This window comes from Candidatus Zixiibacteriota bacterium, assembly GCA_034439475.1.
Classification (GTDB): Bacteria; Zixibacteria; MSB-5A5; order GN15; family FEB-12; genus JAWXAN01.
Genome location: JAWXAN010000031.1, coordinates 57,672 through 113,810 on the forward strand (window position 1 = coordinate 57,672; position 56,139 = coordinate 113,810).

Sequence of the window (56,139 nt, forward strand, 5' to 3'; positions counted from 1 at the left end):
TACGCAAGAACCATTATCCCGCTTCGGGCTTTTGAGAAGGGCGTACATCTGTATCTCAATGCCTTTTGTCTTTCGACACAAGCCGAGCGAACCTTCAGATTTGACAGAATCACATCGTTTCGTTTGCTCACAAAAGCCTGAGACCAACGAGTCATTCTGATTAGCTAAACGACCCTTTCACAATGTCATTCCAGCGCAAGCTGGAATCCAGGACAACTGGAATCCAGAGTAAATAGACGTGTGGGCTATCTTGGGCCCGCACCTGCATAAAAAACAACCCACCGTCCGGACGAATGTCGGGAGTGGAGTACCCTATATCGAAGCAGACACCCCCTAACATCTACAATTGCGAGGAGCGACTTCCGAGACCTCCGCCGCGGCTGATAGCAATCTCAGTTCGTCTTTACCTTGTAGATCACTCCGACGCGGCTGATTGACGTCTTAATCCTCGGTGCGGGGCAGAGACACCCCGCACGAAGAACGAGGAAGTGTGGTCAGCCCTATATCTTGTCATTCCAGCATACGCTTGAATCCAGGATAAATAGACGTGCAGGCCGACTCTGGCCAGCACCACATCTAACTACCCACCGACTGCGGACTTGAAAGCCTCGTGCACCGACTCTCCTATGACGTAACCCCATTGGCGGATGACGCGGTAACACATATCGTCTTCTCTGTTCAGTCAGTCGCCTCTGCCGGATAGACTTCAACGAAATCTGTGAATCATATTACCGAGTCGTCTGTCTGCTCACAAAGGTTTAATAATTCTGTCCAAAGAAACTATGGCCTGATTCAAGAAAACTCTTTTGATTTTTGCGATTTACACTATATTTCCAGCTACTTACTTTTACCCCTTTGTTGATTTCTCTATAAAGTGTGTATTGGGAAGAAAGCTCACAGTCAATGAATCACACGTCGAAAACATTTTTATTCAGCAGCAGTATAATTGGCTGTTTCCTGCTTTGTTTTGTCAACTCAATTGTGGCGGCAACACAAATTGGAAAATCGCTTGTAGCATCCGGGCTTACTGAGCCACTTTTTGTCGCGTCTGCCCGCCTTGACAAAACCCGCCTGTACGTGGTTGAGAAGAATGGTATAATCAAGCTCATCAAAAACGGCGTACTTTTGCCAACCCCTTTTCTTGACATCACTGACCGAGTGCTCAACAATGCGAGCGAGCGCGGGTTGCTGGGACTTGCATTCAGCCCGACATACCCTTTTTCAAGCAATTCGTTTTATGTGAACTATACCGATGGCGGCGGCGCTAGCGTCGTATCCCGTTTTCGCATTTTCGATGACCCTGACTCGGCAGTGAGAGACTCCGAAGAAATAATCATCACTATTCCCCAGCCATTCATAAACCACAATGGCGGCATGATTGCATTCGGACCGAACGATGGATATCTCTATGTTGGCATGGGTGACGGCGGCGGCGCAAACGACCCGCAAAGCAACGGTCAGAAGCCGACCACACTTCTCGGTAAGATGCTTCGCCTCAACGTAAGTCTCCCTGGACCCGGTTACCAAATTCCGCCAACAAATCCTTTCGTGATATCTGATACCGCCGAACATGAAATCTGGGCTTTCGGCCTGAGAAACCCTTGGCGCTGGTCCTTTGATCGGCTGAATGGCAACCTCTGGATCGCCGATGTCGGCCAGGCACTCAGGGAGGAAATCGACTGGCAATCGGCCGCAAGCCAAGGGGGCGAAAATTATGGCTGGAGGCTCAAAGAGGGCCTTTCTTGTTTTATTCCCTCAGCAAGTTGCGACCCCGGTTCAATGCTCACCGATCCGATCACGCAATACTTTCATGGAAGCGGACGCTGCTCTATAACTGGCGGCTATGTTTATAGCGGTTGCGCTATCCCCGATTTACAAGGCACATATTTCTACGGCGATTATTGCACCGGTGAAATCTGGTCATTCCGATATGATGGCACAAATATTTCAGATTCGACGGATCGGACGCCTGAACTCGGTCTGAATGGATTCGATCTCGTCTCGTTTGGCGAAGATGCCGAAGGCGAAATATACATGGTCGGAATCACATCCGGCGACATTTATAAAATAGTTCCGGCCGACAAAGAACCCGTGTCATGCGGTTCATGCTGTTCAGGAACCGTAGGCAATGTTGATTATTCTTTCGACGGGATTGTGGATATAAGCGACCTGACATCGCTCATTGATTTCCTCTTTATTTCGCAACTACCAGTTTACTGCGACGGAGAAGCGAACATCGATGCCTCGCCTGATGGAATTATTGATGTCTCCGATTGGACTCTTCTCATCGACTATCTTTTCATCAGTTTCAATCAACTTCCTTCTTGTCCGCAATAACTCTATACGGTTTAAATCATGCGCGCCACTCAAGGCGCCAAATGTAAAATCACAAAAGTTAACGAATTAGGCTATCCCATTTGGGGGACAAATGAATTGCCGCTACTCAAAAAAGCTTCCGTACTTCCGCGAGAGTAAAAGCCGGTCAAGACTTCCAAACAAAACCATTGTCAGCCCGGCCATTCCTCCGATCATCAGAAAACTTGTTTTGATCGACAGCAACGACGTCTGGAGGGAGTTTAGTACGGAGAAGTCAGGCATGAATCTTCCGAAATCGAACTGAGTCAGCAAGCTTGTCAATGATGATAATTCAAATGGAGTCACTATGATCGCAAGCGCTATTGCTGTGGAAGCGATAAGGCAGAATAGCTTTACCAATTCAGGTGTCCTGCCGGCCAGAGGCGCGATGGTTATCCTGCGCAGAAGATTAGGAGCGAAAGATTCCTCAAGGTAGTCACAATTCAAAGTATGTATTGACGAATACAGACTCTGATAGGCTTTATACGAATTCGAGCATTCGCCGCAGATAGTTAAATGCAGCTTTGCCTCATCCTTTCTTCTAAGCGTACCATCGAGATACTGCTGTACTTCGGAGTCAGTGAGATGGCTTATGCGCATAGCTCTTCCCTATTGAACCTAATGACAAGCCGGTCTTTCAGCATTTTTCGACCTCGAAAGAGATAGCTTTTCACCGTGCCTTCGGGGAGCTGAAGGATATCCCCGATATCCTTGTAGGTCATGTCGTGAAAGTGATAGAGGCTGATAACCGTTCCATGAAATAGCGGCAGTTGGTCTATCTCCTCGCAGAGTCGGACTGATAGTTGACGGCTTCCCGTATATTGTTCGGGGCAGCTCAATGTCCCTTGGCAGTCATCGACAGTTTTCCCTTCAGCCGCATGGTCGCTATAGAGCGGGGTTCGCTTCTTTTCGAGGTAATTGAGCGATGTGTTGTAGGCAATTTTTGCAATCCATGTGGAGAGTTTGCAATGCCCCTGAAACGAAACCAGATTCTGGTACACTTTGATAAACGTGTCCTGGCTCAAATCAATCCGGTCTTCCTCGTTTTTCACCAGTCTGGCGACAATCTGCCCCACAAGCCGCTTATGGCCGTTGACTATGGCCTCGAAAGCTTTCGGGTCACCGGCTAATGTCTGCTTAATGAGTACATTTGTTTCTTGCATATCGTCTCCATATTGGTAGACTTTGATTTATGAAAAAAGTTGCATTTTTCTTCCCCCTGCAACATTCAAAACTCAAACCTGTCTAATAGGCCAGATAGATTGAATGACAGACTGAAAGGAGTCTACGATGCAAGAAGCTCTGCAAATGGCTGTGGTATTCTTTTCCATAGTCGCGATCGTGAAAATAATAAGTGATGGACGCACAAGAAAACAGTTGATCGAAAAAGGGCTTGTCGACGATAAAGCCAAGCTGTTCTTAAGGGGTCAGTCAGAAATGAATGCTCTTGCGAGCCTTAAATGGGGTATGGTTTTGGTCGCTGTCGGACTTGCCGCTATACTCAGCCAAATGCTCGATTACTGGTGGGCTGAAGAGGGAATGTTCGGGCTTATGTTCCTTTTTGCCGGGGTGGCCTTTCTTATCTACTACCCGATTGCGCAAAAGCGGTTTAAGGACATGGAGAGTCGCCGTCCCGAATAGACCAATATTAATAAATTAACAATTAGTCTTCGACTAAAGTCGCTTCATGTCAGCCATGAGGTGACTTTACTATTTTACAGCAACAGCCAATGAAGCCAGGTCAGACTTCATTGAGCGCTATCCTGCTAAGTGCCATTGTCATACAACGATTGCGGGCGTTTTTTGCATCAGCCAAAAATGCGCTGTTTCTTCCTCAAGGTATGGACATCCAAAGCCGATACTATTGGCAAACAGAATATTACTTGAAAGAGGACGTTATGCGTTTAACGCTTATACTTGTCACAGTCGGCCTTTTGACCGCCAGTTCGGTGCTCTCACAAACCCGTGAGTCAAATCCAAGGGAACAGGAAATAGTCAATTCGTACCTTAAGAAATCCGTTTCCCAGCATAACTCGAAGTTGAGCTGGTTCTCGGCGAACTTTGGGTTGAATCGTATCTTTCGCGACAATGATTACAACAAATTTGTCGATAATCAGCGCGCCACCTTTTCAAATGGCCGTTTCGGCTACCTGAATATGGCATCCTCTATCGGTCTTGAGGCCGCTGTTGTCTTCAAGGAGAAGTTTGCCTGGACAATTGGCGGCGAACTATGGCTCAAGATGGGCGAAACGCTTGAGGGCAGCTATTCATACAATGTCCCAGGCGGCAGCGGGCCATCCACAGTAACAAATCCGAAATCCGAAATCAGCGTGACCGGCTTCAGCAGTGGACTTCAGTATTTTATCTTAAATCCGCCAAAACTCGGCGAATCTTTGTCAAAAATGGCTGTCCGCATCGGCGGAACAGTCGGACTGTATCAGGTCAACTGGGAACTCTGGCAGCAGTATCAGAACCTCAATTTAGCCACTTCGAATTCTGCAGCCACTAATACCACTTTCAAAGATAATACTGTTGGATTTGGACTTAACCTCGGTCTTGACTATCCGATCAACTTTGGCGGTTTGATAGTTGCCGCAGATTTAAATTACCTTCATTTGAACTTCGACAACGTTGCATGGTATAACCTTCAAAATGAAGAAATCATTGCCTCACTTAACGGCCAGGAGGATGGTAGAGTCGATCTGAATCTTTCCGGCGGCCGTGGTAAAATCGAGCTGAAGAAATTCTTTAGCTGGTGAAAACTAACGAACCGTCGAAATTGGTTGACAGATTTGCGGGAGAACCTATCTTGAGCCGACCTGTAAACAATAACAACGGAGTAAACCACGTGAGACGGTTCGCAACAGCCCTATCCCTTAGTATAATTATTGGCGCAACGGCGGTGTTATCGACCGCCTTTGCCGCTGAAAAACTTTCCGTATCCAAAGCCGGGACAATCGGCACGCCATCCGGACGCATCGCGTTTATTCGCGAAAAAAACGTCTGGGTTATGGATGCCACCGGAGCCAATCAGATGTCTGTTTCTGAGGTCGGCAATGCCGACGGGCGCCTGAGTTGGTCACCTGACGGTAAGAGAATCGCCTTCACCCGTTCCGGTACTGTCAATCTTCGCGGCCCTGATATGCTCGGCGGTCAGCACAAAGTGTATGACATCTTCCATGCAATTCTCGACTCGGCTAAAATTGGCAACAAATTTTTCTGGTATCGAATCACCGATGATCTTGGAAGCCGCGACGCCGAATGGCAGCCCGATGGCCGCATGATCTTCTACAAAGACATGAACGCAAATACGGTCAATTCCGAAATACCAAATTACCAAGTTGCAACGATGGACGCCGAGGGTGGTTCAATTGAAGTCCTTCGCAAAGATTGGCAGAATATGGGCGAATATTTTATTTCCCCTACCATGAATAACCGCGGCGATATCGCGTTTGTCCATTTTTATTCCGAAGGAACATCGGGCATGGCTCCGCGAGGAATTGCCGTGCTGCCGAAAGATAAATTCATGGCTCGTCTTGATTCTGTTCGCACAGCCTCAAGCAAATTGACAGGGAATGTCGGTCCGGCCTGGTCGCCTGATGGAAAGTGGCTTGCTTTTGTAAATAATAGCATGACCGACGGCGGACTGTATATCGCATCCCCCGACCTCAAAGAGAAGTATCTTGTTTTTGCCCCTCCAGTGGGCACTACGTTGTACACAAGTCCGCCATCGTTTTCGTCCAACTCAAAATGGCTCACCTTTGCCACATCGGATGGCTCAATCTGGATTTGCGACATCACTGGCAATGGTTCAAAGAGAATCACTGGACCTGGTATCGACTCGAACCCATCCTGGTCAAAAGGAACGGCGGCGACACCAGCGACCACGTCGTCAAAATAGCTATCCTGATTTCCCAAATTTATATCTGAGTAAAAGTGCGTTGTCCGAAATGGCAACGCACTTTATTTCTTGGCGAAGCCTTGTGATCGTACTGAGCAATTTTAGTCTTTCTGTTCCTGTTTCTTTGCTCTACGGACAGAAATCACGCCTTTTACTTTTCTGACTTTATCAAGAATTCGATTCAAGTGCGACAGGTTGCTGACCTCAACCACAAAATATCCTTCGGCAGTAGTATCGCGCGAAACCATTTCCGCCCCGCGGACATTTGTATTTGAATCGGCGATGGCTTCAGTGATATCTCGGAGCATATGCTTGCGGTCTTCGACTATCATTTCAAGCTGGACAACAAATGAGGTATCGCGGGCGGCATCCCATGAGACCACAATCTTTCTCTCAGGAGACAGATTGGAGATTTCAATAGCCGACCGACATCCGGCTTGGTGAACGGTAACTCCCCTCCCACGGGTGATAAAACCGACAATGTCTTCGCCCGGAACCGGCTGGCAACATCCGGCGAAACGGAACATCATATTTTCAAGCCCCTGCACCCGGACGCCTTTTGATTTTCTGATCTTCTCAAGAACCTTCGTAACAAAGCCGGGGGCTTCAGGCGTCTCTTCTTCGGTATAAATTTGCGAGATAAGGCGTTGTTGAGACAGAGAACCATTGCCTATCGAGGCAAGCAGGTCATCTATTGATTTTTTGTCGAGGTTCTCTGCGGCTTCCTGAAGCTTTTCATCATTTGGCCATTGGACACGAAGCTCTTTGAGCTTGCGTTCAATTATCTGTTTACCCAACGCCAAAGATTGCTCGAATCCGGCCTGATTCAGCCAACGGCGGATTCTGGTTCTGGCCTGCGATGTTTTAACAAGTTTCAACCAATCATGCGAGGGAGTTCTGTTCGGATTGGTGATAATTTCAACTTGATCGCCTGATTTGAGAGTGGTGGAAAGCGGCTGCAGGCGGCCATTAATCTTTGCCCCTGCGCAATGCAATCCGACGGCGGTATGGACCTGGAAGGCAAAATCCAGCGGCTTTGCGCCCGTGGGAAGATGTATGAGTTTTCCATTGGGCGTATAAACAAATATGTCTTCAGAATACAAATCCATTTTAAGATACTCAAGAAATTCAGATGGATTCGTCATATCTTTCTGCCATTCAAGCACATCACGGAGCCAGACCATCTGACGGTCATCCTTGCTCATCTGCTGGCGTCCCTCTTTATAAAGCCAGTGGGCTGCGATGCCGTTTTCTGATTCGTGGTGCATCTGATGGGTTCTGATTTGTATCTCGACCATTTTGTTGTGAGGGCCAACCACGGTCGTGTGAAGCGAGCGATAGCCGTTTGATTTTGGGTTGGCGATATAATCATGAAATCGCCCTGAGACCGGCTTCCACATGGCGTGAATAATCCCGACTGTGTGGTAACATTCCCGCTCGGTGTTCACAATAACGCGTATAGCAAAAAGATCAAATATCTCCTCAAAAGGGACTTTGCGAACTTTTATTTTCCGATGAATTGACTCCAAATGTTTCGCCCGGCCTGAGACCGTGGCGAGTATGCTATCCTGGGCCAGAGCTTCCCTGATTGGGGCGACAACCTCTTGTATATAGGCCTCGCGCTCCTCGCGCTTATCTTTGATGCGTTGGGCGAGGTCGACATAGACACCTGGCTCAAGGAATTTTAGACAAAGGTCTTCAAGCTCAATCTTTGCCTTGTTCACACCGAGCCGGTGCGCAAGCGGGCAATAGACTTCGCGAGTTTCCTTTGCAATGCGAATTCGTTTTTCCGGCGGCAGATGCTCAAGTGTTCGCATATTGTGAACTCTATCAGCAAGTTTTATCAGGATAACCCTGATGTCCTTGGCCATGCTCAGCAGCATTTTTCGAAAATAATCGACTTGCTGTTCTTCGTATGAATTGAAGTTAACTGTGCCGATTTTGGTAACGCCATCGACCAGCTCAGCCACTTCGTCCCCGAACTCACGCCGGACATCCTCCATTGTATATTTGGTGTCTTCGACAACATCATGGACCAGCCCGGCCGCAATGGTTGTAGAATCCATATGGAGCTCTGCGAGAAAAAACGCCACCTCAAGACAGTGCTCGATGAACGGCTCGCCTGATGAGCGCTTTTGACAGTCATGAGCTTTATCGGAAAACTCATAGGCGCGTCGCAGAAGTCCGATATCGACATTGGCATTGAACGATTCAATTTTAATTATGAACTCTGCGAGATTCATCGAACTATACTCTTATATTGCGACTCAATTCGGTTCAAGACGTGTAGTGTTGAGACTGATTCCATATTGATCCCGGGCCTGTTGCCTGATCCAGTTTCTCCCGGCTGAATAACAACATGTCCCTCCCCAACGGGTCCCCAACGAAGCGGGGACATCACCGATTTATTTGGATACAGTCCAACTACCTTTGTACCCACAGCTGCCGCAAGGTGCAGCGGTCCGGTCGAATTTGAAACAACAATCTCTGCCAGAGAGAGCACCGCAGCAAGGGTACGAACATCAGTCTCCCCCGCAATCTGCTTGATGGCAACAGGCATATGGGCCGACGCGGACACAAGCTTCTCCCTCTCTTGGCTTGAGCCGGTCATTACCACCGAATGTCCGTTGATTTTGAGCAAATTGTACAGTTGAATATAGTTCTCAAGCGGCCAGCGCTCCGCTGAGCCACCCGATCCCGGGTGAATGATTATGAATGGAGGAGTGACTCCTACCGAAAGTAAAAGGCGGCGGGCATTTGCTATCTCGCGCTCGGTGGGATAGACAGCCGCAGATGCGAAGACAGCGCCGTCTTTGAAATAACGAAGAAAATCCAAGTTGTACTCGTACTCATGTTTGCGATTTCCTTTTCTGCTGTGAAGTAGTCGGTGCGTGTAGGAAAGAGAATACATGCGACCCGCCGTGCCAATGCGTATCGGTATTCCCGCTTCGGTAAAAAGCTTTGTCATCTGTCTCTCAGGGTAGAGTACGATTACCGCGCGGTATCCACCTTGAATGATTTTCGACAGCAGCTCACGCCGATAGTGACTGTTCGATTTAAGTTGGTCGTTTTGGACACGAAGTATTTTATGTATGCGCGGGTTGTTTTCAAGAATGGGCGAAGCATACAAAGAGGCGATTACATCGACTTGGTTTCCCGGATAGCGCAAGGACAGTGTTTCAATAAACGGCAAGGCCAGCACCAGATCGCCAAGTCGGTCGGTGCGGCTCACCAGTAGTTTGTCATCCTTGTTCACTTCTATCATCGTACTCATTCAACCGTCCCAACTGCAGACTGGTTCACCTGCCTTCGCAGGTCGCGCACTTTCGCATACTTGGCAAGAACATAACACGACGAGAATACCGAGATAATAAAGCCTTCAGTGCCATCAAGAAATCCCCGCCTAATCAGATAGTGCTTGACAAAACAAGCGATAGGCCGCATCACGATATCATACACCGTCCCTCGGCCGCCTTGACGAAAGGCCTCCTGCGCGCCAAGCGTTGTGTAGCGGTTAAACTTTATGAAATACGACTCAAGTGTGGGATAGCTGTAATGTAATAGGTCTGATTTGAGCCGTCCGACTTTGCCGCTGACTTCGACTTTTTCATGCACCGCGGAATCAGTAAATGTGCCATATTGTTTTTCGAAAAGTCTGAGAACCGGATCTGGATACCAACCGCAATGGTATATCCATCGGCCAAGAAACGATGTTCTCCGCGGGATCATATATCCTCGGTGCTCTGGGCTTTGCAAGGTTTGTTGAATTTCCTTCATCAGTTCGACGGTGACTTCTTCATCCGCATCAAGGGAGAGTATCCAATTTCCCTTTGCCTCTCTCACCCCTTCCCCTTTGGCATGCCCAAACCCTGACCATTCAATTGAAACTATTTTCGCGTTGAATCGCCGTGCTATTGAGAGTGTGTTGTCCTCGGATTTGCTATCGACAACAACTATTTCATCGGCCCACGAAACTGAGCGCAGTGCACGCTCAAGATTCTTCTCTTCATTCTTGGTTATTATGACTACGGACAGCATGGCCGTTCACCGCGAAATTGAGTATTGGCCTGAAACACGCTGGTACGTTTCATAAACCGTATCGACCGAAAGATCAAAAATATTTTCCCTGTTATTGGAGAAGACTGCGCCTTCTTTCATGCCATACGGGTGCCACATCATTTCGTTTTTGATATCTTTCGGGTAGAAACCTACGACTGGAATTTTGAACGAACGCGCAACATGGATAAGTGATGTATCAGGTGATATGAGCAAATCAAGCGAAGCCACTATCGCGCTGGCATCCCCAAAACTGAGGTTTTCCGGCACAAGCGAAATATAATTTCCAGATCCGCTCATCAACTGATTTGCGCGATCTCTATCGGATGAAACGGCTATAAGCACAATCTGAGCTTCCGGATTGTCAGCATGAAGCCGGTGCATCAGTTCTTTTGACTTGTCATCTGACCATATCCGGCTTGCCGCTCCGGCTGAGAGATTATAGCCGATTTTTCTTCCTTTACTGCGGCTGGTTGGGATGCTGTCGATAAAACTTTTGGCAGTAGCGAGCGACTTTTCGCCAATAAACAGCCTCGCGTAGCCATCCTGTTCGCTCTTTTTTCTGCCAAATGCGCCGAGCATTCCAAGACCAATGTCAATAATATGTTCCATCCTGGCGTTCATAGGGAAGTAATTGCTAAAATCGTAGTACTTTGCGAATTCATTTTTCTGCTGTCCGATTCGAGGACTGCCGCCTGCGATAAAGTGCGAGAGGCAGACAGTGGTGACAGAATCACCGCAGATCATATCGATAATGCACTCGAATTTCTCTTTTCGCATGGCCCGAATTTGACGGATATCTTTCAGAAGATTTTTTCGATAGAGAAAGACTTTGTCGAAGCGCGGATCATGCCGCACAAGTGTAAGACTACGAGGCGAACTGAGTATCGATAATTTCCAATGCGGAAATGCGCGTTTAAGGGCGTCAATTAGCGGCAGGGTAACCATAGTATCCCCGAGTTTTTCGGGACGGAGAACCAGCACTTTTGTTATCTCATTGCCGTCGATGACTTTGAAACTGTTTCTATTTCTTCTCAGGAATGGCGCCACAAATGCAAATGCCACCTGTTTGAAGCCAAGCTCTATCGGTTTGAGTTTCAACAACAGTTTCTTCATGACACGGTCTCGCGAAATTGGAGGCTGTAAAGCTTGCGGTACAATCCTTCTCGTCCCATCAACTCGCCATGTGAGCCGAATTCAACAATTTTCCCTCGTTCGAGCACAAGGATTCTGTCCGCGTTTTTGATCGTTGAAAGCCGGTGCGCGACAATGAGAGCGGTTCTATTTTTCATCAAACGATCGATTGCTTCCTGAACCAGAATCTCTGATTCGGTATCGAGCGAGGATGTCGCTTCGTCAAAAATAAGAATCTGCGGATTTTTTAATAACGCCCGGGCAATTGCAATCCGCTGTCGCTGTCCTCCGGATAGCCGCATTCCGCGGTTACCGACCCGTGTGTCATAGCCTTCGGAGAATTCGGAAATAAACCTATGAGCGTTGGCGGCGCTGGTAGCTTCAATGAGTTTTTCTTCAGATATATCATTGCGGCCGTATGCGATATTTTTACGGATGGTGTCATTAAACAAAAGCGTCTCCTGTGTTACAATTCCCATCAGACCTCTTAGGGACTCAAGATTGAGATCGCGGATATCATGCCCGTCAAGTGTTATCCTGCCACGGGTGGGGTCATAGAAACGCGGCAAAAGATCAACCAGTGTGGATTTCCCCGCTCCCGATGGGCCGACCACCGCCACAACCTCGCCAGCATGGATATCCAGAGATATTTCTTCCAGTACCGGCTCGGCGTTTGTGTAGCGGAAGGAGACGGCTTCAAATCGGATGGTGTCCACAAAATGTGAAAGAATTTTTGCATCAGGCTTACTTGTGATTATTTCTTCCGAGTCAATTACACTATAGATTCGCTCGGCGGCGGCTCTTCCCTCCTGAAGCTTGACATGAATCTGCGAAAGAGATTTGACCGGCTTTATGAGCGAGAAGAGCGCGAGAATAAAGGTCATGAAATCGCCGGCGGTCAGGGTGCCGGTTCCTAATATTATTCGGGATCCGGCGTACAGAAGGATGGTTGCTCCCGCAAATGTCGCAAGTATATCGCTCACCGGCGATGCCAAGTTTCGGATGCGGGACATTCTAACAAGCGCTTTGAAGTAACTGCTGGTTGCGTCTGTGAATTTGGATATCTCAAACTTCTCCATTGAGAATGCTTTCACAATTCGGATATTGCTCACCGTTTCCTCAAGGACCGAGCTGACATCGGCCATCCGTTCCTGCGAACGCTCGGAATACTTTCTCATTTTTTTACCAATAAACCAAATGAACCAGAACGCCAGCGGAAGGACTATCAGAGAAAGCAGGGTCAATTGCCAGCTGATGAGAACAAGAAACGAAACAAACAAGAGCGCCAGAATCGAATCAGTTATCAGGCGATTGAAGGCAATCTCGATAGCATCATTGAGCACAACAACATCATTAGTCACACGTGACATCAACTGTCCCGTCCGCTGTTCATGAAAATAACTGAGCGAAAGCCGCTGATATTTTTCAAAAAGTCTGTCCCTGAAATGTTTCATGAGGGATTGCTGAACAAAAACCATGAAGAAGCCTTGAAGGTAGCTAAACAGGTTTGTCGAAACTACTACAAGTACGATAGCCATGCAAAAATTAATCAGAGTATCGTTGCGGTCATCCCGGATGATAAGTTCATCCACAGCCCCTTTCATTGTTTGTTTCACGCCTGATATCCAGCCGGTGAGGTTTTCCGTGACAGAGGCCGGGCCTGATACGTCGGAAACTGGATTTTCAATAATCTCTTTCGGAGTTTCCAGGGACATCATGGGGCTCTCGACTTGGAAGAGGGTCATCATCAGCGGCCCGAACAGCCAGACGAGAATACCAGACGTGATGGCGTGAAATGCCGCCATCACGCTTGCGAAAACAAGCTGTTTCCAGTACTCTTTGAGGGTCGTGCCTATCCGTTTATACATGATTTATTAACCTAATGCAATATATGGCGGTTCTGCAACATGTCATAGAAGAAGATGGCTGTCACAGAGGCCGCGTTTTGACGCTAAGGGATGATTCGGCCTGCGTCGCCAGGGATATTCACCACGAATCGATTTGCTGAAATGTTGGCCTGCGGCCTATGTTCACGTCGTGTCGCGGTGAATTCGTGCTTGTTGCCATCAGTGAAAAACAGTTTGACAGGCCGCCACTCTTCCTCACGTTTCGAATAAGTAACATCGAGCCGCCAATTACAGTCCTGCGCGCTGTCAGAAGCTATGGAGTATTCACGCTCTTCCTCTTTTTCGGAATTCAGGCGTACACTGAAGCTTTCACCGAGCGATGTTGTGTCAGGCAGGTCATTCAAGAGATTCAGGACATTCAAACCTCCGCCTTCTGAAAGACAGGCCATAGAATGTAGAAGCGTTCCGATTTCTTCCGCGACATACTCATCCGAGTGCGGGAAAAAGACAGTCAACGAATCGGCTGTGAGACGACCTTTAAGAGCGTTCTTGCCGAGATATGCCCGACCATTTAACCCGGCCACAGAATCGGTCACAAATAATTCCAACCGAAACGAAGTCTGCTTTCCCTCTCTTCTCAGTTTGGCGTCAAACAAATAAGCTTCGCACAAAACCTTTACATCACTTTTGGTTTCATCTGTCGTTCCCAAATCTCCCTTCCGTCCTTTTGAACAGCCTCCAAGTGAACTGAGCGATAGTATCACTATGCCTATAAAAAAGATTGACAGTAAACGAATAATAATTTTCATATTTAGATCGTCAATTACCGGCAATCAGGCTGGTAAAAAAGCTGACGAATGGCCCGATTATCAACCAGACACCACCGAAAAAGACCATGCCGAGCAGAATGAATGGGGCCACTTGGTCTATAGTGTCGAATGTTGAATCGTATCGAGGTGGAAGCAAATTCCGAAGAATATGCGAGCCATCAAGCGGAAAAAGCGGAATGAGATTAAAAAAGGCGAGTCCAAGATTAATTGTAACGCCGTAGAAAAGCATCAACTGGACCGCGTGAAAATAATCGGCAGGAACAGTGAGAAATCCGTTCGACAAAAGCCGGAAGAGCATCCCAAAAATTATTGCCTGACCAAAGTTTGACAACGGTCCCGCGGCTGAAACCCAGAGATCGGCAACCCTCGGATTTTTTAGATTATGCAACACCACCGGCACCGGTTTGGCCCAGCCGAATCGGAAACCGGAAACCACAAAACAAATCGTTCCAAAGAGATCCAGGTGAGCAAGCGGGTTGAGGGTGAGCCGCCCCATATCCCGGGCGGTTGTATCGCCAAACTTGAGAGCCGCCCAGGCATGGAAATATTCATGGACAGTCAGGGCGAGCAGGATTATCGGGCCGGCAAGAAGCGCTTGCTGTAAATAGTTTTCGCTGAACATTCGTTTCCTTACTTTAAAGCTTCGGCGAATATATCTGTTATATAGAAAGGGGGGTACTCGTAATTACAGGAGATTTTATAGTGAATTTGTAAAAATGCCGCCTTATGACTGTGCCTTAAGGCTCTTCCCCGAAACAGCTTGCGAGTTGGCATCATGAAACCGCCAGAGCCGATCTGTGGCTTTGGTGATTCCAATTCGCGGCGACGCAACAATAATCGGAGCTGGCTCATGCCGATCTTCAACGTACAGCACATCCCCGGTCAAATCGATTCCGGTGTGCGCAGTGCTCAGACCAAACTCGCGGCAGAGTTTCCCCGGGCCGCTGAGTCTTCGATCAACAGGCGATTTCGAATAACCGACATTCTGTATCGGCTCGAATCCCTCGACTGGCTCTCCGGCACGGATAAGAACTGCGGCTGGGCAATCTTTTGCCTCCGTTACAAAGTTCAAGCAGTAGTAGATGCCATAGATGAGGTAAACATACGTCAGTCCCGGTACGCCGTAGAGTGTCTTGTTGCGCGGAGTTGGACCGGGAGCGGCATGGCAGGCTGGATCGTATTCGCCTATATAGGCCTCTACTTCGACAATCCTCGCTGACATCGTCATTCCGTGAAGTTTAGAAACAAAATATTTACCGATACACTCGGGTGCGCATTCGAGTGTGGGGCGATTATAAACTTTTCGCGTGAGCTTGCTTGGTTTTCGTCGGGATGCCCTCAAAGTCGTCGTTTTCAGACGCGAACCTGACTAACAGACTGGATGCGAAGCTGGTTCGCGTTGTCAAAGTCCCAGCCAACATGCTCTGGCTTATGGGCATCTGAGCCGAGCCTGACTACGTTTACACCCGCCTCTTTCGCGGCCCTGATGATTTCCAGAGAGGGATAATGTGTGTCGAAACCGCGCCTGAGAGCTGCGGTATTGATTTCTATAGCCGTATGTCCTTTTAGGCATGCGGAAAAAACATCAGGAAGAAATGGTCTATGGGCTGTGAATACATCCGGGCCGTAATATATCGACCCATATTTTTTGTAATAGTCAAAGTGAGCAATGGTATCAAACACACCCGACTTTGCCGCTGATATCATATCCGTGAAGTAAGCCTCAAGCATTTGCTCAAGTGAGAACCGTTTGTAACAATTCCCGTATTCATGCCGACAGCAGAAACAGATATTATTGAGTTCATGGATACCACACAGAAGGTAGTCGAGCTCGTAACGCTCTTTTATCTTCCTCGCGCTTTCCTCGCAACCGGGATAGTATCCAAATTCTACACCAAGCTTAACGGTCAATCCTTGTCCAGAATAAGACTTGGCGGCTCTGCGGACGTCATCAACATAGGGAGCAAGATTTTCGGGGGTGGCAGGAATTTCTTCGCCATCAACGCGAATCAGGTTTCCGTCCCCAGTCGTATCTGGGTTTATGTCATAGTGGGTTGTGAAACAGAGTTCTTTTAGTCCCCGGGTAATTGCGGCTTCGCAATATTCATCGATTGTCCCTTCGGCGTCTATTGAATAATTGCAGTGGCAGTGATAGTCAGACAAGGCTTCGGTCGTCAGCTTCTTAAGCTTTTGGGGCTCAGGCATAACTGCTTCGAATCAGAAACGGATTTGAATGACGCTCGGCGCCGATTGTTGTTTTCGAGCCATGGCCCGGATAGCAGATAACACCATCAGGCAGCCTCATAAGTTTTCGATGGATTGAATCGACAAGACGCTCGTAAGAACAGCCGGGGAAATCAGTCCGCCCGATTGAGCCCTGAAAGAGCGCGTCCCCGCTAAAAACAATACCTTCGCTCTCATCGAGATAGCAGATCGATGCCGGACTGTGTCCTGGCGTACTCAGGATGGTGAACATGAGCGCTCCGAACAGAATTAATTCTTCGTCAACGAGCGTAAAGTCGGCTGGCGGCGCGGTCATCGGCTTACCGAGAGCGGTTGACATATTGAGCGTCGCATCACCCAGCAACGCCTCTTCCCCTTTGCCGATGTAGACCGGGATATTATAGGCATCTTTTACCGCTGCCGCGGCTTCAATATGGTCGACATGACCGTGGGTGAGAAGAATCGCTCGCGGTATAAATCCTGTTTTCTTAATTCCTGCCAGAATTCTCTGTTCGTCTGAACCCGGATCGATAATGACCCCTTCGTTGCTCACATCATCCCAGTAGAGGTAACAGTTTACCTCAAAGGGGCCAACTACAATGGTTTTTAGTTTCTTACTCATAATTAAAGATATACCTCCGTATACCATTGTCAACAAAACCTTAGCCATAAAGGTTCAAAGGCTTTTAATTGAATCCGGCTGTGTGTCAGCTTACAAGTCATTCTAAATTGCGGTATTGCAGAGAGTTCAATTTTGTTTGACGATATATTAAAAATGACTATCTTTGGTTCACTGTTTGTGAAAAAGGATACAACGTTAGTATGATTGCTGAACTGAAATACAAAGTCCCTGACCTAAAATCCCGTCTTGAGAAGCTCGCGAGGTATCTTTGACCTTGAGGGAAGAAAAAAGAAAATAGCCGAACTCGAAGAAAAATCAGCTCAATCTGGCTTTTGGAATGACACCCAAACCGCTCAGGCAATTCTCAAAGAAGCATCGGCGCACAAAAAGTGGGTTGACTCCCATGTTAGGCTTGAAAAGGAACTGAACGACCTTATTGAACTCAGTGAGATGGTTGACAAGGATTCTGTCGAAGCCGGCGAGGTGGGGGACTCATTCGAGCGGCTTGTCAAAGATATCGACTCGATGGAATTTTCCACCCAGCTTTCGGGACCCGATGACCACCGCGACGCAATTCTCAACATCCACCCCGGAGCCGGTGGAACTGAATCGCAGGACTGGGCCGATATGCTTTTCCGCATGTACAACCGCTGGGCCGAGCGGCGTGGGTTTTCTGTGGAGTTGCTGGACTACCAGCCCGGCGACGAAGCTGGCCTGAAATCCGCGACACTCGAGATCAAAGGTGAATACGCCTTCGGCTACCTCAAAGCTGAATCGGGTGTGCATAGACTTGTGCGAATTTCACCTTTTGATGCCAATTCACGACGACACACTTCGTTTGTTTCAGTCCATGTCTATCCCCTTATCGAAGACAATGTCCAAGTTGACATTCGAGACGAAGATATTCGCATCGACACCTACCGTGCCTCGGGCGCTGGCGGCCAGCATGTCAATAAAACATCCTCGGCTATTCGTATCACACACATTCCGTCAAACATAGTCGTGACGTGCCAAACCGAGCGAAGTCAGCTCAAAAATAAAGAGTCGGCATTTATTGTATTGAAGTCGCGCCTGTACCAGCTTCATCGCGAGGAAGAAGCCAAAAAAATGGAGAAATTCGACAAGACTAAAAAGAAAATCGAATGGGGTTCACAGATTCGCTCGTATGTCTTCCATCCCTATAATATGGTCAAAGACCATCGCACCGACTGCGAAACATCGAATGTCCAACTCGTAATGGACGGCGATCTAGATGCATTTATTCAGGCTTATCTATCCGACCCTGACCTCAAAGATCAGGTCGTGTAACTCGAATACTATGATGAGCCCCATGCTGCAAATTCGTGAACGTGCTAAAGCCAAAAAGCTAAGGGTAGTCCTTCCCGAGGGAACAGAGCCAAGGATAATTCTGGCGGCCAAAAAACTCCTCTCAGAAGGGATGGCATCGGTAACGCTTCTTGGTGATGAAAATGAGGTCTCCGCGCGCGCCAAAGAGCATGGCCTGAACACAAATAAAGTACAGATTGTCAACCCGATCTCGGCGGTTGAGTATAATTCATATGTCGCTGAACTCGTTGAAATCCGCAAGAGCAAGGGTTTGTCCCAACGAGATGCGCAGGCTCTGATCGCAAGTCCGCTTTATTTTGGAGCGATGCTGGTGCGACACGACCTGGCCGATGCTTCGGTTGCAGGTTCGGTCAACACGACTGGCGATGTTCTCCGCGCCGCACTCCATGTGATAGGTATGAAAACAGGAATCAATACGGTTTCGAGTTCGTTTCTTATGGTGATGCCGAAATTTCATGACGTGCGCAATAAAGCATTTTTATTCGGCGACTGCGCCGTTGTTCCCAATCCAAGCGCAGAGCAGCTTGCGACAATCGCCCTCTCGACATCTGAGACTTTTGAACGTCTCATTGGCGAGAAACCGCGGGTAGCATTGCTCTCGTTTTCCACCAAAGGTTCGGCGTCGCATCCCGATGTGGACAAAGTTCTAATGGCTCTAAAGATACTCAAATCTGACCACCCAGACCTTGAAGTCGACGGGGAATTGCAACTCGATGCCGCAATCATGCCCGAAGTTGCCGCCCGCAAGGCACCTGAGTCTTCGGTTGCAGGTAAGGCTAATGTGCTTATCTTTCCTGACCTCGATTCCGGCAATATCGGCTACAAACTTACCGAGAGATTTGGCGGAGCGACGGCTATCGGTCCGATTCTTCAGGGACTAGCCAAACCCGCAAACGACCTTTCGCGCGGATGCACGGTCGATGACATTGTTGACACCGTTGCGATTGCATTGCTTATGAAAGGTTAAGTAGAATGCCATTAAGTCATCTGGCCGAAGAAATCTGCGATCCTCCAACCCTGAAACTGAGTCAAAAAGCGCGCGACCTCAAAGCTCAGGGCGAAGCCGTGATTCACCTCGGTTCGGGAGAACCTCTTAATAAAACTCCGCAGTCGGCCATTGATCACTGCCGTAAGCTTTTGGAGACCGGTGAAATCAGATACTCGCCCACAGAAGGGGCGCCGACTCTGATTCAAGCTATCATCGGCTACACCGAAAAGAATTACGCGAAGACGGTTGACAAGCAGAATGTCATCGTCTGTAACGGAGCCAAGCACGCTCTCTATACATTGATAATGACTATTATCAATCCCGATGAAGAGGTTATCATCCCGGCGCCTTATTGGGTAAGTTATCCTGAACTTGTCAAGATGGCGTATGGGCAGCCTGTGATTGTCCCATGCACCAACGACCAGTTTTTCCCGAATATGACTGATATTTCCGCGGCTGTGACTTCGAAAACACGGGCCATCATAATCAATAGTCCGAATAATCCTTCGGGCGCTATCTTTCCTGACGCATTGATAAAAGAGCTTGTTGATTTTTGCGCCAAAAATGACCTCTACCTTATCATGGATGATATTTACCACAAGCTGGCTTTCGACAACCAGACCCCGGTCTCATGCTATTCGTTCTCGAACGGTAATCCTGAGACATCGAAGCTTGTTGTGATAAACGGAGTGTCAAAACTTTACGGCATGACCGGATTTCGTATCGGCTGGGCGGTGGCCAATCACCGGGTAATTGCCGGAATGAGCACTATCGCGGCACAGACGGTCTCGTGCGCATCGATTCTAACTCAGACAGCCGCCGTCGGCGCGCTGACCGGTGATCAGGCTCCGGTGGAATCCCTCAGGTTGACATTACAGAATAATCGCGATATTATGCTCCGCGAATTAAAGCAGTTGGCCAATGTAAAGGTCAGGGTTCCAAAAGGGACATTTTATTGTCTTCCAGATTTCAGCGCCTACGAGAAGGACTCCGTGAAACTCTCCGAGTACCTGCTCGAGAAAGCTCTGGTGGTTACGATTCCGGGAAAGGAATTTGGGATTGAAGGACATTTACGCCTCAGCTATTGCGGCTCGGAACAAGATATTATTGAGGGTGTCGCGCGAATTAAATGGGCGCTTGATACCCAGTCACCCGATACGATACAGATAGGCAATCGAACGGTAAGGAGAAAGTAACAGATGACGAAACGCCTCAATTTGGAAACACCGGCGTTGGCTCAGGCGGAATCGCTCAAAAGCGAATATGGTCTCGACAAACTTGGAATGACCAACCTCAAAACTATCTATTGGAATCTGCCAGCCGCAAGCCTCTACGAGGAAATCGTATTTCGTAATGAGGGACAAATCACAGAAGGCGGCGCTATTACGGTAGACACCGGTCAGCATACTGCCCGCGCCGCGCAGGACAAGTTTATTGTCAAGGAATCTTCAAGCGATAAGCATATTTGGTGGGGATCATACAACCGTTCTTTCCCTGACGAAAAATTCACCGCCATTTTTAAGCGGATGAACGACTTTCTTCGGGAACGGGATGTATTTGTCCAAGACTGCTATGGCGGGGCCGATACGGCGTACCGGCTTCCCGTGCGAGTCATCACAGAATATGCATGGCATTCCCTTTTCGCCCAGAATATGCTGATTTCACCAACGACCATTGAAGAGCGCAAGAAGTTTATCCCTCAGTTTACTGTCATAAGCCTTCCATCGTTTCAGGCGACTCCGGAAACCGATGGCACCCGCACGCCGACTTTTATTCTTCTCAATTTCGACCAGAAGCTGTGTCTTATCGGCGGTACGGGATACGGCGGTGAGATTAAGAAATCAGTTTTCACACTTCTTAATTATCTTCTTCCTCTTCAAGATGTCCTTACCATGCACTGCTCGGCGAATGTCGGCAAAGACAAGGATGTCGCGGTCTTTTTTGGACTGAGCGGCACGGGCAAGACCACGCTTTCCGCCGATGCAAGTCGTTCACTTATTGGCGACGACGAGCATGGCTGGAGCGATAGGGGCGTGTTCAATTTCGAAGGCGGCTGTTACGCAAAAGTCATCCGCCTTTCTCCAAGCGCTGAACCGCAAATCTATTCAACTACAAGCCGTTTCGGAACTGTTCTTGAAAATGTTGTGTTTGATCCGATCACACGCAAGCTCGACTTGGACAGCGATGCCCGCACTGAAAACACCAGGGCTGCATATCCGTTGAATTTTATTTCTAACGCCGTCCCTGAGAAAATGGCCGGCCATCCAAAAAATATTATCATGCTTACCTGCGATGCTTCGGGTGTCATGCCACCTATCGCCAAATTATCGCCAGAACAGGCTATGTACCACTTTATATCGGGATATACATCCAAAGTCGGTGGAACCGAAATCGGCATGAGCAAGCAGCCATCGTTGACATTCAGCGCCTGCTTTGGCGCACCATTTATGGTGCACCACCCGTCGTATTACGCCAATATGCTTAAAACCCGAATACTCAAACATAAAGTCAGCTGCTGGCTGGTCAACACCGGCTGGACTGGCGGTCCGTTTGGAGTTGGTAAAAGAATGTCAATTCAGCATACCCGCACTCTGCTGAATGCGGCTCTTACTGGTAAACTTGATGGTATTAACTATTACACCGATCCGGTTTTCGGATTCCAAGTCCCCACCCGATGTGAAGGCGTTCCTGACAATGTGCTCAATCCGGCTGAGACATGGGCTGATCAGAATGCATTCCGCGAAAAATATTTGTGGCTCGCCTCGCAGTTCATCGAGAATTTCAAGAAGTACGAAGAAGGCACGCCTCCGGAAGTCATAAACGCCGGGCCGGTAGTGAGAGAGTTTACTACAATCGGCAAAAGCTGATCTGAACTGACATTGAAATTAAATCAGGGATTATGCATTCAATCCCTGATTTGACAAGAATTAGATTACAATTAAGACATCCTCACAAAACCCCAAACAGCACAGATAACCATGCCTACATACGAATATCGATGTCTCGACTGCGAACATAAGTTTGAGGAAATTCAAACTATGTCGGCGCCAGCCATTGAGATCTGTCCCAAATGCGGCGGGAAAGCTCAGCGTCACATTTCCGGCGGAGCCGGGCTAATCTTTAAGGGCTCAGGCTTCTATATCACCGATTACCGCAGCGACTCCTACAAAAGTGCGGCCTCGAAAGACAGCGGCGGCGCAAGCGAGAAAACGACATCGGACGGCGGCTCTTCCTCATCCACCGATAATAAGAGCGACAGCAGCCCGGCTAAATCTGACAGCAACGCCGCCTCAAAAACTGCCACCACACCGGCGCCTCCCGTCCCATCGAGTTCACCAGCGCCAGCCAAATCGGCGGAAAAGTCGGATAAAAAGAAAGATTAGACTTTTGCCAAAAAGGGTAAGAGCCGTATCTTTCCTCCATGACTCGATCTCCTCAGCTTTTTGAACTGCTCCGCAAAGCCCTCAAAGCTCCAGATTCACTCTTTCTCGACATAGAGAAATACCCCAAGTACCATCGCGACGCGACCGGTTTGAGCCAAAAACCCCAAGCTATCCTGCTGGCTGAGAATAAATGCGACATAATAACGGCGGTGAAATTTTGTGTTGAACACAATATCCCGATTACCCCGCGCGGAGCGGGAACTGGCTTATCTGGAGGTTGTGTCCCAAGCTCGAAAGGGATAGTTATTTCGACTGAGAAGCTCGATTCAATTGACTTGCATCCCGACAAACAACTCGCGCTCTGCGGACCGGGAGTTATCACAAAGGCGCTGCAAATTGCCGCCGCCGAGTTTGGATTGACCTATCCCCCCGATCCAGCCTCGTACGGCGAGTCTACGCTTGGCGGCAATGTCGCCGAGGGTGCGGGCGGACTGCGATGCAAACGCTTTGGTGTCACAAAGGATTATGTGCTCGGAATTGAAGCGGTAACTATGAAGGGCTCTCTGTTGAAAACCGGCTATTACAACGACTGTGCGGGAATGTCACTTGCCGATCTACTCATTGCATCCGAAGGGACACTTGCTATTATCACCGAACTTGCCTTGAGCCTCATCCCAACTCCAAATCGCGGAACGACTATCCTTGTCACATTCGAAAAACCCAAAGACGCCGCCCAGACGGTCTCAGATATCACAGCGCAGGGTATAATCCCGACGGTGCTTGAATTCCTCGATGGCAATGCTGCCGCATGCTCCAACGCCTTTGAAAAGACCGATGGTCTCGACAATAATACTGGCGCAATCCTGCTCATAGAAACAGGCGCAGGCGACAACAATGTTGAAACAAAACTCATACGAGCCATCTGTGAGGCGAACTCCTGCAACTACATTACAATTGAGGAAACCCCGGTAAAAGCCGAAGAGCTTTGGCGAGTGAGGCGAAATCTCTCTCGAGCGATCAAGGCATCGGTCAAATGCTTTATTTCTGAAGATGTGGCTGTTCCGAACACGAAGTTTCCTGAACTTGTTGATTTTGTGGCTCAGATGAACCAAAACGGACCTCTGCGCGTCGTTTCGTTTGGCCATGCGGGTGACGGGAATTTGCACGCTGTCTTTTTGTCTGATGACGACTCCCCTGCTGGCCGAAAAATTATGGACCAGCAAGTCGTTTTGCTGATGAGGAAAACCCTTGAATTGGGCGGCACACTCACCGGAGAGCATGGAATCGGCCTGGCTAAACGGGAATTTCTTCCTTGGGAGTTTGACAAACCCACAATTAAGGCTATGCGAGCGATAAAAGAGGTTTTTGACCCCGAGAACCTGCTTAACCCCGACAAGCTTTTTGACGATACTAAGTGAAAAAGCCCAACTAAACCGAGTTGCTTGACAAGCTTTTGCCTCAAGCATACCTTGCAGGAGATGAACGTGAATACTTTCACATCAACAAAAACCGCAACGGATACGACCCCTCGCGCTGAAATATACAAGGAGACAGGGATGGCCATCACGCTGAAGGAGAAGCTTGCCGGAATGATTCCAAAGCTTCGCCAGGAACGAGAAGAACTTTTACGATCGCACGGCGAGAAGACCATATCGTCAGTCACAATTTCCCAAGCAATAGGCGGCACGAGAGGTGTTCGCGCCCTTGTCTGTGACACATCGGTTGTCGAAGCCGATCAAGGGCTAATAATTCGCGGAATACCTATCATGGAGCTTATTGACCGGCTTCCAGAGGAGATTTTCTGGCTCCTCCTGACCGGTGAACTCCCATCAGGCGATGAACTTAAACTCTTCCAAAAGGAACTGCGCGCCCAAGGCGAAGTACCAGCCTATATCTGGAAACTTCTCCAATGCATGCCCAAGAATTCGCATCCTATGACCATGCTCAGCAGTGCCATTCTGGCCATGTCAAATGAATCTGCTTTTCGAAAGAAATATGACGAAGGAATTCCAAAATCGACCTATTGGGAACCTGCTCTTGAAGACGCCATAAAGATAATGGGCACAGTGCACACAATCGCCGCTGGCATTTACCGCATGCGCTACAAAAAGGGGCCGGTTATTCTGCCTTCGACCAAGACTGATTGGTCATCAGAGTATGTACGCATGCTTGGTTTGGCGCCGAAAAAGGGTGAGACCTCCAAGATGATGCAGCTCTATCTCGTACTGCATTCTGATCATGAAGGCGGAAATGTCTCGGCCTACTCCTGTCATACAGTCGGCTCGGCCCTGTCGGATCCTTTTTATTCCGTTTCAGCTGGTCTCAATGGTCTTGCTGGGCCCCTGCACGGTTTGGCTAACCAGGAATGTCTTGGATGGATACTCGATACAATTGAAAATTTCGGCTGCGCCCCGACCGAAGAGCAGATCCGGGAATATTCCTGGAAAACCCTCAAATCAGGTCAGGTCATTCCGGGCTATGGACATGCTGTGTTGAGAATTACCGATCCCCGATTCACGGCGATCACTGATTTTGGGCGAAAGCATCTGAAGCACGATCCTGTCTTTCAGACCGTAGATAGAGTTTTCAATGTCGTTCCGAACGTTCTACTTGAACAGGGAAAAGCCAAAGACCCGTGGCCGAATGTCGATGCCGGATCGGGCGCGGTGCTCTACCATTACGGCCTGAAAGAGTTTGAGTACTACACAGTTGTATTTTCTGTCTCTCGCGTGATGGGAATGCTTGCCCAGTTGGTCCTCAACCGCGCTCTCGGAACGCCAATAACCCGCCCAAAATCTGTCTCTACGGCATGGTTAAGACAGGAAGCCATGAAAGAGAAAAACTAATCCTCTTTTTAATTGGCTCAGTTACAATCCACGATTCTTGATTCAGAAAGGTCTTACGGGCTGCTCTTCTTCTTTATCTGCGACAGAGAAATTACAAACGTCGCCCCGCCGATTTTGCTTTTCCCAAGTCTGATCTCTCCCCCGAGTTCAGTTACGATGCTGTGCACTGCCGGTAAGCCAAGTCCTGTGCCAGTCTCCTTGGTTGTGAAATAAGGAGTGAAGACTTTTTCTTTCAAGGTCGGCGGAATGCCCTGGCCATTGTCGGAAAATTCTATCAGCACCATCGAATTTGATATTTTTGTTATGATTTGAATTTCGCCATTCTTGTTGCCGGACAAGGCTTCTTTAGCGTTTGAAAAAAGATTTGCGAAAACCCCCTTTATCCGATCGGGATCGCCGGCAACAAGAGCATCCGCATTTAATTGTGAATCCAACGTAATTCCCAAACGGTCAAGCTCAGGACGCCATAGTCTGGCAAGAGCCTCTATCAATTGGTCAATGTCAACGTCCTGAGTGTTCCGCTTTTCTTCCTTAGCAAGCGTCAGAAAGCGCGTAATGATCTCATTGAGCCGCTTGGTTTCATCCCGGATTGTCTGAGTGAAAGAGCGGTATTCCCCTTCCCCCTCTTTTGGCGAAAACTCCAATGCCAAGCGCTGAGCTGCGATGGAAATTGTATTGAGCGGGTTGCGAATTTCATGAGCAACCCCGGCCGCCAGATTTCCCATCTCTGACAGCCTTTCTTTTCTCGCGGCTGTTCGTTCGAATTCCCGCAGACGAGTGATATCATGGATCGTAATGACAATTGCCGAAGCTGATGAATCGAGCAGAATCTTTGATTTTACTGCAATAAGGTGTTTCTCGGCGCCGTCCACAACTCGTGTCAATTCGGTCTCTTCACTGTTACTTTGGGCATCCCTAAAGGCATTGACGTCTATCGCTGAAATTGCATTGACTTCATTCCATTTGGTCAAGTTCTGCGCTCTGAGGCCCAAAAGATTCCTAAAGGAGTCATTTACCATGACGATGTTGTCCGATGAATCTACTACAGCTATTCCGGTCTCCATCTGTTCAAAGATTCGCTCGGTTGTCACCTTCATTACCGAATACTGGCGGCTTATTTCCTGTTGCTTTCTCCGGCTGTCCAGATAGAGCATGGCGGTCAATGTCAGCACAAAGAGAATAAGCGACAAAGTGATCATCTGCTGGTCAAATCCCCTCACGACTGAGTAATAGCCCTCGAGGGACAGCTTGACTCGAAGGAGCCCGAATGGATACCTTCCGGTCGAAAACGGTCTGACCAATTCGAGAGTTTTCTCTCCTTCGATTTCCACAAGCCGACTTGAGATTGTATCACTGTCAAGCGCTTCAGATAGAAACAGATCGGAATTGATCGAGAGAATATCGCCTGGCCTTCGCGAGGCAAAAATAATTCCCTCTGTCGTATGATACAAAATCGAAACGATGCCTTGTTCACGAGCCATATTCTGGACGAGATATCCTATCCCGGTCGTACGAATGGCATCGCTGTAGGTGGAAGCATCCCCAATCAAAACGACCACCTGATTCATTTGTCCATTCAGTTCAAGGTAATAATGCACCGCATCAGAAGATGTTTCCCCTTCAGCAAGCAGAAGGACACGATTGGAATCAGGACTGCCGAGAATTTTTGCGGCAGCTTCGCCTACGAAAGCCGAGACGACAGGCATGCCGGGACGCACGTAGACGTATTCATCCACATCAGCAGCTGAATCGAAAATAAGTATTCCGCGCAGGTCATGAACTCTGGCAAACATCCGCAGTTGGTCGCCGTCAGCGCCGTCGCTGTACTGTTCCTGAAGAAGAGAGACAAGAGAACTGTACTGCCCCTTGACGAGACGGTCGTAGTATGTCTGGGCTGATATGGCGTTCCGGCAGGCTTGGGCGAGCGACTCGGTAAAGGTTTTACCTTGAATAACTAATAACTGATAGCTGTCAGAGCGGGACTGCCGTATGGATATCCAAGTGAACGCAAATACTGCAAGGGCGAGAAAAAACGCGATAGCAAAGGAGGAGTATCGATCGACCGTCTTTTTCTGCCATGAAGGTGAATCGGCCATTGCTGAAGTATAAAGTTCTTAGCCCGAAGACGCAAGAAGAAGTCAAACGGGAATTCGTTTCCGTTCTGGTAATGGACACGGGACATGCTGAAGCTGATTCGTCCGACTGACTGGTAAATCAAAATAGAAAACGGCGCCGCCTGAGAAGCGATAGGCGATTTTCCCCCCGTGAGCATCGACTATCCGCCAGCAGGTTGTCAAGCCGATGCCGTGCCCTTTTCGCTTGGTAGTAAACCGATTGGAGAAGAGCATCTCGATTCGGTCTTCAGGGACGCCCGGCCCGTTATCGCAGACTTCGACCCGCACCCAGTCCCGGTTATCTTGTGAGAAGTGCGAAGTCACGACGCGGATTTCCCTCTTCCCCGTCTCCTCGTCCAGTGCGTCACAGGCATTGTAGAGCAGATTGACAAGAAGCTGTTGGATTTGACCTTGGTCAACCTCATTGAGCGGCAGATCCGAAGAAAGCTTTGTTCCTATATGGACATGATTAAATCGCTTTTGCGGTTTTAGAAAAGCGATGATATTCTCCACAATTTGATTCAGGCTTGTCAACTCAGGATGGGTTCCTTCATGCGGTCTATCCATTAAACCATTGGCAAAACGTGCTATTTTGTCTGTTGTAGTTTTCATAACCTCAAGTTTTGCGGTGATTTTCTCCGGGTCCCCTTTTTTTAGCAGAAGAGGCATCAACTCAATATTGCCTGACAGTATCGCCAGGAAATTATTGATTTCATGCGCGATGTCTCCGGCCATTTCCCCCCGGGTATAGTAGCGGTCGAGACGTATCATCATGTCCTGGAAACCTTTGCTCTCCGAAATATCCCGCAAGATATACAGATACGCTGTTATGTTCTCGGCGCTTATCGTAAGCGGCGTCATAATGACAAAGGCCGGAAACGAATCTCCATTTGAACGCTTGGCCACGACTTCAAATTCACGATAGCCTTGGCTTTCATGCTCGGAGGTGACCTCCTTGTCTATGCTCTGGTCAAATAGCTCAATCATTGCTTTGTCAATAAGCTCCTCTTGTTTGTATCCAAAAGCCTCGGAGGATGCCCGGTTTGCAAGCATGACAATACCATCAGGGGTAGTAACGATAATACTGAGCGGAGAACTATCAATAAGAGTCGCGAGGAAAAGCTGTGACTCGAGGAGGGTGTAGTTTAAAGTATTACAGTACACGGTATATGCCTTTTGGCGTTTGTGTCCTTCCCACAGCGAAGCGCTCATCTTGTTAAAGACTACCGCAAGTTTCTTGAGTTCGTTGTCATGGTCTGATTCCATCAGGTGAAAAACTTCGCCCTCAGCGGTTTTTTCGAGACCATGCATAAGCGTTTCGAGTGGCTTTTTGAAGCGCCTGTTCACAAGATATATAGTTAGCAAAGATAAAAGCGTGGAGACAAGAAAAAGGAGCATGAGGGCGTATTTCAGCTTTGTCCGCGACGACACCACAAGGTTGTCATCGGTCAACAGGAGCAGAAAAAGCGGCTCGGTAGAGGAAGACCGAAGACGGTAGCAGTGGACAGATCGCGCGGGATCAGCTTTAACGGACAATATGAACCCAGGTGCACTCGTATCGGGCATTTTGTTATGATTGCCGCCGACAAGACTCGCGAGTGAGATTTCATTGTCACTCGAATTGTCGTTCTCTTTTTCATGTCTATGGATGAGCGACAACTTCCCAGTCGGGTGCAGCGCTACAATCTCGAGTTTATCAACTGTCGGTTCGGCGTTAATGAGTTCGCCGAGGACGCGGTCAACAGCCTCAGCAGAATTCTGCAAGGCAAGGTTTGACGAATCGACTCGCCCAAAGAGTTGATCGGCCGCATATTTTGAATCACCGAGAGCTGTTGGCTCCGTGCCGTCAATTTTGGGATAAAAGAAAAGCAGTGTCAGGACCGCAAAAATAAAAAAAAACTGAAGGAGTATCAGATTACTGAGGCGCGTAATAAGCCCTGGCCGTAGATTTTTAAGAGATATCATTGATCTGCCTTTCTAATATTGAGATATCGGCAGATTCGTGAATAAGTAGACGGACTGCAGGCAGGAAATAAAAAAGGGAGTGGTGGAGGGGGGATGCCCGACTCTAACGTCAGGTGGCTGGAATTCCAGCGCTCACCACTCCCATTTTATTCAAATCGACAATAATCGGGAGTCTTGTATAATTTCCACTATTCTTTTGAGCAATAGCTATGCCTACCTCCTTGAGGAAATAGCCCTTAAAGTACACGTTCAAATATAAACCCTAACTCGCCATAATGCAAGCACAAATCATTGAGGCCAAATGATGCAGTCGATTTCTCAATGGGCGAAACAGGGTGAAGTAAGCAAATATCTGCATATAGTTCATAAGTAAATAACATCCTTCTCCTTCATTGAATAAGCAAGAAGCATAGGTCCTACGGAGATGAGAAAACGTTTGTCTTTAGCCCGCCAAGTGGAGTTAATTTTGCGGCTAAAATCGTATCATCTTACCTGATACAAAACATGTAGTAAACTCGAAAAAAGCTGAGGCTTCCTTTAGAATCGACTAAAGGTAATTGATATCTCAGGAAAACCTGTTCCGGTGTTTGTACCGAAAACAGTCGATGTTTTATTAAACATTGTGACCTGGACAAGATCAACCCTCCCGAGGGGGGGAGAAATTTCATTCCGATTTGAAGGAAGTTCACGCAAAAAGGCTATTAAAGGAAAGTTCGTTGTATCAGTGAGCCTGTTATAGGGCTCAAGGCTTATAAAGACTGTCCCGACGTTGCCAGTGGCATTGGGCATGAAGTTGAGGGATGGGATACCGAAATCGGCCATAAGGGCTGCTGAATTGAGGAAATCCTCTCCGGGTTTATTCGGAACTTTAAAAGTCGAGTCTCCGGTACTGTCAAACCCTCTGAAAAGTTGGAGGGTATAAGGATTCCCATCGTCCGCCATTGTAATATCGGTGAAAGTACCGGTCGTGAAGAGTCCGCCATTACTTCCCGGTATCCAGTTTTTGCTGTCGGTCAAGTCCCTCCAAGCCGGTCGAGTCATATTACCAAGTGAGTTCTGCGGAGTAGCTACTGTCGGCGGAACTACTATCCACCCTTTCCACTGCCAGCCCCATGCGCTGTAATCCGGGAGACCAAAATTGTCCTGCGAAAAAATATCAATTCGAATTGTCTTCAATGTCGTTCGGGTATCAAATCGAATATCTCGTCTGGTGTACGGATATGTCGTATCAGCCTGCATTACGGAGTCATATCGAATGAATATATGCTGAAACGAGTCAACCCCTATCAGCAGATTATCGGGGCCGTAGTCAATGAGCATTGTATCAGGACGATCGTTAATGATATTGAACACATACTCAGCCTTCAATTCGGTCAGGTTGAGCGTGTCACGCAAAGGCGGAGGTCCAATGATCGGCACAATTTCATCTATACGCGAATTATTGATATTTTCAATATCGAAGGTGTCAAGCAGGGTATCGAGAATACCGCGATAGCTTGAAAACCAGATGCCGGATCCGTCACCCAAGTTTCTATTATTATCTGTAATACCTTCCATATTGAATCGCACGATCGTAGACCATAACCTCTCGCTCAGGGGGAAATTTAGTCGAAGGGTTTGGTCATCTTGTCCGTTAATATTATCGGTGAGCATGATTGAAGCCGGACGGGCCGGATCAGGATCATTCGCGCTATCTTCAACTGAGACAAATACAGATTTAAAGTCAAAAAGGTCGGCCGGTAACGTAAATTGTGAGTTGGTGACCGGTCGGTAATTGCTGTCGAGAAGAATACTTTCAATACTATCTTTCAGGTAAGAAAAGCGGGTAATCGAACGCAAATCGCTGGTAGCGAGATTTGTATCCCTGACCGGCTTGCGGGACACCCAAAGTTCATAAACCATTCCCGGCGGCGGACTCGGAAGCCGTTCGATTTTTAAGGAAAGATTAGTTGTTGAGACAGGGGTCAGGACATCATCGGGCTGCGAGCAACCTGAGAAAACAGCGACGGCTGCCAAAGTAGTCAACAAAGACGCAAAACGAATATCTCGAATCGACATCAAACTCATCCTCCTCCGGAATGACCGGCTCTTGTGAATAAATCCCAACCGTATACGGGCTAAAGTATACACTCCCCCCCCTTCCCTGTCAAGCCTATAAACAGGATTAGGCAAGACTTTAACTGTCAAAACAATGACGCGTATAGGGCTGGCGGCGTTGTAAAGAAATATTTCAATAAGACGATAATATCCCTATCGAATGACTCTATGGAAAAGGGAAACGATTGAACAGGCGAACGATAGCGTAAAGTTCCGCAACTGTCGGGGAAGATCTCTATGAGCTCAGATAGGCACAATAACAAGAACCAAAAGACTGACGATGATCGTCTCGATTTCATTATCACAGAAGCAAGTAATGCAAGTCCTCATGCCTTTGCCGGGGGGTTTTCCTCCGACCAGGACGAGGATGACCTGGCAATAGAGTCCAGCGCTGGATCCGCAGCCGCTCAAGGAAAGTCCAAAGAACAGGCACCGTCAGCCCGGCCAAAGACCGAATTACGTGACTCAATTATTGGCAGCGAGTCCATCATGGGCTCCATGAACTCAGAGCCGCCTGTAGTCAAAGACGAACGAAATCCGTCCAAGCCGGGTACAAACCCGAATAGTCTCCAGATGGTTACGTCTAAACTAAAAAAACTATCAAATGACGAAGTGAAGTCTATTGAAAGTAATCTCTATGCTCCGAATTCATATCTGAGCGAGGACGAAAAGCTTAACTTATTGAGAAATATCGAAGGCGGACCCAGGCCTTTTGATAATTCTCCAATCGTTCCTACAAGGAGCCATGCCTCGTCCGAGCCTTCCAATGCTGGTAACCAACGTCAGCAAATTCAAAGACAGAAAATGGCTGAGCGCCCTCGAGGCATTGCCTATTTCACCAAAAACTTTATACAGCTTGTCGGCAGCCCTGAACTCCATGATATGGACGAGTTAGTGGTCAATGACCGCCATTACCAACTGCGAAAGAAACGATTCAGCCAAAAAACAGTCATTGTGGCAGCCTCATCCATGGCGGCTCTGCTCATGTTTTTTGTCGGTACTCTTTTCACATCAGACTCAGGCAGTGGAAAAGGATGGGTCACCGGAATCGCTCTTGATGAAAACCGCCAGCCTCGTTTGGTTGGAGCATCTGTAAATTTCCCAGACCTCCGTATCAGACTTGTAGCCAATGGCGAAGGCTTTTTTAAGACAGACATGGTCCCGGCAGGAAGCCATAAGGTTGAATATATTGTTGACGGTCAAATTGTGGGACAAGACTATGCCACAGTCATTAATGGAGAAATTACGGCCCTTACCCTCGTTCACACCTTAGGATCGACAGCGGCCGTCCCTCAGGAAACACGAGATATTGCCTCTACTGAATTTAGTGATCCAGCCGATGTTGCAAGCCCCTTTGACGGCAACATGGGAGAGCAATCCACGCAAAGACGACCAGCGGGTCAAGCATCCAGCAATCATTCGCAAAACTCAGCCCCCGCAGAGCATGCAAGCCTCCTTCTCGATGCCAATTTGGAAGATGCCCGGCTTTCGATTGACGGTGAAGTACTTGGATCCGGAAATCTTACCTACGCCCGAATCACACCAGGACGGCACAAATATGCTGTTTCAAGGGAGGGCTACTTAACATCGACAGGCACTATCGAACTTGAATCAGGCAAAACAACCAGACTCCAAGCCGAACTTGTTGCCGAAAGAGCTCAGACGGTTGCAACCCAAAAGCCGAGCGGAGATGAGGGTCACCTCTCCTCTGGACTTGAGGCTCAAAAGAGCGGCAATCACAATCTTGCAATTGCGGAATTTACATCGGCAATAGAAGCAAAACCCAGCTTTGGGGCGGCCTATTTTGCGCGGGCGGAATCCAATGCCGCTCTCCAAAATAAGAGCGCCGCAAACGACGATTATATCCGCGCCGCTGAGATTTCCGCAATGAAAAAAGATTATAACGGCGCTTTAACTGCATATTCGGCTTGCATTAAAAATGACAACAAATTTGTCGGTGGTTATTTGGGACGTGCCAATCTCTTTTTGACCCGCAATGAGACGATCGCGGCGGTCGCCGATTTCGAATCAGTTATCAGCCTTGACCGCCACGGCGCCCGGGCACATGCCGGTCTCGGCGAGGCTCGTTATAGCCAAGGAAATATCAAGCGAGCTTTGAAACACTTCAAAGACGCGCGTTCCCTTGATCCGAATAGTAAAGAAATACTTGAAAATTTGATGCTTGCCTATATGGCCGACAGTGATTTCAAGAATCTGAAAAAGACCTACGAATCATTCGAAAAGCTCGCCACAGCCGAGGAAGTCAGCCGACTACGCTCAAGCAGAGATTTCGCGGCAATCGTTCAGATAATTGATCGGGATCTTTAATCGCACGAGCAGATTTTATTGACCCCAACACTCCTCGACTATTTTCCGTAGAAGCCTCCCTGTGACCTTGTCACAGGGAGGCTTTTCTGCCGTGTGGAAATTATTTCGTTCTTGTTCCCTCCAATCCTTCTTGCTATACTTCATCCATAAAATATGCTCACTTTGTTCTTGCTTACCCTGAGGATAATTTCCATGCACACAGCGCGAAAAACAGTTGGCATATGGCTTGTTCCATGCCTCATGCTTACCGCAGTCTTGGCTCACGGTCAGGAATCGAAGCGGCCAACGACAGTTCTTGACTCAAAGAATTCAATCCCGGACATCGCGACATTTCTCCAAATAGGAGGCGCTACCACGGCGGACTACTCGTGGGATGGAAAAGACGTCTATTTTCAGTCATCGATGTCAGGCGCTCCACAAATCTATTTGCTCAACGAACAAGGATGGCCCTCTCAGCTGACAACGTTTGAGGACGGAGTTGTCTTCTTTTTTCTGTCACACGATGCAACAATGGCAGTTGTGGGAGCAGATATTGGCGGAAATGAAAATGCCCAGCTCTATTTGATGGATATCAAAACCGCCCGCTTGGTCAGGTTGACCGAAGACAACTCCATCAGATATGGCAATACTGTGTGGGCTAATGACGATAAATCCTTCTTTTATCGATCAAATGAAGAAAATAAAAAGGACTTCTTCATCTATAGATTAGACATCACTACTGGCAAGTCTGTCAAGGTTTTCGGCGATTCTCTGAAAACACCCGGCTCGAATTCAGTGGAAGACATGTCTCCCGATGGCAATTTCCTTCTCGTAAGCACGTACACATCGAATGTCAATTGTGACCTCTCCTATGTGGACCTGCGTTCCGGCGGTTACCAGCAAATCACCAGGGATTCGACGGAGGTGCTCTATGGCTCGCCCGAGCTCATGCCCGACAATAAGACGGTCATGCTTACCTGTAACGACAACCCTGAAGGAATTTCGAGCCTTGCGGACCTGAACATTGCCACATCGGCTATCACCTTCATGAACGATGGTTGGATTAGCCCACTCTGGGATATAAAATCGCTCAGCGTTTCGCGTGACTTCAAATACATTGCCGCTCTCGTAAATGAAGACGGCTATACGCGGATTAAACTCCGTGATCTAAAATCCAAAAAAGAAATTGCACCGCCACCTCTTGATGGAATAATCAGCGGAGGAAAATTTGATAAGAATGGCGGGATACTCTTTTCATTTGATGGAGCAACCCGCGCCTCCGATGTTTGGCGCTGGGTGCCAGCAACAAAAAAACTCGAACAGTTGACCTTTTCAATCTATGCCGGAATTGACCGCGAACTCTTCTCTGATCCTCAATTAGTCCGCTACAAAAGTTTCGACGGGCTTGAAATCCCAGCCTTTCTTTATTTGCCGAAGAGCCACACCAAAGGAAATCCAGTTCCATTTATGGTCTATGCCCACGGCGGACCCGAAAGCCAGTTTACTCCGAATTTTTCTCGAAACTTCCAGTACATGCTTCTTAACGGCTATGGCATCCTGGCGGTCAACCCTCGCGGCTCAAGCGGCTACGGAAGAACGTATTTGTCATTGGACAATTATAAGGACCGAAAGAATTCCCTGAAAGACTACAAGGCAGGCATCGATTGGCTGGTTAACGAAGGCTACAGTAAATCCGGCATGATCGGCATTCAAGGCGGCTCATATGGCGGCTATGTTGTTTTGGGAATGATAACGGAATATCCCGATCTGCTCTCTTCAGCGATTTGCGCTGTCGGAATTGCCAACTTTGAAACCTTTCTCAAAAATACCGCGTCCTACCGAAGAAAACTTCGCGAGGCTGAATATGGCCCACTTACCGACTCGATGTTCCTTCGTGAAATCTCACCAATCCACAAAGCGAGCCTTATCAAGACCCCTCTTTTGGTTGTCCATGGAGAAAATGACCCGCGTGTTCCAGTTGATGAAGCTCGTCAGATTCTCCAGGCTATATCAAGTCGAGGGGGGATCGTCGATTCACTTATATTTGCCGATGAAGGACATGGCTCGGCGAAACGATCGAACCTGATAATTCAGTATCGGAAATATATTTCGTTCATGGATACATATCTGAAAGGACTTGCGGTCAAGACCGAGACGCACTGAAATTCGAGTTACTTGTGTGCGGAGAGGTTACCATATTTGTTGTTTCGTCAGGTCTTGCTTATGTCTGAGAGCAGAGAAGAAATAAGTGTGCCCTGACGGCTCTTATTTCGTGGCTGGTGTTCGCCCCGCCTCCTGCGGGCTTGAAAGCTCCGTGCACCTGCAAAGCCCCCATGGTCGTTACGAGGAACGAACTGACGAAGCAATTTCATTAATTCTTTATCTGTGACTCGGCTATCCACGATTCTGTTTTGAAACGCTCCAATAACTCATCCTTAAGCCGCTCCGCTTGAGCAAGCGTCCCAAATCTTCCTATGCGGATTCGATATCGTTTCATTCTTTGACTATTAGTTGCCTGCATGAATGGGTGGTATCCTCTTTCTCTATAAACCGACAAGAGTGTATCGGCATGACTCTTGGATTCGGTGCTTGCAATTTGGACAGAGTAGATCAAGGAAGTACTGACTATCGTCGACAAGTCAACCGGCTCATCAGACCTTGTAGCCTCAGCACTTTCTGCTTTCGCTTGTGTTGTTCTATTAGATACCAAGGAATCATTGACGGTCGAAGCAGGCACTACGATTAACGCCATCTGCGCAGACAACTGCTCAGGAACACTCGGACTTGAGATGGTGTCGCTTCCAGCGGACTTGGATGCGGATTCAACGGTCTCTTGCTGAAGAGTGTCTGAAATCAAAAAAGCCGCCTCTGTGGGATCTGGGGTTTTGGCCTCCTCCTCTGCTTTCATCTCCTCAAGTTGGGCTTCCAGACGAGCGGCTTCTTTCATTTTCTCTGAACAGCCTCCAAGTATAACACCGATTGCGGCTATTTTCAGACAAGCCTTAAAACTGACCGACATCATAGTATATTCTGCCTTCTTGCAAATATTTAGCGTATCTTTGTTGACGTTGTCGAGTGTAGATTGCAAGCAAAATTCAGTCAACTTAAAATTACTGAACGACGAGAATAAAACGTTGAAGAATCAACTCTTTTTGTATAATATGAGCTTCGACTGGAAGAAAATATGAAAGTATTTGAAAGCGTTCTCGATTTAATCGGCCATACTCCCCTGCTTCGTCTACGGACAGGAATCCCCACAAACGGCCCTCGTGCCTATGTAAAATTAGAGTTCCAAAATCCAACCGGTTCGATCAAAGATCGGATGACGCTCTATATTCTTAAAAAAGCAATGGCCGAGGGACGTCTTTCAGCAGGCGATACGGTAGTCGATAATACATCAGGAAACACCGGCTCGGCGCTGGCGATGGTTGCTGGCGTGTTCGGACTCAAGTCGATACTTGTCACTCCCGAAAAAACCAGCCAGGAGAAAGTGGATCTCATCAGGTCCTACGGAGCCGAAGTCATTGTCACACCGACTGAGTGCGGGCACAATGACCCGCGCGGCTGCTATATGGTCGCGAGGAGTTTGGCAAAAGAACACGGCTATTTCGATCTTGACCAGTACAATAATCAAGTCAACGTCGAAGCTCATTACCACAGTACCGGCCCTGAAATTTGGGAAGATACGGATGGTAAACTGACTCATTTTATTGCGGGAATCGGCACCGGAGGGACTTTTTCCGGCACAGCCCGATATCTGAAAGAGCGGAATCCGAAGATAAGAACAATTGCGGTCGATCCCGAAGGCTCAATTTTTGCAACGTATATCAAGGAGCGTCGGACTATTGACGGCCATACCTACAAAGTTGAAGGTATTGGCTCCGATGTCGTTACAGAAGCCCTTCATACCGACCTTGTCGACGATGTCATAACTGTTTCGGACAAGGATTCATTTAATCGCGCACGGCTCATTGCTCGTGCCGAGGGGATCTCCGGTGGCGGGTCTTCGGGGGCTATTGCAGTCGCGATGGAGCAGATAGCAAGAGATTTGGGGCCTGAATCTGTTATCGTAGGGATATTCGCCGATGCCGGTATCCGCTATCTCAGCAAATGTTACAACGATGATTGGATGCGCGCCCAGGGATTTTTGCCCGAACTTGAGCCCGTATATTAAACAGATGACATACCGCAGGCATATTATCGGTCACGCTCACATTACGCTTTTGGTATTGGCCGCAGCCCTGTCGTGGCCGTCGCTATCGTACGCCGTAGCCGGCAGCCTTCGGCCGATCGAGCCGATCTTTGATTTTGGCGAGGTCGGCATTGACTATGATTTGCACCACCCTTTCCGCTTGGTGAATATGGGCACCGTCCCAATCAAGATCGATTCGGCAATTGTGACCTGTGACTGCTCGTATGTTCAGCTTCTCGATTCTGTGGCGCAACCCGGGGACACACTGACAATCTTTTTGAAGTTTAACACAAAAGACTATTACGGGAAAACGTCAAAGGCAATTCATGTCTACACCAATGAGAATAAGTTTACCCAGTTTGACATCTTTTATTTGTCGACTGTGGGTCAGTGGTTTTACAATCTGAAACCCACTCCATTGAATGCTTTTTTTCTCGCCGCCCACACAGAGAAAACAATCACCCTTGCAAACCCCCTGGTAGAGGGATTGACACTCAGCGCTATCTGTCATTATGATACCCTTTACACCGTCACACCCCTCCAAAATGAGGCCGACGAAGGCGAAAAGATCGAAATTACTGTCACACCGAAGCCCGGTCTAAAGGCCGGCACATACGTCTCAAATTTTCGACTCGGCTTTACTATCCCCGGGGCGGTTGACACACTCTTTATGAGTGTGCCGGTCAAGATCGTCAGATATTAGACTCTCTTTTTTCAGGAAATAGACTATTCAATTAAACATTATTGAAAAGTCGGGATAAAGAGCTTGACAAATTACGTAGCATTCTTATTTTGGAGTTGTCGAGGGTGCCTCTCTGCTGTCCCTGGGAAGTTTTCTTAGCCCCCTCTTCCCAACCAGACGAGCGCCCTCTATTTTTTTGTCTAAAAACAGAGGGCGTATTTCCTAAGAGCTAAAACGAAGCTTAGTTTACATCCGAATCGATGTTTTCTTTGTACTGAATTTGTCCAGCAAAACCTTCAATCCGACGTAGGTTCATATTAAGTTAATCAAAGGAAAAAAATAAGGCGCCACCCAGATTCGAACTGGGGAATAAAGGTTTTGCAGACCTCTGCCTTACCACTTGGCTATGGCGCCCAATAAAAAAAAAGAGCGGGAAACGAGACTCGAACTCGCGACAGCCACCTTGGCAAGGTGGTGCTCTACCAACTGAGCTATTCCCGCTTTTTAAAAGCCCCGTACGATTGGGCTGTACATAATATAATCGGTTCTACCGTTTGTCAATATGTTTGACTGACTCTTATTTGAACAGATTACATCGACTTACCGTCTGCTCCCGCCTTGTTTTTTTACCATCTCGTCGGCAATTTGGTCAAGTCTCGGCAAGTACCACGGCACAAGCTTTTCGAGCCAGCGGTGGTGTATCTCTGCCCGCTCAGGTTCGTTTAATAGTCTCCTAATAATATTCAAATCCTTATGAGCTTCGTAGATTGTGGAATCCTGAGCCACAACATACTCAAGCAGCGGCAGGGCGTTGTTCAAATCGTTGAGCATTAGATAACTGAAGGCCTTGAAATAGAGTGTGTACAGATAATACGGTTTTGGCGAGACCGAAAGCGAGCTGTCGTAGTACGCAATGGCAGTGCGGTGATCTCCACGAACATATTTATCCAAACCGGTTTTAAGATATTGCACATATTCAACCGGATAATATGGCACAAGCTCTCCGACAAAAGGCTTGGTCTTTTTAAACGCAGTGACAACCGTTCCCGATGCCGCCTTCGGTAACTCAGGATGGCTTTCATAAAACCAGCCGATCATTCGATATGAATCCGTAAATTGTCGATAGAGCATGATTGCCCGCTCGGCTGGCGCCGATGGCTTGACCCCGGTAGAAAAAACAATATATGTCGGCTCACGGCCCAGCAAATAGGCGCTGTTGTGTTTTTGTTCGCGCCATGATGTCGACATTCCTTTCATTGGCTCTTCGGAGTAGCGCGCGATAGTCGAGTCGGTCAGGCCAAGCATATCAATGATTTCATGGCCGAGCAGGGCGTAACCAAAAATACCGATGGTTGAAACTGCGACTGAGAAATTGGTTTTGTCTGTTGTCTTCATCTCATTGGCGATGAAGAGCTGTTTCTTAGTGAAGAGTTTTTCACTATTGTTGTAATCGGCTACCGTCTTGCGCGGCATGACGATGGTAATCGCCACCAGTGGTACTGCAAAGGCGATTGCAACCAAGGCGACTCGACGTTTTTTGAGACTTCCCCATAAAAACCATCCTACCGCCGCCACGAGAATAGCAGCGGGTCCGAAAAGCGGCAGGAAAAAGCGATGGACTTTAAGTACATCCCCCCCAACAGCAATAATATATAGTATGTAGAATATCACAAAGAGCCACAGAGTTTTGATTGCTGGTGTCCAGCGTTTGAAGAAGAAGAGTAGCGTCAATAATCCAAAGCCAAAGAACGCATAATCCTTGAAAAATGTCACCGCATAGGCAAGGCCGCTTTTGAAATGCGCGATATCGGCGGACGTCTTGGCAAAGAATGGATTGGGCAAAATCGAGCCGTAGTAACCGAGTTTGAAGCCGACGAAGGGAAGCGACAGAACAAATGCCGCTGCCGCACAGCGAAGCGAAAAGAGCGGAACCCGGCGCTCTATTATTGCCTCAATGAGGATAAATAAGCCGGTCAGCACCGCTCCCTCAGGACGAAGCCAGACGGCTAAAAGCAATGACCAGATAAGTAAGTGATTTCGGTTAAGAAACCAATAGAGCGACAACATCGCAAAACAAGCAAAGGCAGCGGTCTCAAGCCCCGCGGGCGACCAATAGGCGAGCGACTGGTTTGCGCCCACCAGCATGGCAGCGACAAAGCCGAACCATTCCCCGTTCTTTTCAAAGACGACGAGGGCAATACGATAGGTAAGAACTATAACTCCGGCGCCGAATAGTAGACCGCATACCTGCGAGAGAAGAATGTAATCGAGTTTCACGCTCCCTAATAGTATAAGCCACACAGCCCAGCCAAAATTTGTTATGCCCTCTACACGTTCGCCGATATTGAAAACAAGCCCGTCACCATTGAGAAAATTAGCGGCATAGCGATAGGTGATATAGGCGTCATCCTGGATAAACCAGAGTGTTGCGGAGAAGAAGATATAGAGCGCCAAAGCCGGAAAGATCGGCCAGAATCGGCGAAAGAAATCAGTCATAAGAATAGTGAGCCGGCTGTTTCTCTGTGAGAATTTTTTGGAATACTTTTAAGTAATTCTCAGCCGAAACATCCCATGAGAAATCCTTTGCCATGCCGTTTTTCATCAGACAGTTCCACACCCGCTTTTGTTTAAAAACATCCAGCGCCTTGTCAACGGCCTCAAGAAGCGCGAGCGGTGTGTACTCGGTGAATAAAAAACCCGTCCCTGATTTTGTTGTCGGGACAAACTCTTCAACGCTGTCTGACAGGCCGCCGACTTTCCGTACAATCGGCGCAGTTCCGTATTTAAGCGAATACATCTGATTCAGTCCGCAGGGTTCATAGCGCGACGGCATCAGCAACATATCAGCCGAGGCTTCAATTTTATGGGCAAGCGAATTATCAAAAGCGAGAATTGCTCTCATCTTATCGGGATACTTCTGCTGGAGGGCATGCAGTAAATGATGATATTCCTTGTCGCCTACACCAAGAACGACAAGCTGAAGGTCGCGCGAGAATAGCTCTTCGGCTGAGTCCCCAAGCAGATCAAAACCTTTCTGTGCGGCAAGCCTTGAGATCATACCTACAAGAGGAACATTTTCCCTTTGGGGTAAACCCATTGATTTGAGTAGTTCGGTCTTGTTCATTCTCTTTCGTGTGAGATTAGCCGGACTGTATGTGAAGTTAATGTGTGTGTCTCGCGCCGGAGACCAGTCATGGTAATTCACCCCGTTCAGGATACCGGTCAAGTCATGCTTTCTCTGTTGAAGCACACCTTCCAGACCAAACCCGAACTCCTCGGAGCTAACTACTTCTTTTGCATATTGAGGTGATACGGTTGTCAGATGATCCGCTGTCATTATTCCGGCTTTGAGAAAATTAACTTTGCCAAAAAACTCAAAGGCGCCGGTCACGGCGTAGAAAAGCTCTTTTGGCAATTTTAGAGCCGAATACTTTGCGGCATCGAAGATTCCCTGATAACCAAGATTATGGATTGTTAAAACTGTTTTTGAGGCGCTAAAAAAGCCATCGGTCTGATACTGATGTGTGAGCAGTGATGGAATAATTGCCGTCTGCCAGTCATTGAGATGAATGATGTCGGGAGTCCAGCGCATTGCCCTAACACTTTCGAGGACAGCCCGGCTGAAAAAGATGAACCGCTCGTCGTTGTCAAAATAATCTTTTCCGCTCAAGTGATCCTGGTAGAGGCCGATTCGGTCGAAATAGCGGGCATTAGATACAAAATAATAGTCCACCGCTCCCATAGTTGCTTGGAATATGTCGGCTCTCTCCGAGCCGTGCAGCCCGGGGATGGAAAAGGTCTGACCTGATGGTTTGAGTTGATGGCGTTGTCCGTCGATGACTTCATAGCGCGGCATAAAGACTTTGACATCGTGGCCAGCTTTTGCAAGCGACTTCGGCAAAGCACCAAGCACGTCACCAAGACCGCCGGTCCGGGCAAAGGGCGCGGCTTCGGACGTCACCGCAAGGATTTTTAAATTAGACATTATCCCCGGCGACTTTAGTCTCGGGCATCATCCGATACCGGCTGACATCTATCGCCCGCAAAAAGGCCGCGGCGTCCTCGGGCGCGGTCGGATTTATAAAAAATCCGGATCCCCATTCAAAACCGGCCATCTTCGTCAATTTAGGAATAATTTCAAGATGCCAATGGAAATGGTCATGCGACTCTTTGGAGACCGGACGTGTGTGAAGCACATAGTTAAACGGCGGGTTATTGAGGGCAAGATTCAGACGAATCAGGGTGTCTTTAAGACAGGCCGCAAGTTTTGCGTATTCGAAATCTGACATTTCCAGAAAGCTCGACTGATGTGTTTTGGGTATGATATGGGTTTCAAATGGAAAACGTGATGCGAATGGCTCATAGGCGATAAAGGCATCGAAATCGCTTACAATTCTTTCCTGATTTACAATCTCCTGCCTGATGATGTCGCAAAAAATACAGCGTTCCTTAAAATCAAAATATCGCTTTGCGCCGACTATTTCTTCCATGACCCGCTTTGGCACAATCGGCATGGCAATTAGCTGGCTGTGGGCATGTTCAAGCGATGCCCCTGCCGCCTCGCCATGGTTTTTGAAAATAAGAATATACTGAAAACGGCTGTCGCGCTCGAGATCGGTCATACGTTCGCGGTATGACCAGAGCACGTCATGAATTTCATCGATGGACATATCCATCAGATCACGCCCGTGATCGGCCGTCTCGATAATGACTTCGTGGGCGCCGATTCCATTCATACGGTCATAGATGCCCTGCGGCTCGCGTGAGAGATTTCCTTCAATTTTGAGCGCTGGATACTTGTTGGGAATGACCCGCAATCTCCAGCCCGGACGGTTCGGCTCGGAGTTAGTACGGCGGTAAGCCATGATCTCAGGCGGGGTAGCATGTTCATTCCCCGGGCAAAACGGACACATCTTGGCCTCGTTTGTGCGCACGACTGAAGTAAACGATGTCGGCCGTTTCCCCCGCTCAGTAGAGATGATTACCCAGCGGCCAATGATAGGGTCTTTTCTTAACTCAGGCATCTATTCTCCCATAAAAAAGAAACATAGGAAAGGGACTCACGCTTGTCAATATACGCCTCAAGCTCAATGCAAAAACTGAAAGAAAAATTCGGGACTATTCGAATATCAAAAATTAATTACACCCATGTTGCTATCGGTCTTAGCCGCCAACGCTCTCAAAACAGTCTTCTCTCGTTCGGTGAGGGTCTGATTGCGGCGTTCGGTTGTCCGTTGCGCGGTCTCAACTGCCTTGTCAACCTCATACTTCTGATAACTGCCGGTGTTGCCCCAACTGAAGGATGGAATTTCCTTGTCGGTTACAAGCGAGCCTCCGAAGATATTACAACAGACACCAATGTTTATCCCGGTGTTGAGCAAAGTCCCAATGCCAAATTTGGTGTGATCCCCAATGAATGAGCCAACTTTGATTGACCCACTGTCAACAGATTGGCCGTTCACGGTCAGGCGTATAGTTGAATAGTTATTTTTCAAATCCGAGTTGGTTGTCATGGCGCCAAAATTGACCCATGAACCCACATAGCTGTGACCAATAAATCCCGCATGATACTTGTTCACATACGACTGAAAAACTGACTCTTCGACTTCCCCACCCACTCGACAGGTGTGACCAATCGATGATGCTGCTATTTTTCCGGCCACAATTACGCTGTTTGGCCCTATGGCGCATGGACCATAGATCGCCACCTGTGATTCTATCTTGCAATTTGCGCCAATATAGATTGGCCCCTTGCTGGCGTCCAGCACTGCCGACGGGAGAACTATTGTTCCTTCTCCGATATATAGTTGGTCGGACTTAAGGATATGGACACCATCGCGCTTGATACTCTGTGAGGTGGTTGGAAAAGAAGGCCTTAGGACAGCAAAGTCTTCAGTGACTTCGCGCTCAATATCGGCCATTATTTCCCAGGTGTAGTTGTAGAGTGTGGCGCGGGTGTCGAAATCGACAATATCGTTTCCCTCGCGTTTGCGTTGCGCGGCGTAATCTGACGGTATCGCGAGTTTCGCGATCTTCTCAACTGACTCTCCCTTGAATAGCGCGGCGACAACCTCACCGTTTTTCTTAAAACAGCAGGATATGCGCGAGCCTCTAATCAGACCGGGAAGGTCGCCGTAGTCGCGGATTCTTCCATTGAGAAAGAGAACTTCATCCAAATCTCCCCGTTTGATAATATTCACAGGGAAATCCCGATTCTGTTCGGCAGTCAGTGGAGAAATCAGATCACGAGCCGAAAGGCAGATATGAGCATCAGGGAAATATCTTGTAGCCCTCTGAAACAGAGGTACGATACCGGCCCGAAGGGTATAAACCGGACGAAGGTATGTCAGTGGGTAAAATTGGGTGTATTTTGAATCTTCAAAAAAACAAATTGTAATCGACATATTCTTATCCTATCACTCTCCATGATAATATCGGAAATAGATATGATATTTTCACTTAGTGAAATCTATCGGGAAATCAGCCATTTCTCGGCGTATTGGTCAGCAGTCTGCTTATCTACCAGATACTCAACCAGCTGGAGGGCAAAAGGAATCGCCGCTCCGGGTCCCATTCCCGTGATAATATTGTCATCGACAGTCACTATTTCCCCACTGACAATTGCGCCGCTTGCGGCAAGCATGTCGTTAAATGTCGGATCGCCGCTGGAGCGTTTCCCCTTAAGAATTTTTGCGCCTTCGCCGAGAACATGACTTGGCGCCGCGCAAATAGCCGACACCATTTTGTGCGCGCTGTGATGGCGATGAACCAGCATCATGACTTTTGGATGTTTGGACAAGGCTTGGGCGTTTACTCTGCCACCCGGGAAAACAATGCCGTCATATATAAAATCGAGGTCAATTTCATCGATTGACTTATGAGGCACAATAGTAGTTCCGTACGCACCTTTCGTGGGGCCTTTAACAAGACTCGCGATTGTGACTTCGACTCCGGCGCGATTTAATATATCAATGGGCGCGACTGCTTCCATATCCTCGAAACCTTCAGCCAAAACAACTAAAACCTTCTTTGACATCGTTCCTCCTCTGAACTTCGCTTTCCATTATACGATACTGCGCTCAAAATGGAAGCGGCATCTTAAGTCCATCTAGTAATCGGCTTTGAGAAATGACCGGAAATTACGCTCGGTCTCTCTCATATTGTCCGAGCCGAATTTTGCAAGAAATGCCTCGGCACAAACCAAGGATGCGACCGCTTCGCACACAACGCCTAATGCCGGTACCACACACGTATCTGTCCGTTCTACCATGGCCTCGGCAGATTTCTTGGTAACGACATCAACCGTCCGCAGCGGCTGAGTGAGCGTCGATATCGGTTTACCAGCTACGCGAATGACAAGGTCTTCGCCGTTAGTTATTCCGCCTTCAAGGCCACCTGCGTTATTTGTCTTTCGAAAGAAACCTTTTTGGCGCGGATGTTTTTTCAAGTCATAATAGATCTGGTCGTGAACCTGAGAACCAGTTCTTTTTGCGGCTTCGAAACCAAGTCCGATTTCCACACCCTTGACGGAGTGGACCGACATAAGCGCCGATGCAAGCTGGCCGTCGAGCCGATGGTACCATTGTGAAAGCCCACCCAAACCTGCCGGCAGACCGCTGACAATTAACTCCGCCACACCGCCAAGTGAATCGGATTTCTTTTTTGCAGTGCGGATTGCTGAAATCATTTTCACGGCGGTAGCTGAATCGACACAGCGAACATCGGATTCCTCGGTGATGCTTCTGAGTTTCTTCATCGGCGGGAGAACATATCCTTTTGGCAGACTCACCGCGCCGACAGAAACCACATGGGAGAATATATCAATCTCAAAATGCTCAAGCAACTGCCTTGCCAGTGAACCAACTGCAACTCGAGCCGCAGTCTCCCGCGCCGATGCCCGTTCGAGCACATTTCGTAGATCATGATGATCCCATTTTATTCCGCCCGGCAGATCGGCATGGCCAGGGCGCGGACGAACTGTATGTTCGACAAGTCTTTTCTGTTTTAGACCAAGGCTCTTCCCTACCGGGGCAAGCGGATCCATTATCTCAGTCCAATTCACCCAGTCGCCGTTTTTGATTACAAGAGTGATTGGTCCGCCCATTGTCAGACCGCCCCTAACGCCTGAGGCTATTTCGGCTTGGTCATGTTCGATTTTCATCCGGCCGCCGCGTCCGTAACCCTTTTGGCGGCGGGAGAGCTGGAAATTGAGAGCATCTGGATTTATCGCAAGTCCTGCTGGAAGGCCGTCAATAATGGCGGTCAACTGCGGACCATGTGATTCGCCCGATGTAAGGTATGTCAGCATGGGGTTAATGGTAGCGATTCAACGCCCAGAGGTCAATAAGCGGAATGGTCAGGATTTTAAGGATTCAACCTCTTCCGGCATCACGATGCCGGATTCGCTTTTCATCTCAGTCATTCGAGCAACGATTCGGTCATCGATATTCATTGCCTGCGAGGCATTGAGGAATTTGATGTTGTCGATCGGCGAAACTTCCTTCATCTCAGCCAGAACCGCGACAATTTTACGGATTGAGTTGTCTATGGTGTCAAGATTACTATCCAGTCCCGCAAGTATCTCATCTTTGCGTCCTTTTTTGAGCATCATCCGAAGAATCTGGGATCGACCATAAACCGCCATCGCAGCATTGTTCTGATAATGCGATAGCGTGGCCATGGCGATGTTTTTTGATTCCAGCATTCCCTTAGCATGTTCTTCGGCCAGAAGCTTTTGACTAAGTTCCTGACGCTCTTTAAACAGGTTTTCGACCATAAGGTAAGTTTGCCAAAGCTCGCGGTTCGAACGAACAAGCATCTCTTCGATACTGCCGATGTCAATATCAAGATATTCCGCCACACTCATCGTGCATGTGACAAACGAATTGGAGAGCTCCGTCAGCCGCGCATGAGTAACTCCGATATTATCCCCAAGCCTCTCAATTTTTAAAGACCGGTTTTCCATATCGGCGACATACCCGCCAATGGAATCATTTGTCATCAAACAGGCCAAAGCGATAAAATTGCTGACCGGGACTTTGTTTGTAAGTGTCAGCGGCGAATGATGGTCTCGGATCGCGTTGGCGATAAACTCCGGCAAACGCCAGCGTGTGGCAAGGTGATAGCCTACTTCGCAATGGTCTATCCCAAATACCTCGACTTCTGCGGCCAGCAGCGATTTTGCCTTCACCTTCTTTTCTATTATTTTCCTGTATTCAGATGGGTAGTGGTGAAGGAAGAAGATAATTCCCATCTGATGAAGCAATCCCGCAATAAATGCCTCTTCGGGCGCTTTGTACTCAACCTCGCGGGCAATTTTCTCTGAAGCCGCGGCAATCATCAATATATCTGCAAAAAACGTTTTGGCATTGACACCGGCAACTGCTTCCACCTTTTCTGGTCGAAAAACCGAGGTAGACAGGGCTAAACATTTTACTGTGGTCACCCCGAGTACCTGCACGGCCTGATTGACGGTTTTAGTTTTACTAAAACGATGATAAAAAGAAGAATTCGAGAGTTTGAGAATGCGCGCAGTCAGTGACGGGTCTTTGAGAATGATTTTTGCAAGCGAGTCCGCAGTAAAGTTCGGATTGTCAACTTCGCGCAGAATCTCCGACAAAGCCTGCGGTAGCGACAATAGCTCACCGCTGTTTCTGATTTGACCAATTATAGAAAGTTTGTCCATCAAAGTTTGTCCATCAAAGTTTGTCCATCAAAGTTTGTCCATCAAAGTTTGTCCATCAAAGTTTGTCCATCGCCGCCCTTAGCCTTGTTTAATATATAATCGGCATTTTAGGCCGCTTATTTAGAAGGCAATTCGAGAGGCGAACGGTTTATTTTTTGGAGGATTTTAACAGTAACGATGATTGGACAAGATCAGTCAATTGCTCGATTCGAAAGGGCTTTCTCAGGACATCCTGTATCCCTGCCAACTGAAGCTGGGCGGTATCCAGTCCTTTTTCCCAACCCGTCACGAGAATTATTGTCGTCTCGGGCTGAAGCTTCTGAAGACGTCGGCCGACTTCAAGTCCAGAAATATCGGGCATGGCCAGATCAGTAAAGACAATATCATACCGTATTTTTGCGGCCAATCCGAGCCCCTCTTCACCTGAATTTGCCCTATCGACCTGATATCCCATCGACTGGCACATGGCGACTATCAGGTCTAATATTAGCGGCTGATCGTCGATTGCGAGAATCCTTACCGATGACTGCCGTGGGATGACAACACTCACAGCGCCTGACGTCCCTTTTATGGGAAACTTGAAAGAAAGAAATGCCGGTGTCGGCCCGACCTTGTCCGCGGCAATGTAGGCGGTCTCATCGGCGACATCTCTCAGGAATACATCGGTCGGCCGTTCAGTGAATGCCTGTTTGAGGCTTTGGTAGCTCCCAATATCAGCTATTCTTGGTATGGTCGGAAAGTTTTTGCGATGGCGCGATATGTCAAGGTAAACGAAACTGTCAACTCTATAGAGCGAAACGGTCATCACATCTTCCTCGGCCGCAAAACCTGTAAAGCGGTTGAGAATATTTTCAAACAGCATACGTACGGCATTGCTTGAAAATTCTATGAAAGCGTTATCGAAATGCTTGACTGTAATCTCTCGCGGCCTTCCCCCCGCCATATAGAGATCCCCCGAGATGCGGCACTCTTTGAGAACGCTGTCTATGACGGCATTCAGGGTTTGATCTGGCGATACCGTGACCTTGGAAGCATTATCAGACTGCGAATCTTCCCCCGTGCCGATCATCGCCGTGAGCCTTGAGTTTTTAAGATCCGCCGATGCCCTCTCGGCTTCCTCAATTATCTGACGAAGAGATTCCGTTATTGCCGCTGGGAGATTATCGACTTGCTGAGCAAGTTCTGCTTTGCCAATCACTGCCGCGAAATGATTATTGAGATTGTTGACCAGTGATTCATGAAGCGCAGGTTGTGTGAACGCGTCAAGCGACGGCTCCTGCTCGAGAGTCTCGCGTACAGCCTGCATTGTCAGCCGCAGCGAATAGAGACCAGAGGCCAAAGTCAGAAGCCGTTCCCATTCGGCGCGTTCTGCCGGATCGAGATCATACATGTAGACAACAAGCATTCCGACAACTGAGCTCAGCGCAGAAACCGGGACAATTGCCATGTACGATGGGACTCCCCGTTCTCCATACAATCGTTTTATCGAGCTGCCGTTCACAGCATCGTACTGTTCCGTCTCACGCATCACAGCCGCCTTACTGTTTAAAAAAGATGGCCGCCCGGTCTGGAGGACCTGGGATAAGCTGCTCTCGCCGGATTTAAATAATATCTCGTTTACGGAGGAGTCATCAAGATTCAGGCCAAAGACGCATTGGCATTCGCCGTTATTTGCCTCCGATGATAAGAACGAAAGAGCAATCGTTCCCTCGGGCAAAAGAGAGGCCATGTGAGAAAAAAGTCGGCCTGGGTCGGCAGAAAAAGCCGTGACGGGAAACTCCGGTCCAAGCAACTGTAGAATTTTGTCTATACCCCGACGGTATGCCAGCGTCATCCGGCGGCTTTCCTGTCGGTCGATGGCAAGAGTCGCTTGACCGGCATACATTTCAAGCGCCTTGAGGTCTGATTCGGTAATTTTGAATGGTGTCGATTCCCGTCTCAGAAGCCATAGATAGCGAGTGTCCTGAACTGCCAGAGGATATACGAGATTTGAATACAGCAGACGGCTGGTATTGTCCGTTGCCGTACCTTCCTGATTGATTACCAGCGGACGATTTCGGTCGAAGGCATCGATAAGAGCCGTTTTGAAGCTTTCAGAAAAATCCGTAATCGGCTCGCTTCCGCCAATTATACTTACACTGCCATGCTTGAGCGAGCACAGATAAACTGACTGGGACGCCACAACACCGACCATATTTTCGCAGATGGCATTGAGCGGGTCAGTGGCGCCGAGAGCGCGAGTCAGCGCGCTCAGTTTGGACGAAAGCTCCTGCTTTTCCAAAACCGAAGTCTGTATCTCCTGACGCAGCGAGGCCAATTCTTTACCAAGCCGGGTTGATTTCATTTTTTCCGACAACCAGCCGGCAACCGGTGTCAGACCAGAAATATCTCCTTCGCCGAAGTGATTTTCTTGCTCTGCCAGAAGCAAAATAACGCCAATCTTTTCGGATCCGGAATAAAGGGGCAAGGCCAGCGATGAATAGAAGCGCACGAGAAGATGCTCGCCTGATGAGTCGGCAATATCAAACTGTCCACCGATGAGAGCCTCTCCCTCATCCAATGCCTGCGAAGCAATATTTTCTGCAAGCGGCATGTGCTCCATCAAGGCTGTTTCCTGCTTTGTCAGATGAGCGAACGAAGTCAGCACAAACTCACGTCTGGCGCGATTGAGAAGAAAAACCGCCCCGGCAGTCCCTTGGTAGTTGAGTAAGATTTGTTTCAATGTCCGTTGGAGCAGTTCGGTGAAGTGATATGGTTGCCGTGAATCAGTCTGTAACTGTGAAAGAAGCCCGACTTTTTCCTCGCGGATTTCGAGTTCTGTCCGCCGGGTCTGCCAGAAGTCCGAATAGAGCGCCAGACCGATCACGGCAAGCGAGACTCCAGTAAGAAAGACTATCAACTCAAGAATATCGACAATGGGATAGACCCTCGGGACAAAAAGATCAGTATACTGGACGCTCGATGAAATAATATTCCAGGCCGCAAGCAGGGAAAGGAGAATACCTCCTGAGAGGAATGAGGTCTTTCCGCCGATATGTTTTGTTGAAAAAAAGCGAAGTCGGTAAATGAGAAAAATAAAAGTCGAAATCGTAACGACACATACGACGATGGCAATCGCCCAAGGAGTCATTAGTTCAGCTCCGCTGGTTCGCCATGAAGTGTGAAGGCATCCGCCGCAGTAATGCGAAGCGGCACCACTGAGCCAGCTGAGACTGAATCCGATTGAAACAGAACTGTTTTATTTGTTTCAGTTCGTGCCCGCATTGACTGCTCGCTCCGGCGGGATGTCCCCTCCACCAGACATGGCCTGACTTGACCGCGCTCGTGCTGATTGCAGTCGTAAGAAATCTGCTGTTGGAGTTTGATAAGTTTATTCAACCGGCGAATTTTGTCGGCCTCAGGTACATCATCGAGAAATTCTTTGGCCGCGGTGGTCCCGGGGCGGACTGAATATCGGAACATGTACGCGCTGTCGTAATTGACCGAGCGAATCACCGACAACGTCTGTTCAAACTCTTCTTCTGTTTCAGTGGGAAATCCAACAATAATATCTGTCGTAATGCTGACATAGGGCAGTTTTAGTCTGATAAAATCGACCACCTTCAAGTAGTGCTCTACAGAATAGAATCGCCCCATCTTTCGTAATACCCTGTTCGATCCTGACTGAAGCGGCAAATGAATATGCGGCATGATTTTGGGATGGTCAGCCATTATCTGTATCAGTTTCTTGGTGCAATCTTTCGGATGCGAGGTCATATAGCGAACTCTGTGTATTCCTGTTTCATTCGCCACACGGGCAAGCAGATCGGGAAAATCAACCCCCTCAAAACGATAACTGTTCACGTTCTGGCCGAGAAGCGTGACTTCGACAACTCCTTCGTCGACCATTTTTTTAACTGAATCAACTATATAATCCACCGAATGCGAACGCTCTTTACCCCGCACATACGGAACAATGCAGTAGGTGCAAAAGTTGTCGCAACCGCGCGAAATGGTGATGAATCCCGCATACGCCGATTCGCGTATCGGCTGGATCATGTCCATGTTCTCGTGCCCGAAGGCGGTCATCACAGAACTAGTGCCTTCGTTATTCTCCAGCACGTCGGGTAATTCAAACAGCCGGTCTGTGCCGAGAACATAATCGACATGCGGGACTTTATCTTTAAGAGCTTGGCCAAGTCTTTGCGCCATACATCCGACCACGGCAACTTTCATCGATGGCCTCAAACGTTTGTACTTGTATATTTCCCCAAGCCGCCCATACACTCGTTCTTCGGCTTTTTCCCGCACCGAACAGGTATTGACAATAATTAGGTCGGCCTCCGATTCGTCCTCTACCATTCTATATCCGCGAGTTTTCATTGTGGCCGCAAGTGTCGAGGAGTCGGCGACATTCATCTGGCAACCGTAGGTTACAATATGGAATGTCTCAACTTTATCACTTTTTGCAGGCATCGCGAGTCTTAGCTGTGGATTTTCGAGAATTTTAGCCATGGTAGATTATATCACTTTTGTACTCAAAAACAAGCTAAAAGGCCTTTCAAGCCAACTGCCTGCTTGGGTAATAAAAAACACACCGCGGAGAGACCGCGGTGCGTGAAATCGGTAATGCAGGACACTTAGAACGGATTCCCACAGGGAATCGGTCCTCCAATGAAGAGGTAGGCTATTAAATAGGTCACATCGGAAATGTCCACCATATTGTCACAATCAAGATCTCCCACAAGAAGTGTCGGCTGAGGAGCGCTATTCAATTCACTTAGAAACAGGAATTCAATCATATCTGTCAGATCTGCAATGTCAATTATACCGTTATAGTCCACGTCACCATGAAAACGCCAGACCAGAAGTGCGACAGGGTAGGCGACTGAGTCATTTGCTGCGCCGGGAGCAACAACATACAGAGTGTCATAGTATTGGCCGAAAACATAGCCGGGAGCGTCCGCAACTGCATCGAGTTGACCGGGTACATTGCCGCTGCTGATTGATGGAGCCAACCAATCTATCTCATTATTCAGATGCCAAGGCATACACCCACCGACAGCATTGTCAATGTCAAAGACATCAAGAATGGCAGGTCCGGATTCCTCCTGATAGGGAACAGTCAGCGAGTTCGTTGAAAGCGATATGACTGGCGGCTCAGTACCTGTAGAAACCGTATACTCAACTATCACAGTTTTGGGATTGTTCACGGCATTAACGCCAAAAATAGTGAGAGAATCATAATAGACGCCCGGGGGAAATCCGCTGTCGATAGCCGAAGTGGCGCTGACAAGGAACTGATCGGGAGCAATACCATCGACATGGTTGAGATAGAAATAACTGCTCGATGCCTGTACATTCAGTTCAAGCGGATTATCCCCTCCGGTATTAGTCACAAATAGTGTGTCGCTGTCAAGCGGCACCTCTCCTTGCGAACAGGCAAAAACGGTAAGCTTTACAGTATCGAGATTTGTAGCGATGACAGCCGGAAATGCGGTGTAGCGAATATGCGTTTCCGCTTCCAGTGGCGTATTCACCGCATCGTCGGAGCGAATTGTGATCGTATCGTACACGTCAAGACCTTCAAAGGCGCCAGAGTATTTGTATGTTACTGTTATTGTTAGTGGAGCTATTCCCGTGTCGGGGATGATCGACTGAATACGCGCTGAATTCTCCGTAATTTTAAATCGAAGGTTTCCGATTCCGCCATTAAGGACTTCAAATGTCTTCGTAAAAACGATTGGGCTCGATGGATTTTGAACAAAAAAGAGCGGGTTAGGGTTCGTCACAATAGTTGTGAAACTTGTTCCGATTGAAAATGAAACCGGAACTTTAACTGGATTATTCGAGGCCGCCGGGTCGCTCACAATAATCGTGTCGACGTAATCACCCTGCAGAAGACCCGTGGTGTCAACCGAAACTGAAACCCCCGCCGAGTCAACTCCAAATGATGGAGACAATTGTAGCCATGTTTGGGAATTCGTTGCAGTCCAGTTGAGTGTTTGTCCTCCGGTATTTTTGACAATCAAAGTCTTGGAAGGAGGTATCCCTTGTCCAAGGACGCCGGAGAATATAAATGAACTCGGCAACGCGCTTATAGTCGGGGGGGGCTCTATAAGTGACAATTTCACATAAATCTGCTGCGGGGAATTCAACGCTCCAGAAGCCTGGACACGTATTGAATCAAAATAAACTCCTGGAGGTAATCCTGAAATATTGGTTGAGACGTTGACATTTAGGGGTGTTGTTCCTGATGAGGGACTCTTGAGAATCCAAGAGACGCTTTCTATGAGCGAAATAGCCAGCGGATTGCCGTCCGACGTTATTGAGACTACTTGGCTGGGAGGAGCCGGACTGCCCTGAACTGCATTAAAAAAAACAGTGTCTGGAGCGACACCAATGTTTGCCGGCGGTTCGTATGCGGTATCATACACGACTTTCTTGCCAAGCCAATACGGAGCATAAGTTTGGTTCGCCGAGTTTATGAATTTGAAAATCGTGCCCGTGTTAAAGGTGAGAGTATCAAGGAGTATCGAATCAGATACAGTCCAAGTCGCCACCTTGAAATAGTACGTTGCCCAGAGACGACGAGTTGGCGCTTTGACAACTCCGTTTCCGCTTATCCTAACTCCGGCAAAAAGAAACTGGTCATAGACGTTTGTCGTGTCCACATTACTCTTAAAGTAGAGAAAGCGTTGAAGATTAAATGAAGACAATGCAAGTGGTGATTCCTTGGCGCTGTCCATCGACAGGACAGGATTTACCCATCTGAATCCAACAGAGGAACTAACGACATCATCGCTATCATTAAAAACCCAGAGCTGCATCTCAACTTTCTTCTTATTTGTCGCAACATCAGGAATGACGGCCATCACCATTTCCATTGAATCAGCCGTGCCATGATCGTTTGGGCTCTGAACAAATTGTGAGCGAGCAGAACTTCCGCCCAATACAAACAAGACCGTCGCAATCAGAAAAAGAACTCGTTTCATCTTACTGCCTCCATGCTACCAAATGACCGTTCTCTTACGTTTAAATGAGTTATCGAGAATTTCACGTGTTACCTCGATCCTATCTATGCGCCCTCTTGCAACCATACTGTCCACATAGCCCCACTTTCACCCCAGCAGGCAACCCCCACACTCTGCAAACAAACACAAGACCGGCCATAAAATCAGCCAATCACATCCCCTTTCCATATTATCTGGAATGTGAGCGACTGTCAAGCTTTAAAAGGATTTTTACTCAATGAATGTGTTAGGATATGATGAAGATTGGAGGTGGTGGCCCGACACTCTAATATCCCTTCGCGCGGGACGCCGCCGACGGGTACTCTCTCTTTGCGCGGTCCTCCGTGGTGGATGCCCGACACGTCGAGACAGTCAGGCAGAGACGCCCGATATTCGCCAAGATAAAGATCACACCGCAAGCAGTGTGGTACAAGATTAGACGCCCGACACCACATAATCATTCCCGTCACAATGTCAATCCCTCAAAATGTCATTCCGGCGCAGGCCGGAATCCAGGGTAAATAGAAGTGCAGTCAGGCGCCCCCGCCTGACTGTCTTCTTTTCTATTCCGTC

42 protein-coding genes and 2 tRNA genes (1 of these 44 cut by a window edge) are annotated in these 56,139 nt (G+C 48.2%); 16 read left to right on the top strand and 28 right to left on the bottom strand.

The window, feature by feature from the left end; translation table 11 throughout:
- Positions 1–141 carry the 3' portion of an exonuclease domain-containing protein gene (locus tag SGI97_04005; protein ID MDZ4723054.1) on the top strand. 714 nt of this gene lie to the left of the window's left edge, so 141 of the gene's 855 nt are visible here — the last part of the coding sequence; its start codon lies off the left edge, out of view; its stop codon occupies positions 139–141.
- 762 nt (positions 142–903) lie between these two features.
- Complete coding sequence (locus tag SGI97_04010) at positions 904–2,337, top strand: PQQ-dependent sugar dehydrogenase (protein MDZ4723055.1); 1,434 nt, start codon at positions 904–906, stop codon at positions 2,335–2,337.
- A gap of 102 nt (positions 2,338–2,439) precedes the next feature.
- On the opposite strand, the gene SGI97_04015 is transcribed toward SGI97_04010, so the two are convergent.
- Both SGI97_04015 and SGI97_04020 read right to left on the bottom strand, forming a co-directional pair.
- Positions 2,440–2,955, bottom strand: a complete 516-nt coding sequence (locus tag SGI97_04015; GenBank protein MDZ4723056.1) for a hypothetical protein — start codon at positions 2,953–2,955, stop codon at positions 2,440–2,442.
- Positions 2,946–3,518, bottom strand: coding sequence for a sigma-70 family RNA polymerase sigma factor (locus tag SGI97_04020; GenBank protein ID MDZ4723057.1), 573 nt, complete (start codon positions 3,516–3,518; stop codon positions 2,946–2,948). The genes SGI97_04015 and SGI97_04020 overlap by 10 nt, the downstream gene beginning before the upstream one ends.
- 127 nt (positions 3,519–3,645) lie before the next feature.
- On the opposite strand from SGI97_04020, the gene SGI97_04025 reads away from it, so the two are divergent.
- The 3 genes from SGI97_04025 (at position 3,646) to SGI97_04035 (ending at position 6,256) form a co-directional block, all read left to right on the top strand.
- Complete coding sequence (locus tag SGI97_04025; GenBank protein ID MDZ4723058.1) at positions 3,646–3,996, top strand: DUF6249 domain-containing protein; 351 nt, start codon at positions 3,646–3,648, stop codon at positions 3,994–3,996.
- Between the two features lie 257 nt (positions 3,997–4,253).
- On the top strand, positions 4,254–5,114 hold the full coding sequence (locus tag SGI97_04030; protein ID MDZ4723059.1) for a hypothetical protein: 861 nt from the start codon (positions 4,254–4,256) through the stop codon (positions 5,112–5,114).
- Between the two features lie 89 nt (positions 5,115–5,203).
- A complete protein-coding gene (locus SGI97_04035) occupies positions 5,204–6,256 on the top strand; it encodes a hypothetical protein (GenBank protein MDZ4723060.1) in 1,053 nt (350 codons plus the stop codon).
- A 101-nt stretch (positions 6,257–6,357) separates the two neighbouring features.
- Here the strand turns inward: SGI97_04035 and SGI97_04040 are convergent, their stop codons facing one another.
- From SGI97_04040 to SGI97_04085, 10 genes are all read right to left on the bottom strand, one after another.
- Positions 6,358–8,499 carry a bifunctional (p)ppGpp synthetase/guanosine-3',5'-bis(diphosphate) 3'-pyrophosphohydrolase gene (locus SGI97_04040; protein ID MDZ4723061.1) on the bottom strand — a complete coding sequence of 714 codons (2,142 nt, stop codon included), beginning with the start codon at positions 8,497–8,499 and terminating at the stop codon, positions 6,358–6,360.
- Positions 8,496–9,530 carry a glycosyltransferase family 9 protein gene (locus SGI97_04045; protein MDZ4723062.1) on the bottom strand — a complete coding sequence of 345 codons (1,035 nt, stop codon included), beginning with the start codon at positions 9,528–9,530 and terminating at the stop codon, positions 8,496–8,498. Before SGI97_04045 ends, SGI97_04040 begins: the two co-directional genes overlap by 4 nt.
- The gene (locus SGI97_04050; protein MDZ4723063.1) at positions 9,527–10,294 is read right to left on the bottom strand and encodes a glycosyltransferase family 2 protein; all 768 of its coding nucleotides are present in this window, start codon (positions 10,292–10,294) and stop codon (positions 9,527–9,529) included. Before SGI97_04050 ends, SGI97_04045 begins: the two co-directional genes overlap by 4 nt.
- Positions 10,295–10,300: 6 nt before the next feature.
- Positions 10,301–11,428 carry a glycosyltransferase family 9 protein gene (locus SGI97_04055; protein MDZ4723064.1) on the bottom strand — a complete coding sequence of 376 codons (1,128 nt, stop codon included), beginning with the start codon at positions 11,426–11,428 and terminating at the stop codon, positions 10,301–10,303.
- On the bottom strand, positions 11,425–13,314 hold the full coding sequence (locus SGI97_04060; GenBank protein ID MDZ4723065.1) for an ABC transporter ATP-binding protein: 1,890 nt from the start codon (positions 13,312–13,314) through the stop codon (positions 11,425–11,427). The genes SGI97_04055 and SGI97_04060 overlap by 4 nt, the downstream gene beginning before the upstream one ends.
- Positions 13,315–13,397: 83 nt before the next feature.
- Positions 13,398–14,102, bottom strand: coding sequence for a hypothetical protein (locus SGI97_04065; GenBank protein ID MDZ4723066.1), 705 nt, complete (start codon positions 14,100–14,102; stop codon positions 13,398–13,400).
- Between the two features lie 10 nt (positions 14,103–14,112).
- Positions 14,113–14,745 (bottom strand): site-2 protease family protein, encoded by a 633-nt coding sequence (locus SGI97_04070; protein ID MDZ4723067.1) that lies wholly within the window; start codon positions 14,743–14,745, stop codon positions 14,113–14,115.
- A 102-nt stretch (positions 14,746–14,847) separates the two neighbouring features.
- Positions 14,848–15,465, bottom strand: coding sequence for a DNA-3-methyladenine glycosylase (locus SGI97_04075; GenBank protein MDZ4723068.1), 618 nt, complete (start codon positions 15,463–15,465; stop codon positions 14,848–14,850).
- Between the two features lie 11 nt (positions 15,466–15,476).
- Positions 15,477–16,328, bottom strand: a complete 852-nt coding sequence (locus tag SGI97_04080; GenBank protein ID MDZ4723069.1) for a histidinol-phosphatase — start codon at positions 16,326–16,328, stop codon at positions 15,477–15,479.
- A complete protein-coding gene (locus SGI97_04085; protein ID MDZ4723070.1) occupies positions 16,321–16,968 on the bottom strand; it encodes an MBL fold metallo-hydrolase in 648 nt (215 codons plus the stop codon). The genes SGI97_04080 and SGI97_04085 overlap by 8 nt, the downstream gene beginning before the upstream one ends.
- A 200-nt stretch (positions 16,969–17,168) precedes the next feature.
- On the opposite strand from SGI97_04085, the gene prfB reads away from it, so the two are divergent.
- The 7 genes from prfB to SGI97_04120 all read left to right on the top strand — a co-directional run bounded on the left by prfB (position 17,169) and on the right by SGI97_04120 (position 25,532).
- Positions 17,169–18,276, top strand: a protein-coding gene (prfB, locus tag SGI97_04090; GenBank protein ID MDZ4723071.1) for a peptide chain release factor 2 whose coding sequence is annotated in 2 segments (ribosomal slippage) — positions 17,169–17,225 and positions 17,227–18,276 — 1,107 coding nt in all. Because the reading frame shifts where the segments join, the coding sequence is not laid out codon by codon here.
- A gap of 22 nt (positions 18,277–18,298) precedes the next feature.
- Positions 18,299–19,282, top strand: coding sequence for a phosphate acetyltransferase (gene pta, locus SGI97_04095; protein ID MDZ4723072.1), 984 nt, complete (start codon positions 18,299–18,301; stop codon positions 19,280–19,282).
- Positions 19,283–19,287: 5 nt separating this feature from the next.
- The gene (locus SGI97_04100; GenBank protein ID MDZ4723073.1) at positions 19,288–20,499 is read left to right on the top strand and encodes a pyridoxal phosphate-dependent aminotransferase; all 1,212 of its coding nucleotides are present in this window, start codon (positions 19,288–19,290) and stop codon (positions 20,497–20,499) included.
- A gap of 3 nt (positions 20,500–20,502) precedes the next feature.
- Positions 20,503–22,170: a phosphoenolpyruvate carboxykinase (ATP) gene (pckA, locus tag SGI97_04105; protein ID MDZ4723074.1), complete on the top strand. Its 1,668-nt coding sequence runs from the start codon at positions 20,503–20,505 to the stop codon at positions 22,168–22,170.
- 111 nt (positions 22,171–22,281) lie between these two features.
- Positions 22,282–22,686, top strand: a complete 405-nt coding sequence (locus tag SGI97_04110; GenBank protein ID MDZ4723075.1) for a zinc ribbon domain-containing protein — start codon at positions 22,282–22,284, stop codon at positions 22,684–22,686.
- A 38-nt stretch (positions 22,687–22,724) separates the two neighbouring features.
- A complete protein-coding gene (locus SGI97_04115) occupies positions 22,725–24,104 on the top strand; it encodes an FAD-linked oxidase C-terminal domain-containing protein (protein ID MDZ4723076.1) in 1,380 nt (459 codons plus the stop codon).
- A 66-nt stretch (positions 24,105–24,170) separates the two neighbouring features.
- Positions 24,171–25,532 (top strand): citrate (Si)-synthase, encoded by a 1,362-nt coding sequence (locus SGI97_04120; GenBank protein ID MDZ4723077.1) that lies wholly within the window; start codon positions 24,171–24,173, stop codon positions 25,530–25,532.
- 53 nt (positions 25,533–25,585) lie between these two features.
- Here SGI97_04120 and SGI97_04125 read toward each other — a convergent pair whose 3' ends face one another.
- The 3 genes from SGI97_04125 to SGI97_04135 all read right to left on the bottom strand — a co-directional run bounded on the left by SGI97_04125 (position 25,586) and on the right by SGI97_04135 (position 31,669).
- Positions 25,586–27,628 carry an ATP-binding protein gene (locus tag SGI97_04125; GenBank protein MDZ4723078.1) on the bottom strand — a complete coding sequence of 681 codons (2,043 nt, stop codon included), beginning with the start codon at positions 27,626–27,628 and terminating at the stop codon, positions 25,586–25,588.
- Between the two features lie 42 nt (positions 27,629–27,670).
- On the bottom strand, positions 27,671–29,611 hold the full coding sequence (locus tag SGI97_04130; GenBank protein ID MDZ4723079.1) for an ATP-binding protein: 1,941 nt from the start codon (positions 29,609–29,611) through the stop codon (positions 27,671–27,673).
- A gap of 537 nt (positions 29,612–30,148) precedes the next feature.
- Positions 30,149–31,669, bottom strand: coding sequence for a hypothetical protein (locus SGI97_04135; GenBank protein MDZ4723080.1), 1,521 nt, complete (start codon positions 31,667–31,669; stop codon positions 30,149–30,151).
- Positions 31,670–31,945: 276 nt separating this feature from the next.
- Here SGI97_04135 and SGI97_04140 point away from each other — a divergent pair, with 276 nt between their 5' ends.
- Positions 31,946–34,036, top strand: a complete 2,091-nt coding sequence (locus SGI97_04140; GenBank protein ID MDZ4723081.1) for a tetratricopeptide repeat protein — start codon at positions 31,946–31,948, stop codon at positions 34,034–34,036.
- A 192-nt stretch (positions 34,037–34,228) separates the two neighbouring features.
- The gene (locus SGI97_04145) at positions 34,229–36,178 is read left to right on the top strand and encodes a S9 family peptidase (protein ID MDZ4723082.1); all 1,950 of its coding nucleotides are present in this window, start codon (positions 34,229–34,231) and stop codon (positions 36,176–36,178) included.
- A gap of 208 nt (positions 36,179–36,386) precedes the next feature.
- Here SGI97_04145 and SGI97_04150 read toward each other — a convergent pair whose 3' ends face one another.
- Complete coding sequence (locus tag SGI97_04150) at positions 36,387–37,037, bottom strand: SPOR domain-containing protein (GenBank protein MDZ4723083.1); 651 nt, start codon at positions 37,035–37,037, stop codon at positions 36,387–36,389.
- 162 nt (positions 37,038–37,199) lie between these two features.
- On the opposite strand from SGI97_04150, the gene SGI97_04155 reads away from it, so the two are divergent.
- Both SGI97_04155 and SGI97_04160 read left to right on the top strand, forming a co-directional pair.
- A complete protein-coding gene (locus tag SGI97_04155) occupies positions 37,200–38,189 on the top strand; it encodes a cysteine synthase family protein (GenBank protein MDZ4723084.1) in 990 nt (329 codons plus the stop codon).
- Between the two features lie 4 nt (positions 38,190–38,193).
- Complete coding sequence (locus SGI97_04160; protein ID MDZ4723085.1) at positions 38,194–38,910, top strand: DUF1573 domain-containing protein; 717 nt, start codon at positions 38,194–38,196, stop codon at positions 38,908–38,910.
- Positions 38,911–39,231: 321 nt separating this feature from the next.
- Here SGI97_04160 and SGI97_04165 read toward each other — a convergent pair.
- The 12 genes from SGI97_04165 to SGI97_04220 form a co-directional block, all read right to left on the bottom strand.
- Positions 39,232–39,303, bottom strand: a tRNA-Cys gene (locus tag SGI97_04165).
- Positions 39,304–39,317: 14 nt separating this feature from the next.
- Positions 39,318–39,390, bottom strand: a tRNA-Gly gene (locus SGI97_04170).
- 99 nt (positions 39,391–39,489) lie between these two features.
- Positions 39,490–41,385, bottom strand: a complete 1,896-nt coding sequence (locus tag SGI97_04175; GenBank protein MDZ4723086.1) for a tetratricopeptide repeat protein — start codon at positions 41,383–41,385, stop codon at positions 39,490–39,492.
- A complete protein-coding gene (gene glgA / locus SGI97_04180; protein MDZ4723087.1) occupies positions 41,378–42,874 on the bottom strand; it encodes a glycogen synthase GlgA in 1,497 nt (498 codons plus the stop codon). Before glgA ends, SGI97_04175 begins: the two co-directional genes overlap by 8 nt.
- Entirely contained in the window at positions 42,867–43,913 is a 1,047-nt protein-coding gene (gene galT / locus SGI97_04185) for a galactose-1-phosphate uridylyltransferase (GenBank protein ID MDZ4723088.1), read from the bottom strand. The genes glgA and galT overlap by 8 nt, the downstream gene beginning before the upstream one ends.
- A 105-nt stretch (positions 43,914–44,018) precedes the next feature.
- The gene (locus SGI97_04190) at positions 44,019–45,293 is read right to left on the bottom strand and encodes a putative sugar nucleotidyl transferase (protein ID MDZ4723089.1); all 1,275 of its coding nucleotides are present in this window, start codon (positions 45,291–45,293) and stop codon (positions 44,019–44,021) included.
- Positions 45,294–45,358: 65 nt separating this feature from the next.
- On the bottom strand, positions 45,359–45,925 hold the full coding sequence (locus SGI97_04195; GenBank protein ID MDZ4723090.1) for a DJ-1 family glyoxalase III: 567 nt from the start codon (positions 45,923–45,925) through the stop codon (positions 45,359–45,361).
- 72 nt (positions 45,926–45,997) lie between these two features.
- Positions 45,998–47,197, bottom strand: coding sequence for a chorismate synthase (gene aroC, locus SGI97_04200; GenBank protein ID MDZ4723091.1), 1,200 nt, complete (start codon positions 47,195–47,197; stop codon positions 45,998–46,000).
- 48 nt (positions 47,198–47,245) lie between these two features.
- Entirely contained in the window at positions 47,246–48,574 is a 1,329-nt protein-coding gene (locus SGI97_04205) for an HDOD domain-containing protein (protein MDZ4723092.1), read from the bottom strand.
- Between the two features lie 148 nt (positions 48,575–48,722).
- Positions 48,723–51,704 carry a response regulator gene (locus tag SGI97_04210; GenBank protein ID MDZ4723093.1) on the bottom strand — a complete coding sequence of 994 codons (2,982 nt, stop codon included), beginning with the start codon at positions 51,702–51,704 and terminating at the stop codon, positions 48,723–48,725.
- Positions 51,704–53,068 carry a tRNA (N6-isopentenyl adenosine(37)-C2)-methylthiotransferase MiaB gene (miaB, locus tag SGI97_04215; protein ID MDZ4723094.1) on the bottom strand — a complete coding sequence of 455 codons (1,365 nt, stop codon included), beginning with the start codon at positions 53,066–53,068 and terminating at the stop codon, positions 51,704–51,706. The genes SGI97_04210 and miaB overlap by 1 nt, the downstream gene beginning before the upstream one ends.
- Positions 53,069–53,193: 125 nt before the next feature.
- Positions 53,194–55,548 (bottom strand): hypothetical protein, encoded by a 2,355-nt coding sequence (locus tag SGI97_04220; protein ID MDZ4723095.1) that lies wholly within the window; start codon positions 55,546–55,548, stop codon positions 53,194–53,196.
- Between the last annotated feature and the right edge of the window lie 591 nt (positions 55,549–56,139).

Coding starts and splice junctions, on each gene's coding strand:
- pta (MDZ4723072.1), top strand. CDS start 18,299: ATGCTGCAAATTCGTGAACGTGCTAAAGCCAAAAAGCTAAGGGTAGTC.
- SGI97_04190 (MDZ4723089.1), bottom strand. CDS start 45,293: ATGTCGATTACAATTTGTTTTTTTGAAGATTCAAAATACACCCAATTT.
- SGI97_04055 (MDZ4723064.1), bottom strand. CDS start 11,428: ATGAAGAAACTGTTGTTGAAACTCAAACCGATAGAGCTTGGCTTCAAA.
- SGI97_04030 (MDZ4723059.1), top strand. CDS start 4,254: ATGCGTTTAACGCTTATACTTGTCACAGTCGGCCTTTTGACCGCCAGT.
- SGI97_04145 (MDZ4723082.1), top strand. CDS start 34,229: ATGCACACAGCGCGAAAAACAGTTGGCATATGGCTTGTTCCATGCCTC.
- SGI97_04140 (MDZ4723081.1), top strand. CDS start 31,946: ATGAGCTCAGATAGGCACAATAACAAGAACCAAAAGACTGACGATGAT.
- SGI97_04025 (MDZ4723058.1), top strand. CDS start 3,646: ATGCAAGAAGCTCTGCAAATGGCTGTGGTATTCTTTTCCATAGTCGCG.
- SGI97_04020 (MDZ4723057.1), bottom strand. CDS start 3,518: ATGCAAGAAACAAATGTACTCATTAAGCAGACATTAGCCGGTGACCCG.
- SGI97_04150 (MDZ4723083.1), bottom strand. CDS start 37,037: ATGATGTCGGTCAGTTTTAAGGCTTGTCTGAAAATAGCCGCAATCGGT.
- SGI97_04080 (MDZ4723069.1), bottom strand. CDS start 16,328: ATGCCTGAGCCCCAAAAGCTTAAGAAGCTGACGACCGAAGCCTTGTCT.
- SGI97_04110 (MDZ4723075.1), top strand. CDS start 22,282: ATGCCTACATACGAATATCGATGTCTCGACTGCGAACATAAGTTTGAG.
- SGI97_04130 (MDZ4723079.1), bottom strand. CDS start 29,611: ATGATATCTCTTAAAAATCTACGGCCAGGGCTTATTACGCGCCTCAGT.
- SGI97_04040 (MDZ4723061.1), bottom strand. CDS start 8,499: ATGAATCTCGCAGAGTTCATAATTAAAATTGAATCGTTCAATGCCAAT.
- aroC (MDZ4723091.1), bottom strand. CDS start 47,197: ATGCTGACATACCTTACATCGGGCGAATCACATGGTCCGCAGTTGACC.
- SGI97_04060 (MDZ4723065.1), bottom strand. CDS start 13,314: ATGTATAAACGGATAGGCACGACCCTCAAAGAGTACTGGAAACAGCTT.
- SGI97_04010 (MDZ4723055.1), top strand. CDS start 904: ATGAATCACACGTCGAAAACATTTTTATTCAGCAGCAGTATAATTGGC.
- SGI97_04125 (MDZ4723078.1), bottom strand. CDS start 27,628: ATGGCCGATTCACCTTCATGGCAGAAAAAGACGGTCGATCGATACTCC.
- miaB (MDZ4723094.1), bottom strand. CDS start 53,068: ATGGCTAAAATTCTCGAAAATCCACAGCTAAGACTCGCGATGCCTGCA.
- SGI97_04100 (MDZ4723073.1), top strand. CDS start 19,288: ATGCCATTAAGTCATCTGGCCGAAGAAATCTGCGATCCTCCAACCCTG.
- SGI97_04195 (MDZ4723090.1), bottom strand. CDS start 45,925: ATGTCAAAGAAGGTTTTAGTTGTTTTGGCTGAAGGTTTCGAGGATATG.
- SGI97_04160 (MDZ4723085.1), top strand. CDS start 38,194: ATGACATACCGCAGGCATATTATCGGTCACGCTCACATTACGCTTTTG.
- SGI97_04085 (MDZ4723070.1), bottom strand. CDS start 16,968: ATGAGTAAGAAACTAAAAACCATTGTAGTTGGCCCCTTTGAGGTAAAC.
- SGI97_04175 (MDZ4723086.1), bottom strand. CDS start 41,385: ATGACTGATTTCTTTCGCCGATTCTGGCCGATCTTTCCGGCTTTGGCG.
- SGI97_04220 (MDZ4723095.1), bottom strand. CDS start 55,548: ATGAAACGAGTTCTTTTTCTGATTGCGACGGTCTTGTTTGTATTGGGC.
- SGI97_04070 (MDZ4723067.1), bottom strand. CDS start 14,745: ATGTTCAGCGAAAACTATTTACAGCAAGCGCTTCTTGCCGGCCCGATA.
- SGI97_04135 (MDZ4723080.1), bottom strand. CDS start 31,669: ATGTCGATTCGAGATATTCGTTTTGCGTCTTTGTTGACTACTTTGGCA.
- SGI97_04050 (MDZ4723063.1), bottom strand. CDS start 10,294: ATGCTGTCCGTAGTCATAATAACCAAGAATGAAGAGAAGAATCTTGAG.
- SGI97_04065 (MDZ4723066.1), bottom strand. CDS start 14,102: ATGAAAATTATTATTCGTTTACTGTCAATCTTTTTTATAGGCATAGTG.
- SGI97_04015 (MDZ4723056.1), bottom strand. CDS start 2,955: ATGCGCATAAGCCATCTCACTGACTCCGAAGTACAGCAGTATCTCGAT.
- SGI97_04045 (MDZ4723062.1), bottom strand. CDS start 9,530: ATGAGTACGATGATAGAAGTGAACAAGGATGACAAACTACTGGTGAGC.
- SGI97_04155 (MDZ4723084.1), top strand. CDS start 37,200: ATGAAAGTATTTGAAAGCGTTCTCGATTTAATCGGCCATACTCCCCTG.
- pckA (MDZ4723074.1), top strand. CDS start 20,503: ATGACGAAACGCCTCAATTTGGAAACACCGGCGTTGGCTCAGGCGGAA.
- SGI97_04210 (MDZ4723093.1), bottom strand. CDS start 51,704: ATGACTCCTTGGGCGATTGCCATCGTCGTATGTGTCGTTACGATTTCG.
- glgA (MDZ4723087.1), bottom strand. CDS start 42,874: ATGTCTAATTTAAAAATCCTTGCGGTGACGTCCGAAGCCGCGCCCTTT.
- SGI97_04115 (MDZ4723076.1), top strand. CDS start 22,725: ATGACTCGATCTCCTCAGCTTTTTGAACTGCTCCGCAAAGCCCTCAAA.
- galT (MDZ4723088.1), bottom strand. CDS start 43,913: ATGCCTGAGTTAAGAAAAGACCCTATCATTGGCCGCTGGGTAATCATC.
- SGI97_04205 (MDZ4723092.1), bottom strand. CDS start 48,574: ATGGACAAACTTTCTATAATTGGTCAAATCAGAAACAGCGGTGAGCTA.